General features: G+C 65.1%; 39 protein-coding genes, 1 tRNA gene and 1 pseudogene (1 of these 41 running past the window's edge). 32 read left to right on the plus strand and 9 right to left on the minus strand.

Annotated elements, in window-relative coordinates:
• Positions 1–154 precede the first annotated feature (154 nt).
• The 3 genes from DSM100688_RS06240 (at position 155) to DSM100688_RS06250 (ending at position 4,368) form a co-directional block, all read left to right on the plus strand.
• Positions 155–1,522, plus strand: a complete 1,368-nt coding sequence (locus tag DSM100688_RS06240) for an MFS transporter (protein ID WP_152358290.1) — start codon at positions 155–157, stop codon at positions 1,520–1,522.
• A 359-nt stretch (positions 1,523–1,881) separates the two neighbouring features.
• Entirely contained in the window at positions 1,882–2,664 is a 783-nt protein-coding gene (locus DSM100688_RS06245) for a methyltransferase domain-containing protein (RefSeq protein WP_152358291.1), read from the plus strand.
• A gap of 351 nt (positions 2,665–3,015) precedes the next feature.
• A complete protein-coding gene (locus DSM100688_RS06250; RefSeq protein WP_152358292.1) occupies positions 3,016–4,368 on the plus strand; it encodes an MFS transporter in 1,353 nt (450 codons plus the stop codon).
• A gap of 184 nt (positions 4,369–4,552) precedes the next feature.
• Here the strand turns inward: DSM100688_RS06250 and DSM100688_RS06255 are convergent, their stop codons facing one another.
• The gene (locus DSM100688_RS06255; RefSeq protein ID WP_152358293.1) at positions 4,553–5,074 is read right to left on the minus strand and encodes an NAD(P)H-dependent oxidoreductase; all 522 of its coding nucleotides are present in this window, start codon (positions 5,072–5,074) and stop codon (positions 4,553–4,555) included.
• A gap of 378 nt (positions 5,075–5,452) precedes the next feature.
• A tRNA-Arg gene (locus DSM100688_RS06260) sits at positions 5,453–5,525 on the minus strand.
• Positions 5,526–6,030: 505 nt separating this feature from the next.
• Here DSM100688_RS06260 and DSM100688_RS06265 point away from each other — a divergent pair.
• Positions 6,031–6,975, plus strand: a complete 945-nt coding sequence (locus DSM100688_RS06265) for an endonuclease/exonuclease/phosphatase family protein (RefSeq protein WP_239519327.1) — start codon at positions 6,031–6,033, stop codon at positions 6,973–6,975.
• 176 nt (positions 6,976–7,151) lie between these two features.
• Here the strand turns inward: DSM100688_RS06265 and DSM100688_RS06270 are convergent, their stop codons facing one another.
• Together DSM100688_RS06270 and xseA are read right to left on the minus strand one after the other, a co-directional pair.
• The gene (locus DSM100688_RS06270; protein WP_152358295.1) at positions 7,152–7,442 is read right to left on the minus strand and encodes an exodeoxyribonuclease VII small subunit; all 291 of its coding nucleotides are present in this window, start codon (positions 7,440–7,442) and stop codon (positions 7,152–7,154) included.
• A gap of 2 nt (positions 7,443–7,444) precedes the next feature.
• A complete protein-coding gene (gene xseA, locus DSM100688_RS06275) occupies positions 7,445–8,743 on the minus strand; it encodes an exodeoxyribonuclease VII large subunit (protein WP_152358296.1) in 1,299 nt (432 codons plus the stop codon).
• A gap of 310 nt (positions 8,744–9,053) precedes the next feature.
• On the opposite strand from xseA, the gene nrdD reads away from it, so the two are divergent.
• Together nrdD and nrdG are read left to right on the plus strand one after the other, a co-directional pair.
• Positions 9,054–11,456: an anaerobic ribonucleoside-triphosphate reductase gene (nrdD, locus tag DSM100688_RS06280; RefSeq protein WP_152358297.1), complete on the plus strand. Its 2,403-nt coding sequence runs from the start codon at positions 9,054–9,056 to the stop codon at positions 11,454–11,456.
• Positions 11,453–12,163 (plus strand): anaerobic ribonucleoside-triphosphate reductase activating protein, encoded by a 711-nt coding sequence (nrdG, locus tag DSM100688_RS06285; RefSeq protein ID WP_240811843.1) that lies wholly within the window; start codon positions 11,453–11,455, stop codon positions 12,161–12,163. Before nrdD ends, nrdG begins: the two co-directional genes overlap by 4 nt.
• Positions 12,164–12,271: 108 nt before the next feature.
• Here nrdG and DSM100688_RS06290 read toward each other — a convergent pair whose 3' ends face one another.
• Entirely contained in the window at positions 12,272–13,603 is a 1,332-nt protein-coding gene (locus DSM100688_RS06290; RefSeq protein ID WP_204316641.1) for an MFS transporter, read from the minus strand.
• A 589-nt stretch (positions 13,604–14,192) separates the two neighbouring features.
• On the opposite strand from DSM100688_RS06290, the gene DSM100688_RS06295 reads away from it, so the two are divergent.
• From DSM100688_RS06295 to DSM100688_RS06320, 6 genes are all read left to right on the plus strand, one after another.
• Complete coding sequence (locus DSM100688_RS06295) at positions 14,193–19,439, plus strand: acyl-CoA dehydratase activase-related protein (protein ID WP_152358299.1); 5,247 nt, start codon at positions 14,193–14,195, stop codon at positions 19,437–19,439.
• A 632-nt stretch (positions 19,440–20,071) separates the two neighbouring features.
• Complete coding sequence (locus DSM100688_RS06300; RefSeq protein ID WP_152358300.1) at positions 20,072–21,343, plus strand: glutamate-cysteine ligase family protein; 1,272 nt, start codon at positions 20,072–20,074, stop codon at positions 21,341–21,343.
• Between the two features lie 1,122 nt (positions 21,344–22,465).
• The gene (locus DSM100688_RS06305) at positions 22,466–23,617 is read left to right on the plus strand and encodes a Gfo/Idh/MocA family protein (protein WP_152358301.1); all 1,152 of its coding nucleotides are present in this window, start codon (positions 22,466–22,468) and stop codon (positions 23,615–23,617) included.
• 139 nt (positions 23,618–23,756) lie between these two features.
• The gene (locus DSM100688_RS06310) at positions 23,757–24,980 is read left to right on the plus strand and encodes a DUF993 family protein (RefSeq protein WP_152358302.1); all 1,224 of its coding nucleotides are present in this window, start codon (positions 23,757–23,759) and stop codon (positions 24,978–24,980) included.
• 67 nt (positions 24,981–25,047) lie between these two features.
• Complete coding sequence (locus DSM100688_RS06315) at positions 25,048–25,893, plus strand: sugar phosphate isomerase/epimerase family protein (protein ID WP_152358303.1); 846 nt, start codon at positions 25,048–25,050, stop codon at positions 25,891–25,893.
• 176 nt (positions 25,894–26,069) lie between these two features.
• Positions 26,070–26,897: a sulfite exporter TauE/SafE family protein gene (locus DSM100688_RS06320; protein WP_152358423.1), complete on the plus strand. Its 828-nt coding sequence runs from the start codon at positions 26,070–26,072 to the stop codon at positions 26,895–26,897.
• 214 nt (positions 26,898–27,111) lie between these two features.
• On the opposite strand, the gene DSM100688_RS06325 is transcribed toward DSM100688_RS06320, so the two are convergent.
• Both DSM100688_RS06325 and DSM100688_RS06330 read right to left on the minus strand, forming a co-directional pair.
• Entirely contained in the window at positions 27,112–28,500 is a 1,389-nt protein-coding gene (locus tag DSM100688_RS06325) for an FAD-dependent oxidoreductase (RefSeq protein WP_152358304.1), read from the minus strand.
• A gap of 18 nt (positions 28,501–28,518) precedes the next feature.
• A complete protein-coding gene (locus DSM100688_RS06330; protein WP_152358305.1) occupies positions 28,519–28,872 on the minus strand; it encodes a hypothetical protein in 354 nt (117 codons plus the stop codon).
• 124 nt (positions 28,873–28,996) lie between these two features.
• On the opposite strand from DSM100688_RS06330, the gene DSM100688_RS06335 reads away from it, so the two are divergent.
• From DSM100688_RS06335 to DSM100688_RS06360, 6 genes and pseudogenes are all read left to right on the plus strand, one after another.
• Positions 28,997–30,253: a trans-sulfuration enzyme family protein gene (locus tag DSM100688_RS06335; RefSeq protein WP_152358306.1), complete on the plus strand. Its 1,257-nt coding sequence runs from the start codon at positions 28,997–28,999 to the stop codon at positions 30,251–30,253.
• A 105-nt stretch (positions 30,254–30,358) separates the two neighbouring features.
• Complete coding sequence (locus tag DSM100688_RS06340; protein ID WP_152358307.1) at positions 30,359–31,378, plus strand: ABC transporter permease; 1,020 nt, start codon at positions 30,359–30,361, stop codon at positions 31,376–31,378.
• Positions 31,375–32,262, plus strand: a complete 888-nt coding sequence (locus DSM100688_RS06345) for an ABC transporter permease (RefSeq protein WP_152358308.1) — start codon at positions 31,375–31,377, stop codon at positions 32,260–32,262. The genes DSM100688_RS06340 and DSM100688_RS06345 overlap by 4 nt, the downstream gene beginning before the upstream one ends.
• An 80-nt stretch (positions 32,263–32,342) precedes the next feature.
• Positions 32,343–32,822, plus strand: a pseudogene (locus tag DSM100688_RS12365) (ATP-binding cassette domain-containing protein); the annotation flags it as partial.
• 353 nt (positions 32,823–33,175) lie between these two features.
• Complete coding sequence (locus DSM100688_RS06355) at positions 33,176–33,916, plus strand: ABC transporter ATP-binding protein (protein WP_163146802.1); 741 nt, start codon at positions 33,176–33,178, stop codon at positions 33,914–33,916.
• Between the two features lie 73 nt (positions 33,917–33,989).
• Positions 33,990–35,501, plus strand: a complete 1,512-nt coding sequence (locus DSM100688_RS06360) for a Sapep family Mn(2+)-dependent dipeptidase (protein ID WP_163146801.1) — start codon at positions 33,990–33,992, stop codon at positions 35,499–35,501.
• A gap of 412 nt (positions 35,502–35,913) precedes the next feature.
• On the opposite strand, the gene DSM100688_RS06370 is transcribed toward DSM100688_RS06360, so the two are convergent.
• The gene (locus DSM100688_RS06370; RefSeq protein WP_163146800.1) at positions 35,914–37,527 is read right to left on the minus strand and encodes an ABC transporter substrate-binding protein; all 1,614 of its coding nucleotides are present in this window, start codon (positions 37,525–37,527) and stop codon (positions 35,914–35,916) included.
• Between the two features lie 341 nt (positions 37,528–37,868).
• Between DSM100688_RS06370 and DSM100688_RS06375 the strand changes: the two genes are divergently transcribed.
• From DSM100688_RS06375 to DSM100688_RS06435, 13 genes are all read left to right on the plus strand, one after another.
• On the plus strand, positions 37,869–38,849 hold the full coding sequence (locus DSM100688_RS06375) for a uroporphyrinogen decarboxylase family protein (RefSeq protein WP_152358313.1): 981 nt from the start codon (positions 37,869–37,871) through the stop codon (positions 38,847–38,849).
• Positions 38,850–39,104: 255 nt separating this feature from the next.
• Positions 39,105–40,769 (plus strand): ABC transporter substrate-binding protein, encoded by a 1,665-nt coding sequence (locus DSM100688_RS06380; protein ID WP_152358314.1) that lies wholly within the window; start codon positions 39,105–39,107, stop codon positions 40,767–40,769.
• A gap of 139 nt (positions 40,770–40,908) precedes the next feature.
• Positions 40,909–41,880 (plus strand): ABC transporter permease, encoded by a 972-nt coding sequence (locus tag DSM100688_RS06385; RefSeq protein WP_163146799.1) that lies wholly within the window; start codon positions 40,909–40,911, stop codon positions 41,878–41,880.
• Positions 41,881–41,909: 29 nt separating this feature from the next.
• Positions 41,910–42,866 (plus strand): ABC transporter permease, encoded by a 957-nt coding sequence (locus DSM100688_RS06390; protein WP_152358315.1) that lies wholly within the window; start codon positions 41,910–41,912, stop codon positions 42,864–42,866.
• A gap of 118 nt (positions 42,867–42,984) precedes the next feature.
• Positions 42,985–44,550, plus strand: a complete 1,566-nt coding sequence (locus DSM100688_RS06395) for a Sapep family Mn(2+)-dependent dipeptidase (protein WP_152358316.1) — start codon at positions 42,985–42,987, stop codon at positions 44,548–44,550.
• 61 nt (positions 44,551–44,611) lie between these two features.
• A complete protein-coding gene (locus DSM100688_RS06400; protein WP_152358317.1) occupies positions 44,612–46,357 on the plus strand; it encodes a dipeptide ABC transporter ATP-binding protein in 1,746 nt (581 codons plus the stop codon).
• Positions 46,358–46,493: 136 nt separating this feature from the next.
• A complete protein-coding gene (locus DSM100688_RS06405) occupies positions 46,494–47,540 on the plus strand; it encodes a uroporphyrinogen decarboxylase family protein (protein ID WP_152358318.1) in 1,047 nt (348 codons plus the stop codon).
• A 75-nt stretch (positions 47,541–47,615) separates the two neighbouring features.
• A complete protein-coding gene (locus DSM100688_RS06410; RefSeq protein WP_152358319.1) occupies positions 47,616–48,908 on the plus strand; it encodes an O-acetylhomoserine aminocarboxypropyltransferase/cysteine synthase family protein in 1,293 nt (430 codons plus the stop codon).
• Positions 48,909–49,517: 609 nt separating this feature from the next.
• Positions 49,518–50,534 (plus strand): pyridoxal-phosphate dependent enzyme, encoded by a 1,017-nt coding sequence (locus tag DSM100688_RS06415; RefSeq protein WP_152358320.1) that lies wholly within the window; start codon positions 49,518–49,520, stop codon positions 50,532–50,534.
• Between the two features lie 134 nt (positions 50,535–50,668).
• Positions 50,669–51,856 carry a cystathionine gamma-synthase gene (locus DSM100688_RS06420; RefSeq protein ID WP_152358321.1) on the plus strand — a complete coding sequence of 396 codons (1,188 nt, stop codon included), beginning with the start codon at positions 50,669–50,671 and terminating at the stop codon, positions 51,854–51,856.
• Positions 51,857–52,198: 342 nt separating this feature from the next.
• Positions 52,199–54,262, plus strand: coding sequence for a RecQ family ATP-dependent DNA helicase (locus DSM100688_RS06425; protein ID WP_152358322.1), 2,064 nt, complete (start codon positions 52,199–52,201; stop codon positions 54,260–54,262).
• Positions 54,263–54,390: 128 nt separating this feature from the next.
• Positions 54,391–55,743, plus strand: coding sequence for an MFS transporter (locus tag DSM100688_RS06430; RefSeq protein WP_152358323.1), 1,353 nt, complete (start codon positions 54,391–54,393; stop codon positions 55,741–55,743).
• A gap of 50 nt (positions 55,744–55,793) precedes the next feature.
• Positions 55,794–56,276 (plus strand): S-ribosylhomocysteine lyase, encoded by a 483-nt coding sequence (locus DSM100688_RS06435; protein ID WP_152358324.1) that lies wholly within the window; start codon positions 55,794–55,796, stop codon positions 56,274–56,276.
• A gap of 131 nt (positions 56,277–56,407) precedes the next feature.
• Here the strand turns inward: DSM100688_RS06435 and DSM100688_RS06440 are convergent, their stop codons facing one another.
• Positions 56,408–57,166, minus strand: a complete 759-nt coding sequence (locus DSM100688_RS06440) for a FadR/GntR family transcriptional regulator (protein WP_204316640.1) — start codon at positions 57,164–57,166, stop codon at positions 56,408–56,410.
• Between the two features lie 230 nt (positions 57,167–57,396).
• Here DSM100688_RS06440 and DSM100688_RS06445 point away from each other — a divergent pair, with 230 nt between their 5' ends.
• Positions 57,397–57,671, plus strand: partial view of a gluconokinase gene (locus DSM100688_RS06445; RefSeq protein WP_239519313.1) — the beginning only. Its footprint extends 289 nt past the window's final position; only the first 275 of its 564 coding nucleotides appear in the window; its start codon is at positions 57,397–57,399; its stop codon lies beyond the right edge, outside the window.

A 57,671-nucleotide genomic window follows, 5' to 3' on the forward strand; every position in this document is an offset into this window, starting at 1 on the left:
GTCGGCGAAGCCGACTGAGGGGAGCGCTATGTAAACCTACAGTTTATACATCATGAACCATAATCATGCATAAACCCATCCATTCCAACGTATTTGCAACATATCATAGTCGTCGCAACAACGTACGGATAATGAATATACAGAGAGGACACGCATGGGTCGTATGTCATCACCGTTCCCATCCTCCGCCGCAGTGTCCGCGACCGCCGCCACCATCGCCGCGGCCGTCGCCTCGTTCCTCGCCGGCATGGACGTGCTCATCGTCAACGTCGCGCTGCCCACCATTGCGGCCGATCTCGGCGGCGACATGGCGGTTCAGCAGTGGGTTGTCGACGGCTACACGCTGCTGTTCGCCGTGCTGCTCCTGCTCGCCGGCAGCCTTGCCGACCGGTTCGGCGCGAAACGTGTGTTCCTCATCGGCGCGGCCTTGTTCGGGCTCGTTTCGCTGTTTTGCTCGTTCGCGTGGTCGATGGCGGCGCTCGTGGCCGGACGCTGTGTGCTCGGCGTCGCCTCGGCGCTGATCCTGCCGGCATCCATGTCGCTCATCAACGAGGCGAACCCCGACCCGCGTCGTCGCGCATGGGCGCTCGCCCTGTGGGGTGCGGGCGGCGCGTCGGCCTCGGCGGTGGGGCCGCTGCTCGGCGGCCTGCTCACGCCGATCCACTGGAGTCTCGTCTTCGCGATCAACGTGCCGTTCTGCCTGTTCCTCCTCGCGCTTGCGCCGCGCATCGCGCCCTCGCCGCGCCGGCCCATCCGCTTCGACGGGCTCGGCCAGACGCTTGCGCTGGCCGGACTGAGCGCGCTCGTCGCCGGCATCATCGAAGTCGGCGCGATCGGCCTTACGGTTCCCGCGACGCTCGTGCTGCTAGGGGTCGGTGTCCTCGCGCTCGCCCTATTCGTGCTGTCGCAGGCCAAGGTCGCCGCCCCGATGATGCCGCTCGACCTGTTCCGCATCCGCGGCATGCAGGTCGCGTTGCAGATCGGCTTCATCATGATCTTCAACTGGTACGGCATGGTGTTCATCTGCACGATGTTCCTGCAGAACGAACGGCACATGGGTGCGTTCGCCGCGGGCCTCGTGTTCGTGCCGTCCGCATTCGTCACGATCATCGGCAACCTGATCGGCGGGCGCATCATCACCGCACGAGGATCGCGGTTCTCGATCACGTTGGGGCTCGCGATCATGATCGCCGGATTCCTGTTCGAATTCCTCACCCCCGCGCCGATCCCCGTATGGGTGGTCGCGACGGGCTTAAGCGTCGTCGGCTTCGGTGCGGCCATCACCACGCCCGCCGCGGCCGGCGTCGTCCTGCGTTCCGTCGACCCCGCGCAGGCCGGCATCGCATCCGCCATGTTCAACACGTTCCGTCAGGTCGGCGGCGCGATCGGCGTGGCCGTGTTCGGCGTCATCGCCACATTCCTGCCCTCACTGACACTCGCCCTGCGCTCCGTGTTCCTCGCATCCGCGCTGCTGCTCGTCTACGTGCTCGCCTTCGAATTGCTGCGTTGGCGCGAGCGGTGACCGCCAGCCGCTCACGATGAGGCGTTGATGAGTGGTTCCCGCAAACTGAGAGGCAGTTTTCGCCATGGGCGGGGGTCTTTCGCGAAACTGAGAGGCAGCTGTCCGTGACATTCGGGGCTCGAATCACGGATAATCGGCCGTCGGCGGTCCGTTATCGGGAGAGGGCTGCCTCTTAGTTTCGCGAAAGACCCCCGCGCCAGTGGGAATCTGCCTCTCAGTCTGCGAAAGACCGGCAATCCTGACGGCCCCGACGCCCGCAAGGGGTGCGGCCGGGAGGCCATTGCCGTCGGAACATCACGGGACATCATCATGCGGATACGCCGACGCGCGGCGAGGCCCCAACCGGTAGCGTGGGTCACATGGTGCAATGGGATTCCGAACAGTATCTGCGATTCAGGGCCGAACGCACGCAGCCGGCGCGCGACCTGGCCGCGCAGCTGCCGCCCGACGACGGGTCGGTCACGCGTGTGCTCGACATCGGCTGCGGGCCGGGCAACAGCACCGCCGTGCTGCGCGAACGCTACCCGAAGGCCGCCATCCTCGGCGTTGACAATTCACCCGAGATGATCGAAGCCGCCCGCGCCGCCCACCCCGACATCGACTTCGCAATGTGCGACGTCGCCTCATCCGCGCTCGACGCCCTGCCATCCGACTTCGACGTGGTCTTCTCCAACGCGTGCATCCAATGGGTGCCCGACCATCACCGGCTCATCCCTGCGCTGCTCGATCGGCTCAACCTCGGCGGCACGCTTGCCGTGCAGACTCCGATGAACTACGAGGAGCCGATCCACCGCATTATCGGTCAGATCGTCCACTCGCCGCAATACGCTGACCGGCTGCCGCAAAGCCGCGAATTCTACAATCTCACGCCGTCTGACTACTGGGAGTTGCTGCACGCGTACGCCGCGCGGTTCCGCATGTGGAAGACGACGTATATGCACACGCTGCCTTCGCACGAGGCGATCATGGACTGGTATCGCGGCACCGGCATGCGCCCGTATTTGCAGGCATTGGACGACGATGCGGAGCGTGCCGCGTTCGAGCGTGCGGTATTCGCGCGGGCGCGGGATGCGTATCCGATGCAGTCGGACGGCAGCATCATCTTCCCGTTCCCGCGGTTCTTCTTCACCGCCGTGCGGTAGACGGCGGCCGCGTGCGGCGGTGCGTACGGGTATGCGGCGGCGCGTGTCGTGTCGCACGCTTGTCGGCTCGCGTTGATACTGTGCGGAGCCATGTGTTGCATGATGATGGGCGTCTGCCCGCAGACCGGCGGACTGCCCGGTCGGATCTAACGGGTCGGCGGAGCCATGCCCGAAGCCGGACATGGCCGAATCCGCTCGAATCCACCAATTTCGTCATTCATCATCCGTCATGGTTAGCGACATATGCCGTCGCGCCCCAACGCACCACCTGAACCGCGTGGCAAATGCACGCGCACGGGCGCATCATCGGCGGCGGCAATGTCCTGTCTGGAAAGCAAGAACACCGTACCCATGTCTCATAACACATCATCCGCATCGTCGTCGTTCGAACCCGACACCGACCCGCGCGAAGCCGGCTGGAAGCCGCGCGTCGCGCTCCTGCTCACCGGTCAGTCCTTCTCCCTGCTCGGTTCCAGCATCGTGCAATACGCCCTGTGGTGGTGGATCGCGCTGGAATGGAAATCCGGCTGGTCCATGCTGTTCGCCACCGTGTTCGGCGTGCTGCCGCAGGGCGTCGTCTCGATCTTCGGCGGCTCGATGGCCGACCGGTACCGCCGCAAGCCGCTCATCATGCTGCCCGACCTCATCATCGCGGCCGTCACCATCGTCCTGTCGTTCGCGTTCGCGCACGGCTGGGCCGGTCTGCCGATGCTGTTCGTCGTGCTGCTCATCCGCTCGGCCGGCGGCGGCGTGCAGACACCCGCCGTCCAGTCGTTCATCCCCGACATCACGCCGACCGGCAAGCTGCTGCGCGTCAACTCGGTCTTCGGCATGATCAACTCGGCCAATATGATCGTCGCGCCGGCCGTCGCCGCCGTGCTCATCAACGTGATGCCGCTGTGGTCGATCCTGCTGATCGACGTGACGACCGCGGTGATCGGCGTCGGATTCGTCGCGCTGATCCGCGTGCCGCGCAAGTCCGTCGCCGATACGGTCGATACGACCATCAACGCAGATTCCGCCGATGCAACGGCCAGCGCGGCCGACGTCCATCCGCTCGTCGCCGGCATCCGCCGCACGATGACCGATCTCAAGGCCGGATTCGCCTACACGATGCGGCACAACCACTTGAAGGGCGTGGTGCTCGGCGATGGCATGACCTGCCTGATGTCCGTCGCGCCGCTCAATCTCACGCTGCTGCTCATGACCCGTGAATACGAGGGTATCGACCTGAACCTCGGCGTCGTGAACCTGACCACGGCCGCCGACAAGCTCGCCGCCAACGAGTTGAGCCTGACCATCGGCATGCTGCTTGGCGGTGTGTTCATGTCGACGATCGGCGTGAAGATCATCCGCAATAACATGCATGTGATCGCGGGCGGCATTGCCGCGGTCGGCATCGCGGTCGTGGGGCTCGGCATCGCGCCCGGGCTGCTCAGCTACCTCATCATCAACGCGTTGTGCGGCGTCGCGTCAGCCGTCTGTGTGGGGCCGATGCGCACCGTCATTCAATCCGAGGCCGACGAGTCGATGGTCGGGCGCGTGTTCGGCCTCGACACCACGCTCTCCACGTTCGGCATGCCGGTGGGCATGCTCATCTTCGCGCCGCTCGCTGATATCATCCCGATCATGTGGGTGTTCGTTGCCGGCGGCCTGCTGACCCTGCCGGTCGCATGGTATGTGTGGCGGCTGTCGGGGGAGTGACGCGGAGATTGGTTCCCGGGATTCGCGTCCGTCATCCCGGGAACCGGAAACATGACATTATCGCACAAACGCACATGGCGATGTGGTGCGGTGTCGCGGTTTTCGCCGGGAAAACGAACATGGCCGGTTCCCGGGATTCCTGAGCCGAAATCCCGGGAACCGGCCATCGTTGAAAGATGCCGCCTTACTTGGCCAGCAGCTCCTTATAGTCCTTCGCCGCCTCGGCCAGCGCCTCATCGGTGATGCCGAACGCGCCGAAGGTCGCGAACGGCTTGACCCACGTCGCGCCGATGTAGTTCGCCGTGCCCTGGAACGGCACCAGCACCTGGTCGATCACGAACTTGTTCGCGCCGTCCGGCTGGTAGTTCGCCTCCGGCGAGCCGGTCGAGACGGCCACCTGGAACTCCTTACCCTCAAACGCGTGGCCTTCGGAGCCGTACGCCCAACCGTGCTGCAGCACCTCGTCCTCCCAGGTCTTGAGCAGCGCGGGGGAGGAGAACCACCACAGCGGGAACTGGAACACGATGCGGTCGGCGGCCTCGATGGCGGCCTGTTCGGCGGCGACGTCGATCTTGCCATCCGGGTAGAGCGCGTATTCGTCGCGCACGGTTACGTTGTCGAGTTCGGCGGCGGCGTCGGCCAGCGTCTTGTTGACGTGGGACTGGCTGTTGAGACCGGGGTGGAACACGAGTACCAGCGTCTTCATGATGTGTCTCCTTTGGTTGGATGGTATGCGGTTCGTGCCGCTCGTGATATCCCGGTCCGGGATATCACGAAACGGGATATGTATCGTCAAATACTACTTTCGCAGACGACACGCCGGGCGGTGTACCGCGTACGTTATGGGCGAACATCCAGGCTCTCGCCAACGGACATACAGTCGATTTCCACGGTGCGATCGGCTGTATGTCCGTTGGGGGAAGGTGATGATGACCGCCTGTCGGCCGCAATGCGGTATCTGATTCCGCTTCCTTAACGGACATACAGTCGATTTCGGCGGTGGAATCGGCCGTATGTCCGTTAAGGAAGCGGGGGCAAGGGGATTCGGAAAAAGCAGAGCGGTCGGGACGACCCGACGAACAAGTGCCCCGGATCAGATTCGAACTGACGACACCCGCTTTAGGAGAGCGGTGCTCTATCCCCTGAGCTACCGAGGCGCGAATGTCCATTGTACATGGTGATGCGGTCGGGTGGGACACGCCGCCGTGATTCGCGGATGTGGCGGGCCGATACGGGCGGTGAATGGGGATGATTCGTGAGGACGATGGCCGGCTCGCGCGCGGCACGCTAAGGTAGGGGAGCGCGCCGGCCGAACGTTGGGCCAATGATCATGCCGGCTGCGCAGGCAACGGCAGGGAGGATGTGATGAGTGGCAAGGTGAACGGCGGTCGTACGTATGGCAGTCGGTCGGGTTCCTACTCTGACGGCCGGAATCGGACTCGCAGTCGATCCGACGGGCATGCGGGGAGCCGAAACCGCACGAATCCCCGGAACTCCCGCATCCGGACGGCCAAACCAACGGCCTCCCGCAATCGGGGTAGCCGCACGAACCGTGCGCTCGATCGGAATCGTCGGACGGGCGGCGGTTCCGTCGGCGGCAACATGCGCCGCGTGATCTGTGCGGCGTTCGCGTGGATACTGGTCGTGGCCTCGTTGACGGCGATGCTGGCGCGTGCGCTGCCGTCCGACTTGCAGGCGCTGCCGTATGTGCCGGTGGTCGTGTCGGCCACGCCGTGGTTCGCGTTGACCGCGTTGGTCGGGCTAGTCCTCGCGTTGATGGGACGACGGTGGATCGCCGCGTTGGTCGCCATACTGTGTCTGGGCGTACAGGTGTGGTGGCAATATCCGTTCTTCCATGCGTCCGCCACGCTGCCGGGTCGGGCGATCGCCGCCGTGTCGCAGGCCAGCGCGAACACGAAGGATACGTATGCGCGGGTCATGACCTGCAACGTGTACAAGGGTCGCGCCGACGCGGCCGCGATCGTTGCGCTGGTACGTGATCAGCGCGTCGAAGTGCTCGCGTTGCAGGAGACGACCGACGCGTTCGTGCAGGCGTTGGACGACGCCGGCATCAAGGACTATCTGCCGTACGCGCAGGTGTCCACGTCGGACGGCACGTACGGCAACGGCTTGTGGTCGGCGTCGCCGCTGGTCAATCCGGCCGATGACGACGTGAACTCCAGCGCGTCGTTCATGCCGGGCGGCACGGTGCGGTTCGGCGAGGACGGCGGGACGACGATCCGGTTCGTGTCGGTGCACACGACCGCGCCGGTGCCCGGCTACTGGCGGCAGTGGAAGCGTTCGCTGGACGAGCTGGCCCTGATGCGCTCGCATACGGACGCTCGATACGTGTTCATGGGCGATTTCAACGCGACGACCGACCATACGCCGTTCCGTGATTTCCTGGGCAGCCGGTTCACCGACGCGGCGCGGCAATCCGGGCACGGGTTCACGTTCACGTGGCCGACGGACAAGCCGCCGCTGCCGCGGTTCGCGGGCATCGATCACATCGTGCTCGACCGGGGGATCGTCGCCGGGCAGATGCAGGTGAAACCGGTCGCCGGTTCGGACCATGCGGCCCTGCTCGCCACCATCGCGATCAACTAGCCGCCTATTATCTAGCTGCCCATACCTTATATATGCATATATATCCGCATATACCTCTATTCCCCTAACGGACATACAGCCGATTTGTTGGGTGCAATCGGCTGTATGTCCGTTAAGAGAATAAGGAAATAGGGGGGAGGATTTGAGTCCGCGATCTGAGTCCGCGAGGGAGCGATTCAGTCGAGATTGGACTGCGTGCCGGCGGTGTCGGCGCTGGTGGCCTGTTCGGCCTGCGCCGCGTCGAGCTTGGCCTTGACCTCGTTGAGCAGGCTCTGGGCGCGCTTGGCCAGCGCCTCGCCGAGCTCCCACTGGCGCATCGACTGGTCGAGGTTCAGGCCGCCGGCCTCGAGCGCCTGCACGGCCTGGATGAGCTGGTCTCTCGCTTCCTCGTACGGCATCTGCGCGATGGCCTTGCGCTCCTCGTCGGTCAGGGAGGATGTGATGGTCGCGGTGGTCTTGTCGGTCATGATTACTCCTTGTTGTCGGAAACGGCGGTGTCGGAAACGGCGACGGTGGCGGCGAGGGCGCCATGCTTGAGGGTGATGGACAGCGGGTCGCCGGGGGCGACGGCGGACGGGTCGTCGAGCACGTGACCGCCGGCGGACTGCACGACGGCGTAGCCGCGGTCGAGCGTCGACTGCGGGCTCAGCGCGGTCAGGCTGGCGTGCAGCTTCTCAATGGTCAGGCTGGCATCGTCCACGATACGAGTCAGGCCGATGTCCATGCGTCGGCGCGCGTCGTCGAGGAACCGCTGATGCGGCTCGAGCATGGTGAGCGGCCGGGTCAGGCTCGGCCGGTTCGCATAGCCGTCGACCAGCCGCATCTCGTTACCCACACGCGCTTCGATGCGCAGCCGTGCGCGATGGATCGCATTGTCGATCAGCTGCCACTGCTCGTGCACGTCCGGCACGACCTTCTTCGCCGCATCCGTCGGCGTCGAGGCGCGCAGGTCGGCGGCCAGATCGATGAGCGTCCAGTCGTCCTCGTGGCCGATCGCGGACACGATCGGCGTGACGCACGCCGCCGTCGCGCGCACCACCGACTCGTCCGAAAAGCCGATGAGGTCCTCGAACGCGCCGCCGCCGCGCGCCACGATGATCACGTCCACGTCCGGATCCTCGTCCAACTTGCGGATCGCGGCGACGATGTCGGGCGGACACTGCGCGCCCTGTACGTGCGCGTGCACGACCTTGAACCGCACTGACGGCCAACGCAGGTTCACGTTCGTGATCACGTCGCCCTCCGCGCGGGCCTGCGGCGCGCAGATCAGACCGATGCACGACGGGAATTCCGGCAGCGGCACCTTGCGGTCCGCGTCGAACAGGCCCTCTCCCTTGAGCTTCTTGCGCAGCTCGTCGATCTGCTCCTTGAGTCCGCCGCCGGAACCGATTTTGCGGATGTCGTCGCCGATGAAGCTCAACCGCGTCTGCTTGACCCACACGTCGGCCTTGCCGTGGATCACCACGCGGTCGCCCTGCCGGAACTCGACGGCCTTGCGTGCGAAATCACGCCAGCCGGACACGGAGATCGCGATGTCCTCGAAGTCGTCGCGCACCGTCAGATAGGCCGAGCCGGCGCGACGCGTGTTGATCTCGGTGATCTGCCCGCAGATCCACGCCGCCGGCCACTTCTCCACGGCGATGTGGAACTTCTGGCTCAGCACGGCCACCGGCCACGGGTGTTCGGCCGTGGTCTCGCTGGCCAATCGCGGCAGCTGGTCGAGCGGCGTCGGCGTCGCCGGTGCGGAGGATCCCATATTCCAGTTCATGCGTTCCAGAGTCGCCTACGGAACGGACAAGACGACGGTCCCGCGGACGGTTTCGGCGGCCGTTGCCGCACGGGCGTACGGCTTGCCGCGCGACACGCTGGGAGAGGATTCGTTACGAAGATCACACAACGTCATGTTTTGGCTCTATTCCGCCGGTCACCACTACATATAGGTTCAGCCCGGCGAGTCGCCACTAGATATCGGGGTGGGGTTGCCGTACAGTACATAAGGCTTAATGCTGAAGTATGTGAACCGGCCGGTGAAAACCGGTCGGCGGATAACAGAATGAGGAACAGTGGAAGGACTTCGAATGGACACTCAGGTGATGAACGCAGCACCGGCGACCTCCGCCGGCACCCGCACCTCGGCCACGGTATTGGTCGAGAAGCGTGACGGCCGCGTCGTCGACTTCGACCCGATCAACATCATCGAGGCCGTGAAGTCCGCCTTCGCCGATCTCGACAAGGAAGTCGGCCCGGAGGAGGAGCAGCTCATCCGCGGCTTCGCCAACCAGGTCGAAGGCGAGATCAAGGGCCGCTACAACGGCCCCGCCAAGATCGAGGACATCCAGAACCTCGTCGAGCACGCCCTCATCGACGCGCACCTGTACGACGTCGCGCGCGCCTACACCAACTACCGTCTCGACAAGGACATCCAGCGCGCCAAGGCCACCGACGTGAACGAGGCCGTCGCCCGCTTCATCAACCAGGACCCGACCCTCATCCACGAGAACGCGAACAAGGACGCCAACGTCTACGCCACGCAGCGCGACCTGCTCGCCGGCGCCGTCTCCAAGGCCGCCGCGTTCAACATGCTGCCGCCGGCCGTCTCCAATGCCCACATGAAGGGCGACATCCACTTCCATGACGCCGACTACTCGCCGTTCACCGCGCAGTCCAACTGCTCGCTGCCCAACTTCTGGGACATGCTCGCCAACGGCTTCACGCTCGGCAACGCGCCGATGGCCTCCCCGAAGTCCATCGCCATCGCCGCCACGCAGATCACGCAGATCATGAAGGACGTGGCGTCCAGCCAGTACGGCGGCCAGACCGCCAACCGCGCCGACGAGCACCTCGCCACCTACGCGCGCAAGGACTACGAGAAGTTCCTCGAGGAGGCCCGCGAGACCATCCCCGACGGCATGCCGGTCGAATTCGCCCGCCGCCAGGTCGAGAACGCCAAGCGCAACGAGCCCGCCAAGCTGCACTTCGGCAACCGCGCGCCGCTGCCGATGGACACGCCGTTCCACACCGACGTCGACGAGCTCGAGCAGGAGCGCGAGATCCTCGCCAAGATCCGCACCCGCAAGGCCATCTACGACGCCATGCAGACCATGGAGTACCAGATCAACTCCAACCGCGTCTCCAACGGTCAGACGCCGTTCGTGACCGTCGGCTTCGGCCTCGGCACCGACTGGTTCTCCCGCGAGATCCAGCGTGCGATCCTCCTGAACCGCATCCGCGGCCTCGGCAAAGAGCACCACACCGCGATCTTCCCGAAGCTCGTGTTCACCGTCAAGCACGGCGTGAACGCCGACCCGGGCGACCCGAACTACGACCTCAAGCAGCTCGCGCTCGAGTCCGCCACCAAGCGCATGTACCCGGACGTCGTGTTCTACGAGAACATCGTCAAGATCACCGGCTCCTTCAAGGCGCCGATGGGCTGCCGTTCGTTCCTGCAGGGCTGGATCAACCCGGAGACCGGCAAGGACGAGGAGGACGGCCGTATGAACCTCGGCGTGGTGTCGGTGAACGTGCCGCGCATCGCGCTCGAGTCCCACGGCGACAAGAACCGCTTCTGGAAGCTGTTCGAGGAGCGCATGGAGGTCGCGCACCAGGCGCTGCAGTTCCGCATCATGCGCTGCAAGCAGGCCACGCCGGTCAACGCCCCGACCCTGTTCCGCTTCGGCGCGTTCGGCCGCCTCGGCGCCAACGACAACGTCGACGAGCTGTTCAAGAACGAGCGCGCCACCGTCTCGCTCGGCTACATCGGCCTGGCGGAGACGACCGCCGTGTTCTACGGCAAGAACTGGATCCGCGACCACGGCTGGGATCCGGAAGGCAAGGAGTTCGCGCTCTCGATCGTCAAGCGCATGAACGAGCTGTGCAAGCAGTGGAGCAAGCAGGAGGGCTACCACTACTCCGTGTACTCCACGCCGGCCGAATCACTCACCGACCGCTTCAACCGCATGGACCGCGAGAAGTTCGGCCGCGTCGAAGGTGTGACCGACCACGACTTCTACACCAACTCGTTCCACTACCCGGTATGGCTGCAGCCGACCCCGATGGAGAAGCTCAACTACGAGAAGGACTTCCCGTACTACGCGTCCGGCGGCTTCATCAACTACTGCGAGTACCCGTGCCTGCAGGACAACCCGAAGGCGCTCGAGGCCGTGTGGGACTACGCCTACAACGTCGGCATCGGCTACCTCGGCACCAACACGCCGATCGACCACTGCTTCGTGTGCGGCTTCCAGGGCGACTTCGAGCCGACCGACGAAGGCTTCAAGTGCCCCGAGTGCGGCAACTCCGACCCGGACAAGTGCAACGTGACCAAGCGCACCTGCGGCTACCTCGGCAACCCGGTGCAGCGCCCGATGGTGCACGGCCGCCACGAGGAGATCTCGCACCGCGTCAAGCACATGAGCGGCGAGACCGGCCACGTGACGCTGGCCGACGGTTCCGAACGTGAATGGTTCGAAGAGGCCAAGTGAGCCCGAGTCCGACGCTGCATGATTTCGCGGCCGGCGAGTCCGGCCGCGGTCCGTCCATCCCCACCGACGAGGCGAACAACCCGCGCGCCGGCCAGTGGGATGGGCGGCGCATGTCCAAGCGCATGATCGCCGACTACAAGACGTTCATCGTCACCGACGGCGAAGGCGTGCGCAACTCCCTGTACGTGTCCGGCTGCCCGTTCCACTGCGTCGACTGCTTCAACTCGTCCATCTGGGACTTCCAAGCCGGTCACGAATACACGCAGCGGCTCGAGGACAAGATCATCGACGACCTGCGTGCGCCGTGGGTGCAGGGCATCACGTTCCTCGGCGGCGAGCCGCTGCTCAACACGCCCGTACTCGTGCCGCTCGCACGGCGCATCCGTGAGGAGTTCGGCTCGGCCAAGGATATCTGGTGTTGGACCGGCTACACGTGGGAGGAGCTCATGCGGCCCGGTGAGACGCCGGACAAGCTCGAGCTGCTGCATCTGATCGACATCCTCGTCGACGGCCGCTACATCAAGTCGCAGCATGATTCGCTGCTGCAGTTCCGCGGTTCGAAGAACCAGCGCATCCTCGACGTGCCGGCGTCGTTCGCGGCCGGTGGGCCGGTCATCTGGAGTCGGCTGCACGATCAGGAGCGCGACATTCCCGAGATCTATCTCAAGGATCGCATGGCCGGCGAGGATTCGCACTCGTCGTCGTGACGATCCGCGATCGGTGTTGCTCCCATACATATGATGATGGCCCCGCGCACGGCAGGTGCGCGGGGCCATCATCATATGTATGGGAACGGCTGTTGTCCGTCGGTCGGCTCACTTCACGCGCTTGACGGCGAGGATCAGCAGGCCGCCGATCACGCAGATGATCGTCTCGGTCGGGAAGATCCAGCGGTAGTCGTTGCCGGACATGGTCAGGATCGCGCCGGCGACGGCCGGACCGAAAATCTGGCCGAGCGTGTTCGCCATATTGATGATGCCGAGGTCCTTCGCCGCGGTCTTCGGATCGGGCAGCACGGCCACATTGAGCGCGCCGTCCACCGCGTTGTACGCGCCCATGCCGATGCCGGCCACCAGCGCGTACGCGTACATCGTCCACGGCTCGGCCGCGAAGAACGGGAAGAACGCGCCCACGCCGAGCATAATCGTCGTGACGGCCACCGGCAGCTTGAGCCGGTGGAAGCGGTCGGCGAGCGGCCCCGCGATCACGCAGAACACGATGCCCGTGACCATCAGGATCATCGACATGATCTTCAGCGCCGCGTTCTGGCCGTCCGCATCGAGCTTCATGTAGTCGCTGAAGATGTACAGCTGGTAGCCGACGATCACGTACTGGCCGGTCACCATGAGCATCTTGCCGACGAGCGCGAAGTAGTAGTCGCGGCAGTTCTTCGTCGGGAACATGAAGTTGCGCTTGATCGACGCGGCGTCGAACTTGGCACGCGCGACGTTGAGGTTGCTCGGCTCGCGCATGATGATCGGGGAGACGACGCCGCCCACGGCCGCGATGAGCGCGAAGATGAGCACGCCGGTCGAGATGGCCGTATTGTCCTTGATGAAGCTCGACGCGATGATGCCCGAGCCGTAGTTGCCGATGGCCATGCCGATGCCCCAGCACGAGGAGATCGTGCCGCGCCAGCGCGGGGCGATGCGGTCGGAGATCTGCGCGATCATCGGGGCGGTCACGCAGTTGAGCGCCACGTTGTACAGCGTCCAGATCACGAGCAGCATTGGCCACGAACCGGCGAACGCGAACCATACGAAGAACAGCGCGCAGGCGATCGACGCGCACACGATCCACGGGGAGCGCGAGCCGAAGCGGGAGCGTGTGATGTCCGACAGGGCGCCGGCGATGATGTTGGAGATGGTCGCGGCGATCATGGCGACCAGTGAGAACAGCGGGATGAGCGCGACCTTCTGGCTGGGTGCGAGAATCTGCAGCTTGGCGGGCAGCAGCGTGGCGGACACGCCGACGTAGGCGAGCATCCAGCAGGCCGGCCCGACGAGGAGGCCTGCGCCGAGGCGGGTGGGCAGCGTGGGCTGCTGGTCGTTGGCGACGCCGTACGACGGTTCGTGTTCGGCGACTTCCATGGATGTGGTTGCGTTATCAGAGCCGTCGCCGGCTGAGGGGATTGTTTGAGCTGACATGCGTTATCTTCCTCTACTTGACAGGCTTTTGATGAAGTCTGCTCAATATATTGATGATGTTTGCGTAAACATCTGCGTATATATCATACGATATGCTGTGACATTTTGTGCATAAAAGTTACGAAATGTTGAACTTGTGATGACGTGTGTGATGACGATGACGGCCGTGATGACGATTCCGGTGCACGCCAGGGCGCGGCCGTGTGATCGCCGACCATCACTGAGTGCGCGCAACGACGTCCACTGCGCGCACTCAGTGATGGTTCCGTCGCCCGAATCATCACTCCGTGCGCGCGGAGAGTGTCGTTTGCGCGCACAGAGTGATGGTTGCGCCGACGCCGTCGCCCACAACCCGACAGAGCGGGGCAACGCGCGGGGTTTTCCGCTTCCTCTGTTAGATAAATCACGCCATGTACGGCATCTGAACGGCCGCTTGGGCGGGGCTTCAGACTACAGTATGGAATCTGAGAGGCCGGGCAATGCGTGGGATACATCGCGCCACGGGGGATGCAGACGGATGATGCTCATCCCCGTCAGGCGTGCGGACGACAAGGATTCCACGCCCCGGAAGCAGCTTAAAGAGGTTTACATGGTGAACGAAGCACATACCGCGGCAGTACGCCACGATACGAAGCCGTTGCGCGTGGGACTCGACATCGGTTCCACCACGGTCAAGGCCGTGGTGCTCGACCAGTCCGACTCCCTGTCCGACACCATCTTCTCCGACTATCGCCGTCACCACGCCAACGTGCGCGCCACCGTCGCGGGACTGCTCGTCGACATCCACAAGGAACTTGAGACTCGCGGCCGCGGCGACGAACCGATCCGTCTGGCCATCACCGGCTCCGGCGGCCTCGCGCTCGCCGACAGCATGCACGTGCCGTTCGTGCAGGAGGTCATCGCCGAAACCGAAGCGATCGACAAGGAATACCCGGCCGCCGACGTCATCATCGAACTCGGTGGCGAGGACGCCAAGATCACGTACCTCAAGCCCACCCCCGAACAGCGCATGAACGGTTCGTGCGCGGGCGGCACCGGCGCGTTCATCGACCAGATGGCCACGTTGCTCGACACCGACGCGTCCGGTCTCAACGAGATGGCGAAACGTTACGAGAACCTGTATCCGATCGCGTCGCGCTGCGGCGTGTTCGCCAAAACCGACCTGCAGCCGCTCATCAACGACGGCGCCGCCAAGCCGGACCTCGCCGCATCGATCTTCACGGCCGTCGCCACGCAGACCATCGCCGGTCTCGCCTCCGGCCGCCCGATCCACGGCACCGTCATCTTCCTCGGCGGCCCGCTGTTCTTTATGTCCGAGTTGCGCGCCGCGTTCCAGCGCGCGCTCGACGGCAAGGTCGACGAGTTCATCGTGCCGACCAACGCGCACCTGTACGTCGCGTACGGCGCGGCGCTGCAGGCCGACATGGACACCGACGACGAAGGCCACCATTTCGAGGCGCGCACCTGCGACGACATCCTCAAGCGGCTCGACGAGCTCAAGAACCTTCCGTCCAACACGCCCACCATGCCGCCGCTGTTCCCGACCGAGGCCGACCGTGAGGCGTTCAACGAGCGCCACCATCGCGAGCACATCCACATCGGCACGCTCGAGGGCGCGCATGGCCCGCACTTCCTCGGCATCGACGCGGGCTCGACCACCATCAAGGCGACCCTCGTCAACGACGACCGCGAGATCGTGTGGTCCTCTTACGCGAACAACGAAGGCAGTCCGCTGACGGCCGCGATCAACATCGTCAAGAAGATCCAATCCCAGCTGCCGGACGGCGCGTGGATCGCGCGATCCTGCGCGACCGGCTACGGCGAGGGCCTCATCACCACCGGCCTGCACTTGGACGAAGGCGTGGTCGAGACGATGGCGCACTACCGTGGCGCCGAAATGGTCAGCCCCGGCGTCACCGCCGTGATCGACATCGGTGGCCAGGACATGAAGTACCTCGCCATCACCGACGGCGTGATCGACTCGATCGCCGTCAACGAGGCATGCTCGTCCGGCTGTGGCTCGTTCCTGCAAACGTTCGCCATGTCGATGGGCCTGACCATTCAGGAGTTCACGCAGAAGGCGCTCGCTTCGACCCATCCGGTCGATCTCGGCTCGCGCTGCACCGTGTTCATGAACTCGTCCGTCAAGCAGGCGCAGAAGGAAGGCGCCTCGATTGAGGACATCGCCGCCGGCCTGTGCTATTCGGTCGTGCGCAATGCGCTGTACAAGGTCATCAAACTGCGTGATTCCGGCGAACTCGGCGACACCGTCGTGGTCCAGGGCGGCACGTTCCTCAACGACGCCGTACTGCGTGCGTTCGAACTGCTCACCGAACGCGAGGTGACTCGACCGAACATCGCCGGCCTTATGGGCGCGTACGGCGCGGCGCTCACCGCACGCATGCACTACGAGGACGTCGCCGACGACGACCACGAGCATGTGCTCGCGGACGGATCGTCGGTCGAGTCGAACGCGGACGGCGCGAACGGTACTGCGAACGATGCGACTGCCGCGAGCGACGCGGTCGCGGGTGACGATGCGTCCGCCGACATGGCCGGCGTCGACGTGACCAACGCGGCCGATGTCGCCGCCGGTCACGAGCATGAGGTCGTCGTCGACGGCGTGCACCACACCGCATCGTCGATCCTGACCGGCGACGCACTCGACACCATGTCGATGACCACCGAACGCGACGTGTGCAAGCTCTGCCAGAACCACTGCAAGCTCACCATCACCACGTTCTCCGACGGCTCGCGCTTTGTGACCGGCAACCGCTGCGAACGCGGCGGCGATGCGAAGAAGCAGCGCTCCGACCGTCCGAACCTGTACGACTACAAGTACAAGCGTTGCTTCGCCTACCGCCGTCTGACCGACAAGAAGGCCACCCGCGGCGAGATCGGCATCCCGCGTGCGCTCAACATGTACGAGAACTACCCGTTCTGGTTCACGCTGCTCACCTCGCTCGGCTTCAAGGTTATGATCTCCGGCCGCAGCTCGCACGAACTGTTCGAGACCGGCATCGAATCGATCGCCTCCGAGAACATCTGCTATCCGGCCAAGCTCGTGCACGGGCACATCAAGTGGCTGCTGAACAAGGGCATCAAGACGATCTTCTACCCGTGCGTGAGCTACGAGGACAACCTCGTGCCCAACACCGACAACCACTACAACTGCCCGGTCGTGGCGAACTATCCGCTCGTCGTCGGCGCGAACATGCCCGAGCTGCGCGCCGAGGGCGTGCGCTACATGCACCCGTACTTCAACCTCGCCAACCACGAGCTCATGGTCGACCGCATCGTCGAGGAGTTCGCGTGGGCGAACGTGACGCGCGAGGAGGCCGAGACGGCCGTCAAGGCCGCGTACGCCGAAGACAAGGTGTTCAAGAACGACGTGCAGCAGGAGGGCCTGAAAGCCCTCGCGTACATGAAGGAGCACGGCTGCCGCGGCATCGTGCTCGCCGGCCGTCCGTACCACGTCGACCCGGAGATCAACCACGGCATCCCCGAGACGATCTGTTCGCTCGGCATGGTCGTGCTCTCGGAGGATTCGATCTGTGAACTGCAGCCGGGGCAGAAGCTTGATCTGACCGAGTTTCTGGCCGCCGGTGAGGAGGATCCGCGCAAGAAGAACGCGAACGGGTTCCGTCACGTCGGCGACCGCAAGGTGAGTGTCAACCGCATGCCGCTGCGCGTGACGAACCAGTGGGCGTACCATTCGCGGCTGTATGCGGCGGCGCACTTCGTCGCCTCGTATCCGGGGCTCGAACTGGTGCAGCTCAACTCGTTCGGTTGCGGCCTCGACGCGATCACCACCGACCAGGTGTCGGAGATTCTCGCGGACAAGGCCGACGTGTACACGCTGCTCAAGATCGACGAGGTGTCGAACTTGGGTGCGGCGAAGATCCGACTGCGCTCGCTCAAGGCCGCGGTCGAGGAGCGCGAACGCAACAAGGCGAAGGCGGTCGCGGCCGTGTCTGCGGCTGCCGGTGGCGGTGTGGCTGGTGCTGCCGGTGCGGCCGGTTCACAGTCCGTCGGCAAGCGGGACCAGATGATCGTCGCCGAACCGTCCGACGCCGAGATTAAGACTCGTGAAGCCGCCCAGGCCAAGGCACAGGCCGATCTGGCCGCCGCCGAAACACAGCTTCAGGCGGCGAAGGAACAGCTCGCCGCCGCGCAGGCCGCGGTCAAGGCCGCGGAAGCCAAGCGTGCTGCCGCTGATTCGGCCGCTGCTGCCGACGATACGGTCTCGGCTGCTGCGCCGAAGTCGACCGGCTTCCGCAAAACCGGCTCGCAGGCGCCGACCCCGGGCCGTCAGGTGCTGCTCGACACGACGATGGCCGCCAACCCGAAGCTCACCGAATCGGTGCGCCGTGCCTCGCGCCTCGCCGCGCAACGCGACATCGAGGCGGCCGCCGCGCAGGCCGGTGCTCAGTCCGGCACGGACGGCAAGATCGTCAAGGCCACCAAGCCATCCAAGTCCGGACACAACAACGCGACCATGTCGCGCTACGCGCACCGCCAGAAGTTCCTCAAGGACATGAAGCAGGACTACACGATCGTCGCCCCGCAGATGAGCCCGATCCACATGTCCCTCGTCGAAGCGGTCATCCGCTCGGGTGGCTACAAGTTTGACATCTTGAAACACGCCAGTCGCGAGGACGTCGAAACCGGCCTCAAGTATGTGAACAACGATGCCTGCTACCCGGCCATCATGGTCATCGGCCAGCTCATCGACGCGATCATTCAAGGCAAGTACGATCCCGATCACGTCGCGCTCGCGATCACGCAGACCGGCGGCATGTGCCGTGCGACCAACTACTTCGGCCTCATCCGCAAGGCGCTGATCGATGCGGGCTACCCGCAGATCCCGGTCATCGCGATCTCCACGCAGGGTCTCGAGGACAACCCGGGATTCAAGGCCACGCCGGCGCTGCTGCACCGCGCGATCAAGGCCCTGATCCTCGGCGATCTGCTCATGAAGTGCCTGCACCGCGTGCGCCCGTACGAGGTCGAGCCGGGTGCGGCGAACCGCCTGTACGAGCAGTGGGACGTGATCGTGCGCGAGACGCTCGAACACCACGGCTTCTCGAAGACCGCGGCCAAGACCCCGTGGCTCAGGAAGGCGTACCTGCCGTATCCGACGCTTGCGGCCGAGATCGTCAAGTCGTTCGACGCGTTGCCGTTGCGCGACATTCCACGTAAGGTGCGCGTCGGCGTCGTCGGCGAGATTCTGGTGAAATACCAGCCGGACGCGAACAACCACGTGGTCGACGTGATCGAATCGCAGGACTGCGAGGCCGTGGTGCCCGGCATCATGGAGTTCATGACGACTCGCCCGTACATCACCGACTGGAACGAACGCAACCTCGGCATGGGCGGCAACCAGAAGCTCTATGCGCTCATGCGCTGGGGCCTCGACCGGTATAACGCGCCGATCAAGGCGGCGATCGCGCTCGCCCACGGCAAGTTCAAGCAGGACGATCCGATGCCCGAGCTCGTCAAGAAGGCGGCCGAGGTCACGTCGATCGGCGTGCAGGCCGGCGAAGGCTGGCTGCTCACGGCCGAGATCCTCGAGCTGATCGAACAGGGATGCCCGAACGTGATCTGCGCGCAGCCGTTCGCCTGCCTGCCGAACCATGTGACCGGCCGCGGCATGTTCGGCAAGATCCGCCGTTTGCACCCCGAGGCCAACATCGTCTCCATCGACTACGATCCGGGCGCAAGCGAAGCGAACCAGCTCAACCGCATCAAACTCATGATCGCGGCGGCCAAGAAGGCGCACGACGCCAAGTTCGCTGCAGCGGGCGAGCCGCAGGGCTTCGCCAGCGCGGACTGACCGGGGATTGGGTAGATCGGTAGCCGGGTGATCGGCGGAATCGACTGGTGATCAGATGGTCTGGTAGATCGGTAGCCGGGTGATCGGGTCCCCGGGTGTTCCGGTCACCGATGATCGATCTGCCGAACGGTCGACCCGTCGAGCGGCCGGCAGATCGAGCGGTTGTATTACTGAATGATCGATCCACTGCAGGGTCGATCCATCGAACGATCGACGGGGCGAGTGATCGTTCGACGGGTCGAGTGATCGATCTGTCGAACGGTCGTACTGCCGGGTCGTCATGCCTGTTCAATCCTCGCACTGTTCAGCCGCCGTACTCCTGAGCGCAAGAAATTCGGGAAATCATCCCCAGCGTCCCGAATTACTTGCGCTCAGCGCGTCTCAGTGCAGGAAATTCGGGAAAACGGCCGCATCATCCCGAATTTCCCGCGTTGAGTGGTTCGCAGTGCGGGAAATTCGGGACGACGCGCGCGTTTTCCCGAAAAACTTGCGCTGGGAGAGCGTCAAGGAGAGAGCACCGAGCGCGCTGAGAGACCCCCGAAAAACTCAAACGTAACCCATCGCATCCGTTATCGGTTTTTCATATAGCCGCCCGGCCGCGTCGCCGCACGGGGTTCCGCTAAGCTGGGCGCATGAGTACACCGCGCATCAGTTACGCCCATCTGCTGGCCAAGCCGAACCCCAAGCATCTCCAGAGTCTGCTCGACTTCTTCGAGCACGGCCGCTCCAAACGAGGCACGGGCGGCTTCGGCGTCGAGATCGAGCATCTGCCGGTGCACAACAGCGACGATACCGCGGTGAGCTACTACGAGCCGAACGGCATCGAAACGCTCCTCAAACGCATCGCCCCGTACTACGACGAAACCAAGGAATACTGGGAGAATGGCCATCTCGTCGGTCTCGCACGCGAAGGCATCACGATCTCGCTCGAACCGGGCGGCCAGGTCGAATGCTCGCTCGGCATCCTCAAAAAACCCGAGGATCTCGACACGCTGTATCGCGCGTTCCGCCGCGACGTCGACCCGGTGCTCGACGATCTCGACTTCCGCCTCGTCAACTACGGCTACCAGCCGAAGTCCAGCTACGCCGACGTTAAGGTCAATCCGAAGGACCGGTACGATGCGATGACCGCGTACCTCGGCCGCGTCGGCCAGTTCGGCCCGTGCATGATGCGCTGCTCGTCGTCCACCCAGGTGAGCATCGACTACGTCGACGAACAGGATTCGATCGAAAAGCTGCGGCTCGGCACGATCGTCGGGCCGATCCTCGCCTGGTACTTCCGCAACACGCCGTATTTCGAAGGTGAGCCGAACCCGTGGCCGCTGCTGCGCCAGCGCATGTGGGACTATCTCGACTTCCAGCGCACCAACGTGATCCCGGGCCTGTTCGACCCGCGCTTCGGCTGGGAGGACTATGCGATCGACGTGCTATCCACGCCGCTCATGTTCGCCGACCTCACTCACACGCCCGAGGCCGAGGGACTGAGCGGCAAGGAGCTGCACCATCCGGCGTTCTACGAGAACGCGGGCGACGTGTACCCCGACCGCGCGCTCAACCCGTACGAGATCAACCACATCATCTCCACGCACTTCAACGACGTGCGGCTCAAGAACTTCATCGAGCTGCGCCACTGGGATTCGCTGCCGATCGCGCGCGCCGAACGACTCACCGAGATCATCGCGTCGCTGTTCTACGATCCGTCGAACCGTGAGCGGCTGGTCAGTTATTTCGACGGTATCCGCGAGGAGGACGTGTTCGAGGCGAAGGCGAACCTGCAGGCGCATGGGCGGAATTCCGCGCCGTACGGGCAGCCGCTCGAATTCTGGAAGGAGTTCCTCGGACTGGAGGGGCTGCTCGCCGACGAGCCGGGCGATCCGAAGCATCCCGACGTGTTCCAGGCGTAGCGGGCGCTGTCTGCCAGTCGGGCGGCTCCCGTAACGGATTTCTTCTCTGATAACGGACATGCAGCCGATTCACTGTGCCGAATCGGCTGCATGTCCGTTTTTGTTGTTGCTGACTGTAGTGATGTGCGGGTGATGGTCGGTATCGACTGATGCTGGTTCTTCCCCAACGTACATACAGTCGATTTCCTGTGTCGGATCGGCTGTATGTACGTTGGGGGAGTGCGGGGATGCGCGGGAAAGGTGGTGCGTCGTCTGATGGGATTTCCTTCAACGGACATACAGCCGATTTCCGGTATCGGATCGGCTGTATGTCCGTTGAAGATAAATGTTGAAGATGAATGTGTTTGTGATCTGGTTACTACTTTCGATTCTGTGTTCTCTGACGTACATACGGCCGATTACGAAACTGTTTTCGGCTGTATGTCCGTTTTTGTTGATGGCGGTTGACTTGTCTCTTATCTCTCGGCTGGTCTACGTAACGGACATACGGCCGATTTTTGGTATCGGATCTGCTGTATGTCCGTCAGGGGGAAGTGGGTGCGCGGGAAGGGTAGCGCTGCTTGACGGGGCTTCCCTCTAACGGACATACAGCCGTTTTTCTGTGTCGGATCGGCTGTATGTCCGTTGGGGGAGTGTGGGGTGCACGGGAAAGGTGGTGCGTCGTCTGGTGGGACTTCCTTCAACGGACATACAGCCGATTGCGGTGTGGTTTTCGGCTGTATGTCCGTTGGGGGAGATGAACGCGGAAGGCCGGCTGACTGTTGTCAGTTTCTTCTTGACGTACATGCAGCCGATTTTTCGCACTGAATCGGCTGTATGTACGTTTTTGATGGTGACCGTCGATTGCCGGGATGCATGTGTGATGTATGCTTCGTGATGGGAATCGTTTACCGTGCTGAAGGAACGTTGCTTCCGGTAATGCGGTGGCGATATATCCGGCAATAGCTGACGTTACTGTGATTTGCATTACAGGACAGGTGCGTGTATATTGGCAATCAACGGAAAGCGCTTACCAAAACGGTCGTCGGTCAATGATCGAGGATCGACATGCGGCGAGCGTGGCCCGACGCGACGTACCGCATTACGAGACTGCAAAGCCGCAATCAGCGAAAGGAATCAATCATGGCAGATCAGACCATCGGCGTCATCCTGAACGGCGCGACCGGACGCATGGGATACCGGCAGCACCTGTGCCGCTCCATCCTGCCGATCATCGAGCAGGGAGGCGTGGAACTCGCGGACGGCTCGCGCGTCCAGCTCGACCCGATCCTGGTCGGACGCCACGAGTCCAAGCTCAAGGAGGCCTCCGAAAAGCACGGCGGACTCAAGTACACCACCGACCTCGACTCGGTGCTCGCCGACCCGGCCTACCCGCTGTACGCCGACTTCCTCGTCACCTCCGCCCGCCCGGACGCGATCAAGAAGGCCATCGCCGCAGGCAAGGACATCTACACCGAGAAGCCGCTCGCCGAGACCTACGAGGACGCCCGCGAACTCGTCGAACTGGCCGAGAAGGCCGGCGTCAAGACCGGCGTTGTGCACGACAAGCTGTTCCTGCCGGGCCTGCTGAAGCTGCGCCGCCTCATCAAGTCCGGCTTCTTCGGACGGATCCTCTCGGTGCACGGCGAGTTCGGCTACTGGGTGTTCGAAGGCGACTGGCGCGAGTCGCAGCGCCCGAGCTGGAACTACAAGAAGGAACTCGGCGGCGGCATCATCTCCGACATGTTCCCGCACTGGAACTACGTGATCGAAGGCCTGTTCGGCCACATCAAGTCCGTCTACGCCGAAGCCAAGACCGAAATCCCCGAGCGCTGGGACGAGCACGGCAACAGGTACGACGCCACTGCCGAGGACGCCGCCTACGCGATCTTTGAGCTCGACAACGGCATCACCGTGCAGATGAACTCCTCGTGGAACACGCGCGTCTACCGCAACGAACTGCTCGAATTCCAAATCGACGGCACGCGCGGCTCCGCGGTCGTCGGTCTGTTCGGCGCGGAGATCCAGGTGCGCGACGTCACCCCGAAGGCGTTCTGGAACCCGGACGTGCCGGATCCGCACGACTATATGGCCGGCTGGCAGGAGATCAACACCGACGAGACGTTCGAGAACGGCTTCAAGGCCCAGTGGGAGGAATTCATCCGCTCGCTCGCCGAAGGCACCGACTACCCGTACGACTTCGCGTCCGGCGCGCGCGGCGTGCGGCTGGCCGAACTCGGCTACGAGTCCGCCGCCAAGGGCGCGAAGGTGCTGGTTCCGGAAGGCCGGTACTGATTCGTTGATCGGCGCGGTCGGCGACGCGAGACGAAAAGCCGACTTCGCACTGTGCGCGCGATCACGATGTCCGCGCGCACAGTGCGAAGCTCCGGTTCGTCGGACTGCCGTATGGGATTGCTGAATGGAAGGGAATGATATGACTGCATTCACATTGATCGACAAGAACGGTGCGACGCGCACGGTCGAGGCGAACCCAGCGCCCGCGTTCGCCAAGCCGACGCACCCGCTTACCTCGCGCGTCGCGTACGCGGCGGCGCATGTCGTGCCGCTCGCCTGGGCCGACAACACGCCGGGACGCCCGGCCGAGGTCGACTGGGATGCGACGATCGGCTTCCGCCGCATGGTTTGGTCATGGGGGCTTGGCGTCGCCGACTGCATGGACACCGCGCAGCGCAACCTTGGCATGGACTGGGCCGCCACGGCCGAACTCATGCGTCGATCCGGCGCGGCTGCCCGCGAATACGCCGCCAAGGAGGGCTGGGGCAGGAGCGTCGCCGACCTCGTGTCGGTCGGCGTCAACACTGACCAGCTTGAGCAGGGCGGCGACTACACGCTCGCCCAGATCGTCGACGCGTATCTTGAGCAGCTGAACGTCTGCGAGGAGGCCGGCGACGGCCCGGTCATCATGTGCTCGCGTCACCTGTGCCGCACCGCGCAGTCGCCGGCCGACTACGTCAAGGTCTACGACGAGGTGATCGGCGCGGCCAAGCAGCCGGTCATCCTGCACTGGCTCGGCGAGGTGTTCGACGCGCAGCTGCACGGCTACTTCGGCTCGCCCGACTGGCGCGAGGCATCCAAGACCGTGCTCGAGATCATCGAGCACAACCCCGGCAAGGTGCGCGGCGTGAAGATGTCGCTGCTCGACGCCGACTCCGAACGCTACATGCGCGCCATGCTGCCCGAGGGCACGATGATGCTCACCGGCGACGATTTCCACTACGTCGACCTCATCAAGGACGCGGAACAAGCCGATCCGCGCACCGGCGGCCGTGCCGTCATGCACTCCAACGCGTTGTTGGGAGCGTTTTCCGTGCTCGCGCCGCACGCCTCCGCCGCCATTCAGGCATTGGACCGCGGCGACGAGGCCGAATACCTGCGCATCCTCGAACCCACGCAGGCGCTCGCCCAGCAGGTGTTCGTTCACCCGACCGAGTTCTACAAGACCTCCGTCGCGTTCATGAGCTGGCTCAACGGCCATCAGCCCGCCTTCCAGATGGTCGGGGGTCTGCAGTCGGCGCGCAGCTTGCCGAACCTCTCGCGCGTGGTCGAGCTCGCCAACGACTGCGGCGCCTTCGAGCGCCCCGAGCTCGCCGCCGAACGCTGGAACGCGTTGCTCGCCATCAACGGCATCGCGCGGTAACGGCCATCTCTACTACTTCGTCATTCAGTATTTGTCATTCACTAATCGTTACGAGAGAAGCGATATCATGACCAATCCGATCCTGTCCATGAACCAGGCGACGATCAAACACGCCGACCTGCGCCAAACCATCGACACGCTCACCAAGGCCGGCTATCAGAGCGTCGGCCTGTGGCGCGAACCGGTCGAGGCCGTGGGCCTCAAGGAAGCCGTGAAGATGGTCGCCGACTCCGGTCTGCGCGTGTCCACCATGTGCCGTGGCGGCTTCTTCACCATGTCCGAAGGCCCGGCCCGCCGCGCCTCCATCGACGACAACCGCAGGCTCATCGAGGAGACCGCCGCGTTCGGCTGCAAGGCACTCGTGCTCGTCGTCGGCGGCCTGCCGGAAGGCTCCAAAGACCTCGCCGGCGCCCGCGGCCGTATCGAGGACGCGCTGTTCGAGCTTGAGAAGGATACGCTCGAGGCCGGCGTGACGCTCGCCATCGAACCGTTGCACCCGATGTACTGCACCGACCGCGCGTGCGTCTCGACGCTCGGCCAGGCGCTCGACATCGCCGCGTCGTTCGATCCGAAGGCCGTCGGCGTGACCGTCGACACGTTCCATATCTTCTGGGATCCGCAGGTGCTCGACTCGATCGCGCGCGCGGGCCGCGAAGGCCGTATCGCCACGTATCAGGTGTGCGACTACCGCACGCCGTTCGAAAAGGACGTGCTGCTGAGCCGCCACTATATGGGCGAGGGCATGATCGACTTCAAGCCGCTCACCGAGGCCGTGGCTGCGACCGGCTGGCGTGGCGACATCGAATGCGAGATCTTCAACCAGGGCGTGTGGGATACGCCGTTCGATGAGGTCGCGGCGCGCGTGTCCGATGCGTTCGACAAGGAAGTGGCGCCGTACTGGCCGGTGCGCTGAGTCGTGCGTGACGTGGTGCGATATCTGACGTGTGGCTTTCCTCATTGCGGGGAGCCACAGTACGTCTGCATACTGCCGGTCGCCCGTCGTGTCCATATAGCAAGAGAAACCGCAGATCGCGATGACGGCGGCGTATCCTCGCTGTGGTTGCAGACATGACCGTGAGGGAGGCCGCAATGATCGCGGGATATTCGGTAGTGACGTTGTTGCTGATTCTGCTGGCCGGCGTCGGCGCAGGATTCGTCGGTTATGCGGTCGGCGCGTCGTCGCTCGTTTCGTATCCGGCGCTGCTCGCGTTGGGTATTCCGCCGGTGCTGGCGAACGCGAGCAACACGGTCGGCGTGGTCGGCACCGGCATCGGCGGCTTCATGGGTGCCCGTAAGGAGCTCAAGGGGCAGATGCTGCGTTCCGCCACGTATATCGCGATCGGTGCGGTGGGTGGCGTGCTTGGTGCGATCCTGCTGCTCGCCCTTGATCCGAAGGTGTTCGAATACCTTGCACCGGCATTGATCCTGTTCAGCTCGCTGGTGATCGCGTTCAATCCGCGTGGACGCATGCAGGCCAAACAAGCCGCCGCCATGGCGCGGGCGCAGTTGGACGGCAAGCCGTTGCGCGACGAGGACCAGCCCGTGCAGCCGATGCGCGCCGACCGTTGGTGGGTGTGGCTCGGCGTGGCCGCCGTCGCCATCTACAGCGGATACTTCGGCGCGGGCGCTGGCACCGTGGCGCTGGCGGTGCTCGACGCCGCGAACATCGGCCCGTTTCATAAGATCAACGCGTTGAAGACGCTGATCGGCACCGGTGCGAACGTCACCGCATCCGTCGTGTTCATCGTGCGTGGCGTGGTCGACTGGCCGGCCGCGATCATGCTGTGCATCGGCTGCTTCGTCGGCGGCTACGTTGCACCGCCGATCACGCGGCACATTCCGGCGAACGTCATGCGCGCCGCCGCCGTGATCGCCGGTGTCGTCCTGACGATCGACCTCGCGATCAAGACGTACTAGGACTGTCGATCGGTGGTCCTGATCAGCGCCACTGATCAGGACCACCGATACTGGTCAGTGTTGATACGACTGCCGATCCCGTCCGCCCGTCGTCTTCCTCCCAATCGCCGCCCACGTAACGGACATCCAGCCGATTCGCCTATCCGAATCGGCTGGATGTCCGTTGGAGAAGGAGAGGAGTGAAGAGCCGGATTCCCGGGTATGCGGACGACGTTCAGCTCTCGGCGACGGCCTGGATGGCGACCGCGCCGACGAAGTTGATCGGCTGGCTGAAGTTCGGCTGGAAGAACAGATCCGCGCCGGCCAGCTGATCGATCGTGAACCCGGCCTGGATCGCGACGGAGACGACGTTCGCGGCCTGCGAGATGTCGTGCTTCGACAGGAACTGCGCGCCGAGGATACGCCGCGTGACCGGGCTCCACACGATCGTCGCGGTCACCGGCGTGGTCGTGAGCATAAAGTCCGGGCGGTAATCCTGCGTGATCGTCGTCGATTTGGCCGCGATGCCGCGCTTCTCGGCGCCTCCCAGCGTGAGTCCGGTCGCGCTCATCGCCAGATCGTACAGTTGCACCGCGCTCGTCGCCTGCGTGCCCGGATACCGTTTCGTGGCAGACACGATGTTCTCGCCGATGAGCAGACCCTGCCGCACCGCGTTCGTGGCGAGCGGGATGTAGTCGTCCGCACCGGTCGGATTGTAGCGGACCGTTGCGCTGTCGCCGGCCGCGAACACGTCCTCGAGCACCGTGTTATCCGGCAGCGACGCATGCATGTAGTCGTCGATCACGATCGCGCCGTTCTTCAGCATGCGCAACTGATCACGGAACAGCGCGGTGTTCGGGCGGAACCCGGCACCGAGAATCGCTACATCGGCCGTGTACTCGCCCTGCTCAGTCACGACGGTCACGCCGGAACCGTCCACGCCGTCCGAACCGGCCGCCGGACGGAACGCGACGACTTTCTGCCCGAGTGCGAGCGTCACGCCGTGTGCTTCGAACGCGCGCTCCACCTCATCCGAGATGCTTCGGTCGAAGTTGTTCGCCAACACGCGTGGCAGGGCGTCGACCAGCGTGGTCTTGACGCCGATCTCGCTGAACTGCTCGGCCAGTTCTGCGCCGATGTAGCCCGCGCCGATCACCACGGCCGACTTCGCGCTCTTCGCTCGTTCCTTGATCGCCAACGCATGGTTCCAGTTCTTGCACAGCATCACCGTGCCGGCCTCCATCGCCGCGTCCAGACCGTCAATCGGCGGGATGACCGGCGCCGAACCGGTGGTGACCACCAGCTTGTCGAACGCGTACTCGCTCACCTCTCCGGTCTCGAGATTCTTCGCGTGCAGCGTCTTGCCGGTCACGTCCACATCGAGCACGTCGTGACGCATGTGCATCGTCGCGCCCGTCTCGGCCAGCGCCTCGGGCGACGAGTAGAACATCTTTTTCGGATCGGACACGTGGTCGCCGACCCACAGGGCGATGCCGCAGGAGAGGAACGACAGCGAATCGTTGCGTTCGAACACGTGCACGGTCCAGTCGGGATGCTGCTTGAGGATCGACGTGGCGGCGAACGTGCCGGCGTGCGTGCAGCCGACGATGGCGACGGTGGTCATGGATGATGCTCCTTTGCTTCAGGCGACGTTGTCAGTCACCATTGTGCCATCGACGCGGGCGACGACGGCATCGGCGCGCCCGTATGCGCTGTGTTTTCGATCATGCTTGACGGACATACAGCCGAAAAGCGGTGGTGGATCGTCTGTATGTCCGTTGGATGATGAATGGCGTGTTTTTTGTTGTGCTGCTTTCTTCAGCGGACATACAGTCGATTCGGGTGGGCAAATCGGCTGTATGTCCGCTGAAGAAAGGATTGCTTCTTTGCTGCGCTTCTTGTTCTCAACGGACATCCAGCCGATTTGGGAGGGGATATCGGCTGTATGTCCGCTGAAGGGGAGAACGGGACCGACGTCGCATTTGGAGCGGTCCATAAGAAATCCATATAGCCACGCCGCGTCCGGCGCGCGAACGGTCGGGTAGTGTCGGACACAGCCGGACGGGCGACCGTGCGGCGTGCAGTGATCCGATACGAAACCAACGCAAGGGGGTGCGCTTATGACCAGGTTCAATACCCAGCTGGTCCACGGACTGCCGGTCAACGACAACAACACCGGAGCCGTGAACCCGCCCATCTACAACTCGTCCACATATGCCTACGAATCGGTCGACAAGATGCCCCGCTGGGATTACGCGCGCAGCGGCAACCCGACCCGTGACTTCCTCGAGCGGCAGATCGCGCAGCTCGAACACGGCACGCGCGGCTTCGCGTTCGCGTCCGGACTCGCCGCGATCCACGCGGTGCTGAGCATCTTCAAGCCGGGCGACCGCATCGTCGTCGGCAAGAACATCTATGGCGGCACCTATTCACTGTTCAACGAATACTTTGCCGAACGCGGCATCGCGTTCGAACCGGTGGACACCGCCGACTACGACGCGCTTGACGCGGCGATCGCCGGCCGCAGCCGTACCTCCATCGACGGCGAACCACTCGGCGCGACCACCCCGGCCAAGGCCGTGTACTTCGAGGTTCTCACCAACCCGCTCTTGCAGGTCAACAACGTCAACCGCATCGCCGCCGTCGCCCACCGGCACGGCGCGATCGCCATCGTCGACAACACGTTCGTCACCCCGTACCTGCAGCGTCCGCTCGACCTCGGCGCCGACGTCGTCATCCATTCGGCCACCAAGTACCTCGCCGGCCACTCCGAAGTGACGGCCGGACTGGTCGTCGTGCTCGACGACGAGATCGGCCGCAAGATCTACTTCGCGCAGAACCGGTTCGGCGGCGTGCTCGCCCCCGCCGAATGCAACGACGTGCGCCGCGGCATCCAGACGCTCGCCCTACGCATGGACCGTCAGCAGGCCAACGCGCAGGCCATCGCCGAATACCTGCTCGTGCACCCGCTCATCAAGACCGTGAACTATCCGGGTGTCGCCGGCGACCGCAACCGCATCCTCGCCGAAAACGGCCTCAAGGGCTTCGGCGGCGTGCTCTCGTTCGAGGTCGTGCCGGGCATCGACCCGGGCATCGTGCTCGACAACCTGAAGATCTTCCGCCTCGCCGTGAGCCTCGGCGCGGTCGAAAGCCTCGCCGAACTGCCGTGCCGCATGACCCACTTCGAACTGCCGAAGGAGGAGCGGCTCAAGGTCGGCATCACCGACGAGCTGATCCGTCTCGCCGTCGGCATCGAGGATGCGGCCGACCTGATCGAGGACCTCGGTCAGGCGCTCGACACCGCGTACGAGGCGTACCTGCAGGATCACGCCGGCGCGGACGTCTTCGGTCAGCTGTCGGCCGGACTGTTTGCCTGAGCATGCGGGCACGGTCCGTCGCGCGATCACTTCGATCACATCCTACGGGGTCGTCGCGGCGGCCGTCTGCGGCCACGGAAACCATACATAGACAAGGGTTGGGGAATGACTGATAGGGGAGTGACCGGCGACGAACGGGACGACGCCGGCGGCGTGACATTGCGGATACCCGCACTGGCACGGTACTGTGCGGCGCGCGTCGGCAGTTCCATCGTCGAACTGTTCGTGCTGTCGCTGATCGTGTTTCTGGCGATCCGGTTGATTCCCGGCGATCCGGCGGCGGGGTTCTTCAGCGCCAACCAGTCGCCGACCGCGGAGCAGATCGCGCAGATCCATGCGAAACTCGGCTTGGACAAGCCATGGTACGTGCAGTACTGGGTGTGGCTGGCCGGCGTGCTCCACGGTGATTTCGGCGAGTCGATCACCACGCCGTTCCCGGTGGGGGCGCAGATCGCGCAACGGTTCCCGTACAGTCTGGAACTGGCCCTGATGGCGACGCTGTTCGCGCTGATCATCGGCATTCCGTTCGGCCTGATCAGCGGGGCGAAAAAGGGCCGCGTCGCCGACGTGATCATTCGCGGCCTGTCGTTCGTCCTGATCTCGCTGCCGCCGTTCCTCGTCGCCATTGCACTGCTGCTGTGGAACTCGCGCACCGCGAAGTACCGTCTCATCGGCGTCATTTCGTTCGCCGAGAATCCGTTGGGTAATCTGCAGCTCATGGCACTTCCCGCGCTGATCCTTGGTCTGGGATTCGGGGCGTACGTGTCCCGGTACACCCGGTCGTCGTTGGTGGACGATCTCGAACGACCGTATGTGCGCACGCTGCGGGCGATCGGTACGAGCGACCGGCAGATCGCCGTCATCTCGATGCGTAACGCGCTGATTCCGGTCACCACCGTCGTCGCCGTCGAACTCGCGTCGCTGATCGGCGGCACCGTCATCATCGAGCAGGTGTTCTCCATCCCCGGCATGGGATCGTTCCTCATCGAATCCATCAAACGCAGCGACTATCCGTCGGTGCAGGGCGCGATCTTCGTCATCGGCGCGGTCTACGTCGTGCTCAATCTGCTGGTGGATCTCCTGTATCCGCTGATTGACCCGCGAGTGAAGGTGGTGAACGCATGAGCGTGGCTTCCGAGGACTTCATTCTGGATACGATTCCCCAACGCATCGAACCGTCGTCGAAACGCGGCACGCGTCGTATGAACGTGTCGTTGATCGCCGGATTCGCCATTATCGGCCTCCTGCTGGTCGCCGGCATCGTCGCGGGATTCCACCCGCCGTACGATCCGTATGCGACCGGCGACGATCCGTTCGCGGCACCCAGCGCCGCGCATTGGCTGGGTACGGACAATCTTGGGCGCGACTTCGCGAGCCGACTGATCCTGTCGTTGCGCACCGATGTGTTGCTGTCCTTGTCGACGTGTCTGCTGGCCGCGTTGTTCGGTGCGGTGATCGGCCTGACGGCCGGATATTTCGGCGGGATCTGGGACGCCGTCTCCATGCGTGTGGTGGATGGCGTGCTCGCCATTCCGGGCATCCTGATCGCGTTGCTGATCCGCGTCATTCTGGGTGCCGGATCGTGGCAGCTGGTGCTGGCCATGGCCGTCATCTATACGCCGATGATGGCACGCGTCATGCGCGCCCCGGCGCTGCAGCTGCGCACCCGGGAATATGTGGCCGCGGCGCGCATCGCCGGCATCCCCTCGTGGCGCACGGTCTCCACCCACATCCTGTTCAATTCGCTCAGCCCCATGCTGGTGCAGGCGGCGTCCATCGCGTCGAACGCGGTGGCGATGGAGGCGGCGCTGTCCTATCTGGGGCAGGGCATCCAGCCCCCGCAGCCGTCGGCCGGCCGTATGGTGTTCGAATACCAGATGTACATGCAGACCGATCCGCTGCTGGTCATCGCGCCCACCGTGCTGATCGTGCTGCTGTCCTTCGGATGGAACCTGATCGCGGACGGCTTCCAGACCTACTTCTCCCTGAGCGAAAGCGACCGGCTATGAGCGACAACCATGACGACGGCGTACTGCTCGACGTGCGCAACCTGAACGTGTCCTACGGCGGCAACCCCGCGGTGATCGGCATGAACCTGACCGTGCGCGCCGGGCAGATCACCGGTCTGATCGGTGAATCCGGCAGCGGCAAATCGACCATCGGCATGGCCGCGATGGGATTGCTGCCCGGATACGCCCGCGTCGAGGCCGACCGGTTCACGGTCGCCGGGCGCGACGTGCTCGGCCTGTCCGACGCCGAATGGCGTCCGCTGCGCGGAGCCGTGGTGTCGATGGTGTTCCAGGAACCGCTGTCGGCGTTGAACCCGACGATGACCATTGGCCGGCAGATCGCGTTGGCGTTGCGCAACCATCACACCGTGCCGGCGGACGCCGTGCGGGATGAGACGATCGCGCTGCTGCGCAAGGTGCGGCTTCCCGACCCCGAACGCCGTATCGGGCAGTATCCGCACCAGCTGTCCGGAGGCCAGCTGCAGCGCGTGGTCATCGCCATGGCGTTGGCGGGGCGTCCCGAACTGCTCATCGCCGACGAGCCCACCACGGCACTGGACGTCACCGTACAGGCCAGAATTCTCGAGCTGTTCCGCGCCATCGCGGACGACACCGGCATCGGCATCCTGTTCATCAGCCATGATCTCGGCGTCATCAGCCGCATCGCAGACCGGGTGACGGTTATGCTCAACGGAGTCGCCGTGCAGTCCGGTCCCACGAATGACGTGCTGCACGGCCGCCAGCATCCGTATACCAAGGCGCTGCTCGCCGCATTGCCCGGATCGGTGCCGCCTCGGCAGCCGCTGCGCGTCCTGCCCGATTTTCTGACACGGGGAGAGAACCAATCATGACGAATGACGAACGCAGGGCGACAGAAACGACGGAGACGACGAGAACGTCTCCAATACTGTCGGTGGACCACGTTTCCAAGCGGTTCCGCATCGCCGCCGAACGATATCTGACAGCCGTCAACGACGTGTCGCTGACCGTGAGTACAGGCGAGACGTTGGGCATCGTCGGCGAATCGGGATGCGGCAAATCCACGCTGGCGAAGATGATCGTCGGCCTCGAACGTCCGGATGTGGGAGAGATCCTCGTCAACGGGCGGCCGGTGCGCGGCTCGGCGGGGCGGCATCGCGGTGAAGGCGGCGTGCAGATCGTATTCCAGGATCCGCAAGGCTCGCTGGACCCGCACTTTCGCGTCGGGGCGTCCGTCGGCGAGCCACTGCTGGCGGCCGGACTCGGCCGCGCCGAAATCCAGACACGAGTCGCCGAGGCGTTGCGCATGGTGGAACTGGACGCCGATGCGGCGCGCCACTACCCGCACCAGTTCTCCGGCGGCCAACGCCAGCGCATCGCCATCGCGCGCGCCTTGGCGGCGCGTCCCGAACTGATCGTGCTGGACGAACCCACATCGGCGCTGGACGTATCGGTGCAGGCCGGCGTGCTGAACATCCTGCTGGATCTGCAGAACCGGACGGGCACCTCCTACCTGTTCATCTCCCACGACCTGTCCGTCGTCGCGCACATGTCGCACCGCGTCGCCGTCATCGACCGCGGATCCATTGTGGAGACCGCGCCGGCGGAACGCATCTTCAGCGACCCGCAGCACCCGTACACCAAGGCGCTGGTGGACGCCATCCCGCGCATCTGAAGCAATCCAACACCGTATCCGACGCGACATGCGTCCGTCGCATCCGAACCACGTGACCCACGAAAGGACAACCATGACCACTGCGAAGACGATTCCGAACCAGGCCCTGACCGACGACGAACGAACCTTGGTCGACACGGCGCAACGCTGGTTCGTCGACCACCGCGACGAGTATCTCGACACGCTGTGCGCGGCGGTGCGCATCCCGTCGGTCACCGACCCGGACCATCCCGTGGAGCACGGGCCGTACGGGCGGGCCGTGCGCGACGTGTTCGACTTCGCGCTCGGCAAGGCCAGGGACGCGGGCTTCGCCACGGACGACTACGACGGGCATGCGGTCGGCTACTGGTACGGCGAGCGCGGCGACAAGGACATCGCGCTGGTGTCGCATCTGGACGTCGTCAAGCCGGGGGACGGGTGGACGTTCGAACCGTTCGAGCCGGTCGTGCGCGACGGCTACGTGATCGGCCGCGGCGCCTCCGACAACAAGGGCGCCGCGATCGTGGACCTGTTCCTGCTGCGGTTCTTCAAGGAGCTCGGCCATGAGTTCAAGCATCCCGTGCGCGTGATCTACGGCGGCGACGAGGAGGAGGAGATGACGGATCTGCAGTATGTGGTCGCGCACTATGGCGCCCCGTACCAGGCCGTCATCACCGACAGCCCGTATCCGGTGAACACCATCCAGAAGGCGCGCCTGTACGCCGATCTGACGCTGCCGGCCGGGCCGGTGCTCGGCAGTCTTGAGTCGGGCTATTCCCGGTTCCAGATCCCGGGCACTGCAAGCGTCGATCTGGTGGGGATTCCGTATGACCGCGCCGCGGCCGCGCTGGCGCAGCTCGCCGCGACGGACGCGGAACTGGCCGGGCGCCTGCATCTGGGCGTCGCCAACGATGGCACGCCGACATTGACCGCCGAAGGCGTCACCGGCCATCCCGCGTTCCCGGAGGGGACCGTCAATCCTATTCTGCTCATCGCGACCGCGTTGGATCGCACCGGACTGCTGGCGGGTGCGGATGCCGCGGCCGCGCACGCCATCGCCACGTGGCTGGACGGCTACTACGGCGAAGGCATCGGCCTGTACCGCAGGGACGAGGAAAGCGGCACGAGCTTCTTCAACGCGGGTGCCGCGCATCCGGCGCCGGGCGGCGTGAAACTGGAGCTGTCAATTCGCCTCGCTATCACGCAGATGCGCGACGAGGTCGAATCGACGCTCGCCGAACGGGCCGCCGAGGTCGGCGGCCATGTCGAGACCGTGTTCTTCGGCGACGCCTATTACGTGCCGAAAACCGATCCGCGCGTCCAACTGCTGCTGGGCGTGTTCGACGAGATCATGGGCACGCACGCGGATACCGTTGCGCTCGCCAGCGGCACCCATGCGCGGGTGATCCCCAACGCGGTGAACTTCGGCCCGGGATTCAGCGAGCATGAGCGGACCGTGCGGCCGATCGTCGGCCGGCCCGACTTCATCGAGGAGGGCAAGGGCGGTTCTCACGGCGCCGACGAGTGGGTGTCGCTCGACAACCTGACCAGCACGTTCGTCATGTACGCGCTCGCGCTGACGCGGCTGGACGCGTACCTCGACTGATCGCCGTTCGGCAATGGCGGGGGTGGAATCATCCCCGCCATTTTTCGTATGCGTGCATGTGGCGGGATCTTCATGCGTTGGAAAAACGACGAGCTACAACCACACCGTGCTGCCGCACTGAATTCAGCGCGATAAGCAAACGTGCGGCATCCTGCTCGCTGAGCGTGCCGGTGTACCCCTGCAGATCGGCACGCTTGAATCTGACCAGTTGCGCGCATCGTGCGGTGGTTTCGTGGGAGAGTCCTGCCTATTCCCAATCCATCTATCCTATTGCTCGCCGTGATGGTTGCTTATCGTCTTCTGGTCGAGGGGGGCATGGAGCAACGACATAATACAAAAGAAGAAGCGTTGGTCATTCGGGGTTCTTCCGGATGACCAACGCTTCCTGCGGTACGCGCGTGCTACGCGCGAATCACTTGGACAGCCACGTGTCCTTGAAGTGGTAGCGGGAATCGCCAGGGTCGGTCTGGTAGCCGTGCACCTTGCTCGACCACACCTGATAGTCCAGCGGGGTGGCGAACGGGGTGAGCGCCAGCACCTGCTCGGCGATCAGGTTGTTCAGCTCGTTGATTTGCTTGACACGCGACGTATCGTCCGCGTTGGTCTCGATCTTGCCCAGCAGCTCCTTGGCCGAGGCCGCCTGCTCGTTGTCGCCCCAGCGGTCGACGTTGCTGCCGGTCGTCAGCCACCAGGTGAACGCCGATGCCGGATCGGCGCCGATGACGTCCTGCACCAGCACCAGATCGGCCATGTACTTGTCGCCGGTGGTGAAGATGCCCTGGATCTCCTCGTACGGCACCGGCTTGAGCTCCAGCGTGATGCCGACCTTGGACAGCTGGTCCTTCATCAGCTCGAAGACGGGGGCGTCGGCGGTATCCGCGCCGTAGGCGAGGGAGATCGTGGGATTCGGGTCGCCCGATTCCGCCAGCAGTTTCTTGGCGCCGTCGGGATCGTACTTGGTATTCGGCGTCTCGTCGGTGGGCGTGTCGAGGCCGGCGACGGCCGGGGGATTGGCGAACGTCTTCGCGCCGCGGCCCGACGTGCCGATCTTGATGATGGCGTCGCGGTCGATGGCCTTGGACAGGGCCTGACGGACCTTGATGTTGTTCAGCGTGCCGTCGTCGTAGTTCGGGTCGATGAACAGGAATCGGGTCGAGGTCTGCTGCAGCTTGCCCAGCGTCAGGCCGTTGCTCTTCGCCTGCTCGGCGAGCTCCGGTTTCCAGAACCACGCCGCGTCGGCCTGTCCCTGCTGGACCAGCGCCAGCAAGGCGTTCTCATCCGCGACCTTGACGAAATCGATGCCGTCGAGATACGGCTTGCCCTTCTCCCAGTAGTGGGTGTTACGCGTCAGTTTGACGTCCTTGCCCTTGTTCCATGCCTCAAGGGCGAACGGTCCGGTGCCGTTCGAGGTCTTCTGCCGGTCCGCCTCGCTGGTCTTCTCGTACCACTGCTGATCGACGATGTAGAATCCCGACAGCCGGTCGCCCACCGTGTTGAGGAACGACGGGGTGGGTTGCGAGAACTTGAATTCGATGACGTTGCCGCCCTTGTCGGTGACATTGGTCAGGTTCTTGAGCACCGCGGCCTTCGACTGCGGCGACTTCTCCTTCACATAGTTGAAGCTCCAGATCACGTCCGACGGCGTCAGATCGCTGCCGTCGGCGAACTTGACGCCCTGGCGCAGCGTGAAGTCGTACGTGGTGTCGTCCACCTGTTTCCATTCGGTGGCCAGACTCGGCTCGAACTGACCGTCGTCCCCCTTGACGATCAGGGTGTCGTAGATCTGGTTGAGGATCGACGTGGACGCGTACACGCTGGCGATCATCGGATCGAGGCCGCCGTTGCCGGGTTCGTCCTTCGTGCCGAACCGCAGGACGCCGCCGGATACCGGGGTGGTCGAATCCTGGGAGGCTGCGGACGAGGAGTTGTCGTCCGGGACGGCTCCGCAGCCGGCCAGACCGAGCGAAAGCGCGAGGACGGCCGCAAGACCTGCGGTGCGTGCGCGCGAGGTGGACAGTAACGACATGATGAATGGTTCCTTCTCTTTGGTGACGATCGCCGAACGTAGCGTGGTTCGCCGTTGCGGCGGGTACATGTTCCTTCCTACCCGATGAACGTGTTCGCTGGTAGCGTGTTGCCCGTTTTGCCCTATATGTGTTATTGATAGGACATTCAAGATGGGCGTGATCGTTCGTCTTGATAAGCCGTTATAAGCCGGTCGCGGCTGTCGCTGTAACCGTCCATAACTAGTTCGTATAGCCACGCCGCCTCGATCCCGGGAATCCCGGAGTACGGTCGGACATATTGGCGAAACGTCATACATCATTTCCCTCCGCCCACGCGGAACGAACGACAAGGAGCATACCCATGAACAAGCGCGAACGCGTGCTGGCGGCGTTGAACGGCGAACCGGTCGACCACGTCCCGGCGGCATTCTGGTTCCACTTCGCCGGCGACGAGGCGAAGGGCGAGACGAACGTGCAGGCGCACCTCAAGTACTTCCGCGAGGCCGACCTCGACTTCATCAAGATCATGGACGACGGCTACACGTGGTATCCGGCGCCCGCCGAGGTCGCGACTGAAGGCCGCTGGGATCTCGTCAAGTCGCTGCCGGCCGACCACCCGTACATCACGGAGCAGGTCGAGCGCGCCAAGCGCATCGTCGACGAGCTGCACGGCGAGGCGTTCGCGTTCTACAACGTGTTCAGCCCGTTCATCGTGCTGCGGTTCGTCTACGACGCCGCCGGCAAGGACTTCGACGCGCTGAGCGAGGACCTCAAGGAGCACCCGATCGAGGTGATGGAGGCGCTCGACGCGATCGCGGTCACGCAGGCGCTGCTGAGCCGTCTGGTCATCGAGGAGGCCGGCGTGGACGGCATCTACTACAGCGTGCAGGGCGCCGAACCGGACCGTTTCACGCTCGAGGAGCACCGCCGTCTGGTGCGTCCGAGCGACCTGTACGTGCTCGAGCACGCCAACCGCTACTCCGAAACCAACATCGCCCACCTGTGCGGCTGGGCGGGCAACCGCAACGACCTCGAGAAGTGGCGCGACTACCCGGCCAAGGTTGTCAACTGGGCCGCGTCGGTCGAAGGACTGTCGCTGGTCGACGGCCGTGCGTACTTCGGCAACCGCACCGTGCTCGGCGGCTTCCAGACGCACTGGGACGGCACGGTGCGCCAGGGCATCATCTACGACGGCACCGAGGAGGAGATCAAGGACTACACGCGCAAGCTGATCCTCGACTTCGGCAAGCGCGGGCTCATCCTCGGCGGCGACTGCACGGTCGACGCGTCGATCGACTGGCAGCACATCCGCTGGGTGCGCGAGGCGTCCGCCGAACTGTGATCCGGCATGGATCCGGTCGGCTGCGACGGTCGGCCACCTGACGCGACCGTCTATAATCCCTGCAATCGCAAGGCTTAAGAACCGCTCATAAATAATACGTATGCCGCCGTCGCGGGATGCGGCTTGCATCGTCCGCGACGGCGGCATACGTTCGTAACCATCGCACGTCATTGACGTCATCACCAAGCAGTACCTCAACGGTCGGCAATCGACCGGCGTCAGACATACGTCAGTCATATAAGAGAGGAAGAGCATATGACCACGTTCACCATCCAGCGCCTGTGGCGCAAGGTCGCGGCGGCGGGACTCGCCGTGGCCTGCACGGCCGGACTCGTTGCCTGCGGCGTGAACACCGGTGCCGGCACCACCACGGGAGGCAGCGGCACGGGCTCGTCGCAGACCGGCGACACCATCCGCTACGCCCTGTGGAGCAACCCGAACGGCCAGTTCAACCCGGTGACCTACTTCACCGACTATGACCGCGCGATCATCTTCAACGTGTACAGCCGCCTCGTCGTGCTCGACAAGGACCAGAACTACCAACCGTCGCTCGCCAAGTCGTACGAGTGGTCCAAGGATGGCAAGACGCTGACCTTCAAGCTGCGCGACGGCGTCAAGTGGCACGACGGCAAGGACTTCACCTCCGCCGACGTGGCCTTCACCTACACGGCCACCGCCGACAAGGACTTCCCGCTCGACCCGCCGGCGCTTGTCACCTACCTCGAGGGCTACGACGACTTCCACGCGGGCAAGACCAAGGACTTCCCGGGCATCACCACGCCGGACGACACCACGGTCGAATTCCACTTCGCGAAGACCTACTCCGGCGCGCTCACCACGTTCTCCGACAAGCCGATCCTCGCCAAGCACGTGTGGGAGTCCACGCCCGTGGGCCAGTGGAACAAGGCCACCGACCTGCTCAAGAACCCGATCGGCACCGGCCCGTACAAGTTCAAGGAGTTCGTCGACGGCCAGTACGTGTCGCTCACGGCCAACGACGACTACTTCGGCGGCAAGCCGAAGACCAAGAACCTGATCTTCAAGGTCGTCAGCCCCGACACGTTGCAGACCGCGGTGATCAACAACGAGGTCGACCTTGGCGAGATCTCCAATTTCAACTCCAAGGAGCTCGACACCTACAAGAGCGAGAACATCAACGTCGTCGAGAACGAGGGCAACGGCGGCCAGTACCTCGCCTTCGACGTGAAGAACCCGAAGCTTGCCGACAAGCGCGTTCGCCAGGCACTGCTGTACGCCATCGACCGCAAGGGCCTGATCGACTCGCTGCTCTACGGCCACGGCGTCACGTTCAACGCGCAGGCCCAGCCGTCCGACCCGTACTATCCGACCGACGAGCTCAACGACTACGCGTACAGCAAGGACAAGGCCAAGGAGCTGCTCAAGGAGGCCGGCTGGACCGACACCGACGGCGACGGCATCCTCGACAAGAACGGCGAGAAGTTCACGTTCACCATCAACTACCCGAGCGGCAACAAGACGCGCGAGCTGTCCGCGCCGATCATCCAGAAGAACTTCCAGGACATCGGCATCGACGCGAAGCTTTCCGAAGCCGACTTCAACACGACGCTGGCGATCCTGCAGGATCCTGACAAGCAGTATGACGGCGTGCTCATGGGCGCCACCTTCCGCCCGCAGCAGTACGGCACCAACAACTGGTGGACCCGCTGGGACGAGAACGCCGAGGCCAAGGCCGCGCTCGACAAGGTGAACACCACCACCGACGCCGACGCGCTCAAGGCCGCCGTGAACGACTACCTCAAGCTCGAGAACGAGGAGGTTCCGATGGCCTTCCTCTATATCCCGAACCAGGGCACCGCCGTGCGCCCCGAAGTCAAGGGCTTCGAACGCTCCACGTACGAGATCTTCTCCAACGTGACCGACTGGACCATCTCCAAGTAACCTGAACGGCAACGCCAGCAGCGTCCGCCGTGGGCCGGAAAACGCCTTCCGCCCGCGGCGGACGCGCGTCCGTTCAAGCCCACGGATCGTCCCCACTTCCACTGCCATCCACTGCCAGAAAGCCAGAAAGGTCGGTGCCATGCCGATTGTCAGATATATAGTGCGGCGCCTTGCCATCGCGCTGCTGGTGCTGTTCGGCATCTCGCTCATCGTGTTCACGGTGATCAACCTGCAGCCGGGCAACCCGTACGCCACGATGTTCAGCCCGCAGGCCGACGCCGCCACACGCGAGGAGCTGCTGCGCAAGGTCGGCTACTACGATCCGATCTGGCTCAAATACGTCAAATGGCTGGGCCGTGCCGTGCAGGGCGACCTCGGCTACTCCATCCAGCTCGGCCTGCCGGTGAGCGCCGTGATCGCCTCGCGTGTGGGCAACACGTTGGTGCTCACCCTGGCCGCCGCGGTCATCGCGTTCGTCATCGCCCTGCCGGTCGGCATCTACTCGGCGATCCGCCGCGGCCGCGTCTCCGACCGCGTCATCACGATCGTCACGTTCGGCATCATGTCAATCCCCGCGTTCTTCCTCGCGATGATCCTCATCCGACTGTTCTCCGCGCAGCTCAAGATCCTGCCGAGCTCGGGCATCATCACGCCCGGCTTCACCGGCAGCTCATGGGACGTGACCGTCGACGTGATCAAACACCTCGTCATGCCCGCCACGGTGCTCGCCGCGCTGAGTTTCGCCACATACAGCCGCTACATCCGCTCGTCCGTCAGCGAGATCCTCGACACCGACTATGTGCGCGCGCTGTTCGCCAAGGGTGTCAGCCGGCGCAAGGTGCTCGGCAAGCACGTGATGAAGAACGCGGCCAAGCCGATCATCACGGTGCTCACGTTGGCCGTGCCGGGACTGCTGTCCGGCGCGCTCATCACCGAAACGGTGTTCTCCTGGCCGGGACTGGGCCGGCTGGGCTACGAGGCGGCCGTCGGCCGTGACTATCCGCTGCTGATGGGCATCACCCTGCTGCTCGCCGTCGCGACGCTGCTCGCGAACCTGCTGGCGGACGTGCTGTACATCGTCGTCGACCCGCGAATCCGAGTCCAATCATGAGCACGAGCGCAATCAATACGGTGACCACCATGAGCATTTCCAACGTTCCCGCCGAAACCTCCGTCCCGTCCGCGACCGCGGACACCGCCGCCGCGGCCTCCGCAGACCGTCGCAAGCGCAACCGTCTGCTGACCAACCCGTGGTTCGTCGGCGGACTGTCCGTCGCGCTCGTCATCGTCGCCGCCTGCCTCGCGGCGCCGCTGCTCACGCGCTACGCGCCCAACGACATCGATCTGAACAGCCTCGAGGCCGCGCCGTCGTCCGCGCACCTGCTCGGCACCGACGCGCTCGGCCGCGACATCTTCTCCCGACTGCTGTACGGCGGCCGCATGTCGATCCTTGTCGGCGTGGCGGCCGTGGCCATCCAAGTGGTGATCGGCGTGGTGCTCGGCACTGTGTCCGGCTACTTCCGCGGCGCGGCCGACGCCGTCATCATGCGTATCGCCGAAATCTTCCAGTGCTTCCCGTTCTACCCGCTCGCCATCACCATCGCCGCCGTGTTCGGCGCGAACGTGTGGAACGTCGTGCTCATCATCGGCCTGCTGCAATGGCCCGGACTGGCGCGACTGGTGCGCGGCGAGGTGCTGTCGATCCGCGAGAACGCGTTCATCGACTATTCGCGCGCGATCGGCGTGCCCACCTACCGCATCCTGTGGGACGGCCTGATCCGCAACTGCGTGCCGGTGATCGTCGTCAACGCGACGCTCGCCGTGACCACCGCGATCCTGTCGGAGGCCGCGCTGAGCTTTCTCGGCCTCGGCGTCTCCCAGCCCGACCCGAGCTGGGGCAACATGCTGTCGAGCGCGCAGAGCTTCCGCGTACTCAGCTACGAGCCGTGGATGTGGATCCCGCCGGGCGTCGCCATCGCGCTGCTTGTGCTGTCGATCAACGCGATCGGCGAATCGCTGCAGGAATACCTGCGCCCGCGGTTCGGCTACATCGCCGACATCCTGCCGTCGCGCGCGGCGAAACGGACGACGCGCTGACGTACTGACGCAACGCGAAACGAACGCGCTCCCGGAATTCCTCCGGTTGGAACGAAAGCCAGCGGCCCTCCCGGCACGGGAAGCCGATCCGACGTATTGAAGTAAGGACCTGATAGCCATGACCACTGCAACCGATCACCCGAACCTCACCGAAACGGAACGCACGCTGCTGCGGCAGGCCTCCGCATGGTTCGACGACCGTCGCGACGAATTTACCGACGACCTGCTCGACTGGGTCGCCGTGCCGTCCGTCTCCGACACCGCGAAGGCCGCGCCCGGCGCACCGTACGGCCCGGACGTCGCACGCATGTTCGACGTCGCTGCCGCCCGTGCGCACGACTTCGGACTGGGCAGCGTGAACCGCGACGGCCACGCGCTCGAAGTGCGTTTCGAAGGCGTGGCCGACGACGGCCAGGCCGGTGCCGCGTCGCTGCTCGGCGACATCTCGCTCGTCTCGCATCTCGACGTCGTGCCGGCCGGCCAGGGCTGGACCTTCGAACCGTTCAAGCCGTTCGCCCGCGACGGCTTCGTGGTCGGCCGCGGCAGCTCCGACAACAAAACCGGCGCGCTCATTGACCTGTACCTGCTGCGCTTCCTCAAGGAACGCCGCTTCACGCCGCGCCACGCCCTGCACATCCTGTACGGCGGCGCCGAGGAGACCAGCCTCGACGACATGCGCTGGTACGTGGAGCACGTCGGCACGCCGCACCAGGCCGTGATCACCGACAGCCCGTTCCCCGCCAACAACGCGCAGAAGGGACACCTCACCATCCGCCTCACCCTGCCCGCGGGCGACGTGCTCGCCGGACTCGATGCCGGCGTCGCGCCGAACGCGGTGCCCGGCCGCGCCGCGGTCGTCTGGCCCGGCGTGGACACGGCTGTAGTGCAAGCCGCCGTAAACGCGTTGGACGACACCGACCTGCGGTCGCGCATCAGCGTCGAACCGGCCGCCGGCTCCGCCGCATCCGCCGGCGCGACGATCACCGTGCAGGGCGTCTCCGGCCACGCGGCGTTCCCCGACGGCACCCGCAACGCGATCGTCCTGCTCGCCCAGGCCCTGCTCGCGCTCGACGGCACGCTCCACGTGCTCTCCGACGCGGACCATCGCGCCGCCGAAGCCATCGCCACGCTGTTCGCCAGCCCGTACGCCGACGGCACGCCGATCGCCTACGAGGACGACGAATCCGGCCGCACCACGCAGAACCTCGGTGTTGCCCGCCCGAACGCGGCCGCCGGCACCGTCGAACTCACCGTTGACATCCGCTACGCCGTCACCCAGGACGGCGCCGCCATCGAACAGGCGCTCGCCGGCGAACTGGACCGCTTCGGCGGCCGCATCGACGACGTCGACCGCTCCGCGCCGTTCTTCGTGCCGAAGGACGACCAGCGCCTGCAGACCCTGCTGTCCGCCTACAACGACGTGCTCGACGTGCACGAGGAACCCAACGCGATGGGCGGCGGCACGCACGCCCGCGTCATCCCCGGCGCGCTCAACTTCGGCCCCGGCTTCGGCGCCCACACGTACGCTGACGGCACGCCGATCGCGCACCATCCCGGATTCCTGCCCGAAGGCCGCGGCTCAGCCCACGGCGCCGACGAATGGACGTCGATCGAGGACGCCAAGATCGCCTTCCTCATCTACCTCATCGGCATCACGCGCCTCGACGCCACGCTCGACGCGTGACCGGCACGCGCGGCGCAACCCACCCATATCCCACCGGACAACCCAAGGACGACCGACAACCATGACGCAGACGCAACAGCACCGCGACAGCGAACAGGACGGACGACGCGACGACATCGTGCTCGGCGTGCACGATCTGGACGTGACCTTCCACGCCGACACCGACATCCACGCCGTCGAACACCTCAGCTTCGACGTGCATCGCGACGAGATCCTCGCGGTCGTCGGCGAATCCGGCTCCGGCAAATCCGTCACCGTGCAGGCCATCCTCGGCCTGCTGCCGTACTACGCGCAGGTGCACGGCACGTTGAGCGTCGGCGACGGCCGCGAGCTCGACCTCGGCGACGCGGCGGCCCTGCGCCCGCTACGCGGCCGGTACGCGTCCATGGTGTTCCAAGACCCGTACGCCAGCCTCGACCCGGTGTTCACGATCGGCGACCAGATCGCCGAGGCGGTCACCGCAATGGATGGCTCGCTCGACAAGACCGCCGTGCACGACCGCGTCCGCGAACTGCTCGCCGACGTGCGCCTCGACGGCGTGGAGCACATCGAACGCAAGTACCCGCACGAACTGTCCGGCGGCCAGCTGCAGCGCGTCATGATGGCGATCGCCTTGGCAGGCCGGCCCACGATCCTGCTCGCCGACGAGCCGACCACCGCGCTCGACGCCACCGTGCAGCAGGAAGTGCTCGACCTGCTCCACGACATCGCCGCGAACCTCGGCATCAGCGTGCTCATCATCACGCACGACATGGGCGTGGTCGCTGATCTGGCCGATCGCGTGCTCGTCATGCACAACGGCCGGTTCGTCGAACAGGGCGACGTGGACGCGGTGTTCGCCCATCCGGTCGAGGACTACACGAAGAAGCTGCTCGCGGCCGTGCCGTCGAACGCGAAGCCGGCCGTGCGCGCGGGAGCAGGCGGCGACGCGGCATCCGGAGATGGCGCCGGCGCCGGTGCGTCGGATGCCGCGTCCGCCGCCAAGCCGATGCTGTCCGTCAAGGACCTCACCGTGTCGTACCGCTCGCGCGGCGGCGCGGTCAAGGAGGTCGTGCACGGCGTGAGCTTCGACATCGAACCGCGCGAGATCGTCGCGCTCGTCGGCCAGTCCGGCTCCGGCAAATCGACGATCGCCCGCAGCCTGCTCGGTCTCAACCCGCTCACCGGCGGCACCGTGCTCATCGACGGCCAGGACGTGTCCGCGCTCGGCCGCAAGGAGCGCCGGCAGGTGCAGTCGCATATCGGCATCGTCTTCCAAAGCCCGTCCGGCTCGCTCAACCCGCGGCTCACCATCGGCGAGATCATCGCCGAACCGCTGCGCTTCGTCCTGCACATGAACCGCAAGGACGCGCTTGCCCGCGCCGGCGAACTGCTCGAGACCGTGCAGCTGCCGGCCGCGCTCGTCGACCGCTATCCGAGCGAACTGTCCGGCGGCCAGCGCCAGCGCGTCGCCATCGCCCGCGCCATCGCCGCCAAACCCACGCTGCTCATCGCCGACGAGCCGACCTCCGCGCTCGACGTGTCGGTGCAGTCCGAGATCCTCGCCCTGCTCAACCGGCTGCAGCACGACATCGGTTTCGCCTGCCTGTTCATCAGCCACGACCTGCCGCTCGTGCGCAGCTTCAGCCACCGCACCATCGTGCTGCGCGACGGCGTCATGGTCGAATCCGGCATCACCGAGGAGCTGTTCGCGCATCCGACGCAGGAGTACACGCGCGAACTGATCCTCAGCGCGCCCGTCGCCGATCCGCAGGTCCAGCACGAACGCCGGCGCGAACGACTCGGACGCACGGAACAGGCGCACTGATAAGGCGTTATAAGCAACGACTGTAACCAACATGCCGTGTGCGGCTTGATTCCGCACGCGGCATCGTGTTGTCTGGGACATGCAACGGCAACCGGCGGCGACGACCGACCCGCCATCCCACGAAAGGACCATCATCATGACCGACCTGCGCGCCATCTTCCACGACATCGTCAAGGGCACGTCCGACGTGCCGTACCTGGTGAGCGCATGGCAGCATCTTATCGGCCACGAATACGGCGCCGAGGAGTTCGCCGCCGCGTACGTCGACTTCGTGCGTCGCTGGGACTGGCAGTGGGTGAAGATCAACCCGCGCGCCATCTACTACTCCGAAGCGTGGGGCTCGCGCTACGACCGTGACGACTACGCCGGATTCGTGATCCCGAAGAAGCTCAAGGCCGGCATCGAGACGCCCGCCGACGTCGCCGGCATCGCACGGCTCGATCCGACCAAGGACGAGTACTTCGCCGAGGCGCTCGCCGCGGCCGCGCTCATCCGCGCGCAGCTCACCGACCGCGCCGTGCTGCAGACCGTCTTCTCGCCACTGTCCGTACTGCTGCAGATCGCCGATCTGCCGCTGTACCCCGGCGACGACTACGCCACGCCGACGCTCACCGTCGAGGACGTCGTGCTGGGCCAGTCGGACGTCGCCAAGCGCGCGCTCGACAACATCGCCGCCACGCTCGCCGACTACGCGGCCGCGCTCGTCACGCCCACGGCCGACGGCGGCGCCGGGCTCGACGGCGTGTTCTACGCCGTGACCGGCACTGTGAGTGAGGACTACTTCGACGACGCGCAGTATCGCGAATTCTCCGAACCGTACGACCGCATCGTCATCGACGCGATCCGCAAGGCCAACCCGGACGCGGTCGTACTGCTGCACACCTGCCGCGCCGACTCGCACCCGGACTGGTTCGACCGTCTCGGCGTCGACCTGATCCACTGGGACCAGTACCTGCCGGGCAATCCGAAGGCCGACGCCGACCTCAAGGCGACGGTCGTGGCCGGCGCCAACGCGCCGTTGTTCGCCTCGGCCGACAACGTCGAGCAGATCCGCAAGGAGATCAAGGGAAGCATCGCGCTGCGCGCCGGCAAGCCGTTCCTCGTCGCGCCGAGCTGCACCGTGCCGACGCCGGCCGCCGACGAGGCGCTGCAGGCGCTGAGCGACGCGCGCGTGGCGGCGTGATCCTGCGGCGGCGGCATAGGCGATACTAGCGCCGGTAGGCGGCGCACACACAACCGAACGAAGGGAACAGAGACGATGGGGTACGATTTCAGCACGCAGGCGATCCATGCCGGCTATGACAGGAAGGGCAACGCCGACGCGTCCAGCGTGCCGATCTACGCGTCCGCGGCGTTCGACCTGGAGGACTCCGGCCGTGGGCAGGCGCTGGCCGCCGGCGTCGAACCGGGCTTCGAATACTCGCGCGTCGCCAACCCCACCGTCGACGCCCTCGAACGGCGCATCGCCGCCCTCGAAGGCGGCATCGGCGCGGTGGCCGTGTCGTCCGGCATGGCCGCGGTGTCGTTCGCGCTCATGTGCGCGGGGGAGGGCGGCGGCCGCATCATCGCGCCCACCAACCTCTACGGCGCGTCCGTCGACGCGCTCGGCGACTTCCTGCCGCAGTTCGGCATCCACGCCGACTTCGTGCACGACATCAACGACCTCGCCGAGGTCGAATCGCTGATCGGCCCGGACACGCGCGCGATCTTCGCCGAAACCGTCGCCAACCCGTCCACCGCCATCACCGACATCGAACCGCTTGCCGCATTGGCCCACCGCCACGGCATCGCGCTCATCGTCGACAACACCGTACCCACCCCGTACCTGCTGCGTCCCATCGAATTCGGCGCCGACATCGTCGTGCACTCGACCACCAAGGGCATCACCGGGCACGGCAACGCGATCGGCGGCATCATCGTCGATGCGGGCCGCTTCGACTGGACCAACGGGCGGTTCGCCCAATTCACCCGCCCCGAACAGGTGATCGCCGACCTCGACGGCAACCGGCGCAGCTTCGCCGGCGCGTTCGGCGAACAGGCGTTCATCAAACGCATCCGCATCAAGTACCTGCGCACGTTCGGCGCGGTGCAGAGCCCGTTCAACGCGTACCTGTCGCTCATCGGCCTCGAGACGCTGCCCGAGCGCGTCAGCCGCCAGGTGGCGACCGCCACGCTCATCGCCGAACGGCTCACCCACACGCCGCACGTCGTCAAGGTCAACTACTCCGGCCTCGGCGACACGCCGCAGTATGCGCTCGCCGCCAAATACTTCCCGCGCGGCGTCGGCCAGATCCTCTCGTTCCTCGTCGACGGCGACCGCGAGAACGTGCGACGCATCCTTGACGGCACGAAACTGTTCTCGTACGTGCCGAACATCGGCGACGCGCGCTCGCTCATCGTCGACCCGGTCAACATCACCCACCGCGAGGTGCCCACGGACTACCGGATCGCGGCCGGCGTGACCGACAACCTGATCCGCCTGTCCATCGGCCTTGAGGACGCCGGCGACCTCATCGCCGACCTCGAGCAGGCCATCGCGGGGGCGTACTGAGGATTCGCGCCTCGTTCCGTGTCCTCGCTTACCGTCTTTCTTTTTTGATAACGGACATACAGCCGATTTCCTTACGTAATCGGCTGTATGTCCGTTTGTTTGTTTGGCTTGCCGGTGTCATGTGCGGTCCGTTGTTGCGGCATCGCGACACGCGGATGTCGCGGCATGTGGTAGGGTGATACCCATGACGTATCTCATGTGTTGTTGTTGTCGCTGACCGACGCCGCCCGGACGGGCGCCAGCCGATCGGTTGACAACGCATAACTTGAGATAGGATTCACGTCTTCGCGATACGCACCGGCATCTCGGCCGGCATGAGGTCGATCATCAACGGACATCGTGTTACCGTTATCGACGATCGCATCCCACGACATCATCGCAACATCACGGCGATACAGCCCTCGTGGCAGCGATATACCACATTCGCGCAGACTCCTCGGCCGCCGTCATCCATCATCGTTCGACGGCATCCGCATCAGTGACTCCCGTTTCATCCGCGCCAACCGACGGTTCCGCCCCGGCCGCACCGCACGATCCGCACGATCACGCCGCCCCCCCCCTCACGAAACCGAACTACACCGAACCCCGCAGACAGAAACGAGCATCACCATGACCATCCACCAGAACCTCTCCGAACTCATCGGCAACACGCCGCTCGTCAAGCTCAACCACGTCACCGACGGCATCCGCGCCACCATCGCCGTCAAAGTCGAATACTTCAACCCCGGCGGCTCGTCCAAGGACCGCATCGCCGAACGCATCATCGACGCCGCCGAACGCTCCGGCGAACTCAAGCCCGGCGGCGTGATCGTCGAACCCACCTCCGGCAACACCGGCGTCGGCCTCGCGCTCGTCGCCCAGCAGCGCGGCTACCGCACCATCTTCACCCTGCCCGACAAGGTCAGCGAATCCAAGCGCGCCGTGCTGCGCGCGTACGGCGCCGAAATCGTCGTGACCCCCACCGACGCCGGCCCCGACGACCCGCGTTCCTACTATCAGGTCGCCGAACGGCTCGCCAAGACCATTCCCGGCGGCTTCCGCCCCAACCAGTACGACAACCCGAACGGGCCGGCCAGCCACTACGCCACCACCGGCCCGGAGATCTGGAAGGCCACCGACGGCAAGGTCACACACTTCGTGGCCGGCATCGGCACCGGCGGCACGATCAGCGGTACCGGACGCTACCTCAAAGAGGCCTCCGATGGCGCGGTGCAGGTCATCGGCTCTGACCCGGAAGGCTCCATCTACTCCGCGCCCAGCATGGCCGACGTGCACCAGTACGACATCGAAGGCGTCGGCGAGGACTTCTACCCGAAGGCCTTCGACCGGGGCATCACCGACGACATCGTCAAGATCAACGACCACGACGCGTTCCTCATGACCCGCCGGCTCGCCGCCGAAGAGGGGCTGCTCGTCGGCGGATCGTCCGGCATGGCCGTCGCCAGCGCCGTGCGCTACGCCCGCGAGCACGACCTCGATGGCAACCAGCTGGTCGTCGTGCTGCTGCCCGACTCCGGCCGCAGCTACCTCGAGAAGATCTTCAACGACGACTGGATGCGCGCCAACGGATACGGCGACATCGTCGACGCGACCACGCGGCCGTCGCTCGTCGAACGGTACCTGTAGGCGGCGCCGTCGCGCATCGTCCATCGTCGACGTGACCCAATCCAATCCGACCGATCCCAGTCCAACGCAATCTAATCCAATCTAATCTAATCCAACTGATCCTCACCGATCATCACATCATCAAGGAGCATCCCATGACCATTGCCACCGATCCCGCCGCACTGTCCGCCTCCGCCCGTGCCACCCGCGCCATCCACGCCGGGCAGGAGCCCGACCCCACGACCGGCGCCGTTGTCACCCCGATCTACATGACCTCCACGTTCAAGCAGGACGGTGTCGGCGGCCTGCGCCACGGCTACGACTACAGCCGCTCCGTCAACCCGACCCGCACCAGCTTCGACGAGCAGCTCGCCTCCGTCGAAGGCGCGAAGTACGCACTCTCGTTCTCCTCCGGCCTCGCCGCCATCGACGTGTTGCTGCGCTCGACCATCAAACCCGGCGACAACATCCTGCTCGGCAACGACGTGTACGGCGGCACCTACCGTCTGCTGTCGAAGGTGTTCGTGCCATGGGGCGTCGGCCTCGACGTGGTCGACATCACCGACCTGGCCGCGGTGGCCGCGGCGCTGGAAACCAAGCCGTACGCGTACCTTTGGGTCGAAACGCCGTCGAACCCGCTGCTCAACATCACCGACATCGCGGCCGTCTCGGCCCTCGCGCACGACCACGGTGCCAAGGTCGTGGTCGACAACACGTTCGCCTCGCCGGTGCTGCAGCATCCGCTCGAGGAGGGGGCCGATGCGGTCGTGTACTCGACCACCAAGTACATCGGCGGTCACTCCGACGTGGTCGGCGGCGCGGTGGTGCTCAACGACGAAGAGGTGCGCGATCAGGTGGCGTTCCTGCAGAACGCGGCCGGCGCGGTGCCGTCGCCGTTCGACTCGTGGCTCGACATCCGCGGCCTCAAGACCCTTGACCTGCGGGTCAAGCAACACAGCCGCAACGCGCTGAAGGTTGCGCAGTGGCTCGAATCGCAGCCGGCGGAACTGGTGGAGCGCGTGTGGTACCCGGGGCTGGAGTCGCACCCGGGCCACGAGATCGCCGCGCGCCAGATGCATGGCGGGTTCGGCGGCATGATCTCGGTGCAGATCGCCGCCGGATTCGAGGCGGCCAAGCGGTTCGCCGGGGCGACGCAGGTGTTCACGCTCGCCGAGTCGCTCGGCGGCGTCGAGTCGCTGATCGAGCATCCGGGCGCGATGACCCACGCCTCCGTGGCGGGCACCACGCTCGAGGTGCCGGCGAACCTGATCCGCCTGTCGGTCGGTCTGGAGGACGCCGACGACCTGATCGCCGATCTCGAACGGGCGTTCAAGGCGATCTGACCGGGGCTTGGGGTTTGTACGGTTCGGTGTCCCGTCGGGGTGTTGATTCGCCGTCTCGGTGTCCCATCGAACCGTCGAACCGTTGAACCGTGCGGGGCTTTCCGCAAACTGAGAGGCAGATCGCGGTGTGTGCATGGGTCTTTCTCCAAACTCAGAGGCAATGTTTTCTGGACAACAACGCGGGTCATGGGAGTTCGGGGGTGTGTCGTACGGGTCTGTCGGCATGTGACTGCCTCTGAGTTTGGAGAAAGACCCCGGCGAAGCCCGTAATCTGCCTCTCAGTTTGGAGAAAGCGGGGTTCCGCTCCTGCGGCACGCCCGCCATCGCCTACACTGGGGAGTCATGACAGACAACGCGGCGGCGCTGGGCGCACTTAAACGGTATTTCGGCTACGACTCGTTCCGACCCGGCCAATCCGGACTCGTCGAGGCGATCCTCGCCGGCCGCGACGTGCTCGGCGTCATGCCCACCGGCGCCGGCAAATCCGTGTGCTACCAGATTCCCGCCATGCTGCTGCCCGGCGTCACCGTCGTGATCTCACCGCTCATCTCCCTCATGCGCGATCAGGTCGACGGTCTCAACGACGCCGGCATCCCCGCCGCGTTCGTCAACACCACGCAAAGCCCCGACGAACAGGGCATGGTGCTCGCGCAGGCCGCCCGCGGCGACGTGAAACTGCTGTACGTCGCCCCCGAACGCCTCGAAACCGACCGGTTCCGCGAGTTCGCCGCCCGCACGCCCATCGCCCTCGTCGCCGTGGACGAGGCGCACTGCGTCTCCCAATGGGGCCAGGACTTCCGTTCCTCGTACCTCGGCATCGGCGAGTTCATCGCCGGCCTGCCGTCGCGTCCGGTCGTCGCCGCGTTCACCGCCACCGCCACCGAACGCGTGCGCCGCGACATCGTCGCCATGCTGGGGCTTAATACTCCGCAGGTCACGGTCACCGGATTCGACCGCGACAACCTGTATTTCGACGTCATCAAGATGGAGACCAAGCGCAAGGCCGCATGGGTGGCGGCCTACGTGGCCGAGCATGCGGACGAGTCCGGCATCGTGTACTGCGCCACGCGCAAGGAGACCGAGGCGCTCGCCGCCGCGTTGAACCGCACGGTGCCGGTGCTGCGCGGCGTGTCAGCGGGCGGCAACGGCACCGCCGGCTCCGTCAGGACCGATTCGGCACAGCTCGAGTCCCCGTCCCTCGGCCCGATCGCCGTCGCCTACCATGGCGGCATGGCGGCCGACGAGCGCAACCGTGCCCAGCGCGACTTCGTCACCGACCGCATTCCCGTGGTCGTCGCCACCAACGCGTTCGGCATGGGCATCGACAAGTCGAATGTGCGCTACGTGATCCACCACAACATGCCCGGTTCGATCGAGGACTACTATCAGGAGGCCGGCCGTGCGGGCCGCGACGGCGAGCCGAGCCGCTGCACGCTGCTGTGGAACGACGGCGACATCGCCACGCGCCGCCGTCTGCTCGACAGCGACTACGAGAACGACCGCATGACCCCCGAGGAGCAGGAGCGCAACCGCGCCAACAAGCGTCGCCTACTCGACGGCATGGTCGGCTACTGCCGCACCACCGACTGCCTGCACCGCTACATGACCCGCTACTTCGGCGAGACCGAGCCGGCGGACGATGGTACCGGGAAAGCCGTGAAATGCAAGGGCGGCTGCACCAACTGCAACAGCACGTTCGAAACCCTCGACGTGACCGACGTCGCGCGCGCGATCAGCCGGTGCGTGCACGACGTGATGTACGACTGGGATGATCAGGGCCGTCCGACACGCGCCCCGATGCGGCAGGGACTCGGCTCTAGCAAGATTGTCGCCGTGCTGCGCGGGTCGCGTGCGCAGGATGTGACGTCGCGCGGCCTCGACCGCTGCCCGAGCTACGGGCGGCTGCGTGAGACGCCCGAGGCCCGGGTACGCGACGTGCTCAGCCAGATGACGACCGACGGGTTCCTGTTCGTGTCCGACGGTCGGCTGCCGATCGTCGGGTTCGGCGCGCGGGCCGCGGAAACGGTGGTCGACGGGTTCCATTACGAGATCAAACGCGTGGAACGGGCGCAGCCGTCGTGCTCCGTCGCCTCGCGCGCGGCGGCTGGCGGGGGAGCGGCGGAAACCGGTCCCGCGCTCGGCTCATTCGAGCCCGTGAGCGAGGGCGATGAGGCGCTGTTCCAGCGGTTGCGCGAGCTGCGCCGCGACATCGCGCAGGAGATCGGCAAGCCGCCGTACATCGTCTTCTCCGACAAGACGCTGCGCGACATGGCGCGGATCAAGCCGGTCACGGCCGCGCAGTTCCTAGCGGTCAATGGCGTGGGCGACAGCAAGCTCAAGCAGTACGGCCAGCGGTTCATGGAGGCGATCGCCGCGTTCGACGTCGACGGCGGCGCCGCGGACTGACCGTTTGCCGCCCGTCCCACGCCGGCACGTCCATCTGACTCGCGCCGTCCCGGAAGTTCACCCATCATTCACGGTCGCGTCCCGGCCGCACCACGACCCGTACAATTCGGTGCGCTAGACCGGGAGCCATGACGACGTGGATCTCGAGCCGCCCGGTCATGGCCGGCGGCAAGTCGGCGCGGCTGGACTACGCGCAGACGTTCTCCATCGGATTCGGCATGCTGGCCGTCGCCTCCGCGTGGGCGATGGTCAACGCGTTCGTACCGCTCAAACTCAAGGAACTCGCCCTGCCCACGGTCGCCGTGGGCATCGTCATGGGCATCGACAACCTCTGCGGCTTCACCATCCAGCCCCTGTGTGGCCTGCTGTCCGACCGCGTGCGCACCCGTTGGGGCCGGCGCATTCCGTTCGCCCTGTTCGCCATCCCGCCGGCGGCCCTGTGCCTGATGCTCATCTCGATGGCGCCCGACGCGCCGCTGACGATCGCCGCCGTGATCGCGTACGCGGTGCTCATGGCCACCTGCCGTGCGCCGATCGTCGCGCTCATGCCCGACGTGACCGCGTCGCCCCTGCGCACGCGCGCGAACGGCGTCATCAACTTCATGGGATCGATCGGCAACGTGCTCGCGCTTGGCGGCGGCAGTCTGCTATACCGCCGTTTCGGCATGTCCGTAGCGTTCGCGGCCGGCTCGCTGATCATGGTCGCCGCGCTCGCCGCACTGGCATCGCTGGTGCGCGAGCCCGCGGCCCATCGCACCCGTCCGGGGGAGCGGGCCCGGCTGCCGTTTGTCAGTTGGCGCGAACTGCGTGCGTCGGTCATGCCGCGGCTCGATCTCGACGCCGAGGCGCGCCGCAGCTTCATGCTGATCGTGGCCGTGCTGTTCCTGTACACGATGGGCGGCAACGCGATCGAAACGTACTTCACGCTGTATGCGGTCCATGATCTGGGTCTGGATCCGGCGACGGCCGGCGGCGACCTCGTCTGGTTCGCGGCCGGCGGCCTGCTGTTCGCGATCCCGGCCGGCATCGTCGGCGGTCGGATGGGCCGACGCAACACGCTGGGCCTGGGCTTGTCGGTCGCGATATGCATGCTCACGCCCATGCCATGGATCGGCGAGGCGTCGCTCATCCCGTGCCTCGCGTTCGTGTTCGGCGCGGTCTACATGCTGGTGTTCGTCAACGCGCTGCCGTGGATCGCCGAACTCGGCGGCGATGAGCATGTCGGCGCGATGACGGCCTACTACTATCTCGCCACGTGCGCCGGCGCGGCGATCAGTCCGACGTTGTTCGGCCTGATCCAGCAATCGACCGGCGAATACCGGTGGATGTTCCTGTATGCGGCGGCCGGATTCGCGATGGCGCTCGCATGCATGCCGTTCATCACGCGCGGCGAGGCCGACGGCGCGCGTGCGCCGCTGCCGTCGCTGCCGCGTCCGCTGGCGGTCAAGCCCGCGGCGAAGGCGGCGGTCGCCGGTCTATGATGGGAGGCGACGACGGTGGCCCCGTCATGCCCCGTCATAAGGAGGACGATATGGCAGACAAGCCCGTGGTGGAGAGTTTCCAGCTGGATCATACGAAGGTCAAGGCGCCGTACGTGCGCTACATCGACACGCAGACCGGCCCCAACGGCGACGTGATCTCGAACTACGACCTGCGTCTCGTGCAGCCGAACGAGAACGCGATCCCGACCGGCGGCCTGCATACGATCGAGCACACGATCGCCGTGCTGCTGCGCGAGCGCATCCCCGGCTACATCGACTGCTCGCCGTTCGGATGCCGCACCGGCTTCCACCTGCTGACGTGGGGCACGCATTCGACCGAGGACGTGGCGAAGGCGCTCAAGGAGTCGCTCGAGTTCATCGCCTATCAGGCCACGTGGGACGACGTGCCGGCCACGACGATCGAAAGCTGCGGCAACTACCGCGACCACAGCCTGTTCACGGCGAAGGAGTGGTGCAAGGACATCCTCGCCAAGGGCATCAGCTCCGATCCGTTCGAGCGCAAGATCGTCTGACGTCTGTGGTTTCCGGTCCTTCGGATATCAGATATCGGGGACCGGATGCGATCGGAGATGGCGACGCCCGGCATGCCGTCCGTTGTGACGGGTGCCGGGCGTCGTTTTGTTATGCGGATTGCGGACGTGTCTCAGCGTTCGCCGTTCGCGCCGAGCTTCATGATCGCGGCGTCGGATTCGTCCACGATCCGGCGCATCGCCGATTCGGCGCCGGCCCCATCGCCTTTGCGGATGAGCGCGGCGATCTCGACGTGGAGGTTGAGCGCGTTCTGATCGGCCGTTTTGGGCATGAGCTCGTGCTGGGTGCGCCCTTCGAGCGTGGTGACGATGACGTCGCCGAGTTCGGCGAACATTCGGTTGCCAGACGCCTGCAGCAGCGTGCGGTGGAACAGCATGTCGGCGTCGAGGTAGTCCTGTTCATCGGCGTGGTCGGAGTGCGAGACCATGCCGATCGCCGCCTCGGTGAGCGTGCCCCATTGGGCGGGCGTCGCCGCGTGGGCCGCGAGTCGCGCCGCGAGCGGTTCGACGGCCGCGCGCAGCTGCGACAGTTCGTGCAGCGCGTCAAGCCGGTGGGTGCCGCGCAGCCGCCAGCGGATGACCTGCGGATCGAACAGGTTCCATCGGTCGATCGGGTTGACGGTCGCGCCGGTTTTGCGTTTGACGCTCACCAGTCCCATGGATTCCAGCACGCGGGTGGCCTCGCGGGTCACGGTGCGCGACGGCGTGGCGTCGCCGTCCATCGCCGGATCCGGCAGCCGGTCGCCGACGGCGATGTCGCCGTTGACCACGGCCATGCCCCACTCCTCGAGCAGCCGGTCGTGCAATGGCCGGTCCGCGGCGTCGCGGTGGTCGGTCGTCCGGGCCGTTCCGGTCGTCATCTGTACAGTCATACCGTCCAGTATCGCACATACGACATGATCAACGACGTTTATTTATGGCATACATAATCAGCGTGTTGTCTGTGTATCGTATTGCGTAATATAAAACATGATGATATAGTGATAATCGGCATATGAAATACATCTACGTAATGTAAACGTCATACAAAAACAGGCGACTTATGACCGACGCGACGACTGTGCGGCCGGCCATGCGCACGCGAACGACAAAGGAGTATCCGATGACCACGTCCGATCTCATCTCGGCCAACACCATTCCGGAAGGCTACTTCGCGCACACCAAGCCCATCGCCATCATCATGGGCGTGTGCGGCTGCGGCAAGACCACCGTCGCCGAGCATCTCGCCGCCGAACTCGGCGTCAAATACGCCGAAGCCGATGACTTCCACCCCAAGGCCAACATCGAGAAGATGGCCGCCGGCCACCCGCTCACCGACGAGGACCGCTGGCCGTGGCTCGACGCGCTCGCCGCATGGATCGACCAGCGCATCGCCGC

Source organism: Bifidobacterium ramosum, assembly GCF_009299505.1.
GTDB lineage: Bacteria > Actinomycetota > Actinomycetes > Actinomycetales > Bifidobacteriaceae > Bifidobacterium > Bifidobacterium ramosum.

Coding starts and splice junctions, on each gene's coding strand:
- DSM100688_RS06240 (WP_152358290.1), top strand. CDS start 155: ATGGGTCGTATGTCATCACCGTTCCCATCCTCCGCCGCAGTGTCCGCG.
- DSM100688_RS06245 (WP_152358291.1), top strand. CDS start 1,882: ATGGTGCAATGGGATTCCGAACAGTATCTGCGATTCAGGGCCGAACGC.
- DSM100688_RS06250 (WP_152358292.1), top strand. CDS start 3,016: ATGTCTCATAACACATCATCCGCATCGTCGTCGTTCGAACCCGACACC.
- DSM100688_RS06255 (WP_152358293.1), bottom strand. CDS start 5,074: ATGAAGACGCTGGTACTCGTGTTCCACCCCGGTCTCAACAGCCAGTCC.
- DSM100688_RS06265 (WP_239519327.1), top strand. CDS start 6,031: ATGCTGGCGCGTGCGCTGCCGTCCGACTTGCAGGCGCTGCCGTATGTG.
- DSM100688_RS06270 (WP_152358295.1), bottom strand. CDS start 7,442: ATGACCGACAAGACCACCGCGACCATCACATCCTCCCTGACCGACGAG.
- xseA (WP_152358296.1), bottom strand. CDS start 8,743: ATGAACTGGAATATGGGATCCTCCGCACCGGCGACGCCGACGCCGCTC.
- nrdD (WP_152358297.1), top strand. CDS start 9,054: ATGGACACTCAGGTGATGAACGCAGCACCGGCGACCTCCGCCGGCACC.
- DSM100688_RS06290 (WP_204316641.1), bottom strand. CDS start 13,603: ATGTCAGCTCAAACAATCCCCTCAGCCGGCGACGGCTCTGATAACGCA.
- DSM100688_RS06295 (WP_152358299.1), top strand. CDS start 14,193: ATGGTGAACGAAGCACATACCGCGGCAGTACGCCACGATACGAAGCCG.
- DSM100688_RS06300 (WP_152358300.1), top strand. CDS start 20,072: ATGAGTACACCGCGCATCAGTTACGCCCATCTGCTGGCCAAGCCGAAC.
- DSM100688_RS06305 (WP_152358301.1), top strand. CDS start 22,466: ATGGCAGATCAGACCATCGGCGTCATCCTGAACGGCGCGACCGGACGC.
- DSM100688_RS06310 (WP_152358302.1), top strand. CDS start 23,757: ATGACTGCATTCACATTGATCGACAAGAACGGTGCGACGCGCACGGTC.
- DSM100688_RS06315 (WP_152358303.1), top strand. CDS start 25,048: ATGACCAATCCGATCCTGTCCATGAACCAGGCGACGATCAAACACGCC.
- DSM100688_RS06320 (WP_152358423.1), top strand. CDS start 26,070: ATGATCGCGGGATATTCGGTAGTGACGTTGTTGCTGATTCTGCTGGCC.
- DSM100688_RS06325 (WP_152358304.1), bottom strand. CDS start 28,500: ATGACCACCGTCGCCATCGTCGGCTGCACGCACGCCGGCACGTTCGCC.
- DSM100688_RS06330 (WP_152358305.1), bottom strand. CDS start 28,872: ATGGACCGCTCCAAATGCGACGTCGGTCCCGTTCTCCCCTTCAGCGGA.
- DSM100688_RS06335 (WP_152358306.1), top strand. CDS start 28,997: ATGACCAGGTTCAATACCCAGCTGGTCCACGGACTGCCGGTCAACGAC.
- DSM100688_RS06340 (WP_152358307.1), top strand. CDS start 30,359: ATGACTGATAGGGGAGTGACCGGCGACGAACGGGACGACGCCGGCGGC.
- DSM100688_RS06345 (WP_152358308.1), top strand. CDS start 31,375: ATGAGCGTGGCTTCCGAGGACTTCATTCTGGATACGATTCCCCAACGC.
- DSM100688_RS06360 (WP_163146801.1), top strand. CDS start 33,990: ATGACCACTGCGAAGACGATTCCGAACCAGGCCCTGACCGACGACGAA.
- DSM100688_RS06370 (WP_163146800.1), bottom strand. CDS start 37,527: ATGTCGTTACTGTCCACCTCGCGCGCACGCACCGCAGGTCTTGCGGCC.
- DSM100688_RS06375 (WP_152358313.1), top strand. CDS start 37,869: ATGAACAAGCGCGAACGCGTGCTGGCGGCGTTGAACGGCGAACCGGTC.
- DSM100688_RS06380 (WP_152358314.1), top strand. CDS start 39,105: ATGACCACGTTCACCATCCAGCGCCTGTGGCGCAAGGTCGCGGCGGCG.
- DSM100688_RS06385 (WP_163146799.1), top strand. CDS start 40,909: ATGCCGATTGTCAGATATATAGTGCGGCGCCTTGCCATCGCGCTGCTG.
- DSM100688_RS06390 (WP_152358315.1), top strand. CDS start 41,910: ATGAGCATTTCCAACGTTCCCGCCGAAACCTCCGTCCCGTCCGCGACC.
- DSM100688_RS06395 (WP_152358316.1), top strand. CDS start 42,985: ATGACCACTGCAACCGATCACCCGAACCTCACCGAAACGGAACGCACG.
- DSM100688_RS06400 (WP_152358317.1), top strand. CDS start 44,612: ATGACGCAGACGCAACAGCACCGCGACAGCGAACAGGACGGACGACGC.
- DSM100688_RS06405 (WP_152358318.1), top strand. CDS start 46,494: ATGACCGACCTGCGCGCCATCTTCCACGACATCGTCAAGGGCACGTCC.
- DSM100688_RS06410 (WP_152358319.1), top strand. CDS start 47,616: ATGGGGTACGATTTCAGCACGCAGGCGATCCATGCCGGCTATGACAGG.
- DSM100688_RS06415 (WP_152358320.1), top strand. CDS start 49,518: ATGACCATCCACCAGAACCTCTCCGAACTCATCGGCAACACGCCGCTC.
- DSM100688_RS06420 (WP_152358321.1), top strand. CDS start 50,669: ATGACCATTGCCACCGATCCCGCCGCACTGTCCGCCTCCGCCCGTGCC.
- DSM100688_RS06425 (WP_152358322.1), top strand. CDS start 52,199: ATGACAGACAACGCGGCGGCGCTGGGCGCACTTAAACGGTATTTCGGC.
- DSM100688_RS06430 (WP_152358323.1), top strand. CDS start 54,391: ATGACGACGTGGATCTCGAGCCGCCCGGTCATGGCCGGCGGCAAGTCG.
- DSM100688_RS06435 (WP_152358324.1), top strand. CDS start 55,794: ATGGCAGACAAGCCCGTGGTGGAGAGTTTCCAGCTGGATCATACGAAG.
- DSM100688_RS06440 (WP_204316640.1), bottom strand. CDS start 57,166: ATGACTGTACAGATGACGACCGGAACGGCCCGGACGACCGACCACCGC.